53 protein-coding genes and 4 tRNA genes (2 of these 57 cut by a window edge) are annotated in these 57,671 nt (G+C 36.0%); 21 read left to right on the plus strand and 36 right to left on the minus strand.

Going from position 1 to position 57,671, the window contains the following annotated elements; all coding sequences use genetic code 11:
- The 7 genes from recN to K350_RS0109055 form a co-directional block, all read right to left on the minus strand.
- Nucleotides 1-356, minus strand: partial view of a DNA repair protein RecN gene (gene recN, locus K350_RS0109025; protein WP_028979633.1) — the beginning only. It extends 1,303 nt beyond the left edge of the window; only the first 356 of its 1,659 coding nucleotides appear in the window; it begins with the start codon at nucleotides 354-356; its stop codon lies beyond the left edge, outside the window.
- A gap of 2 nt (nucleotides 357-358) precedes the next feature.
- Nucleotides 359-586 (minus strand): hypothetical protein, encoded by a 228-nt coding sequence (locus tag K350_RS0109030; protein ID WP_028979634.1) that lies wholly within the window; start codon nucleotides 584-586, stop codon nucleotides 359-361.
- A 51-nt stretch (nucleotides 587-637) separates the two neighbouring features.
- The gene (gene porD / locus K350_RS0109035; protein WP_028979635.1) at nucleotides 638-1,540 is read right to left on the minus strand and encodes a type IX secretion system protein PorD; all 903 of its coding nucleotides are present in this window, start codon (nucleotides 1,538-1,540) and stop codon (nucleotides 638-640) included.
- A 74-nt stretch (nucleotides 1,541-1,614) separates the two neighbouring features.
- On the minus strand, nucleotides 1,615-2,829 hold the full coding sequence (gene coaBC, locus K350_RS0109040; protein ID WP_037574873.1) for a bifunctional phosphopantothenoylcysteine decarboxylase/phosphopantothenate--cysteine ligase CoaBC: 1,215 nt from the start codon (nucleotides 2,827-2,829) through the stop codon (nucleotides 1,615-1,617).
- A gap of 9 nt (nucleotides 2,830-2,838) precedes the next feature.
- Nucleotides 2,839-3,168 (minus strand): DNA-directed RNA polymerase subunit omega, encoded by a 330-nt coding sequence (locus K350_RS0109045; protein WP_051313002.1) that lies wholly within the window; start codon nucleotides 3,166-3,168, stop codon nucleotides 2,839-2,841.
- Nucleotides 3,168-3,971: an outer membrane protein assembly factor BamD gene (locus K350_RS0109050; RefSeq protein ID WP_037574876.1), complete on the minus strand. Its 804-nt coding sequence runs from the start codon at nucleotides 3,969-3,971 to the stop codon at nucleotides 3,168-3,170. The genes K350_RS0109045 and K350_RS0109050 overlap by 1 nt, the downstream gene beginning before the upstream one ends.
- 125 nt (nucleotides 3,972-4,096) lie before the next feature.
- Nucleotides 4,097-5,608, minus strand: coding sequence for an OstA-like protein (locus K350_RS0109055; RefSeq protein WP_028979639.1), 1,512 nt, complete (start codon nucleotides 5,606-5,608; stop codon nucleotides 4,097-4,099).
- A gap of 48 nt (nucleotides 5,609-5,656) precedes the next feature.
- Here K350_RS0109055 and tilS point away from each other — a divergent pair, with 48 nt between their 5' ends.
- On the plus strand, nucleotides 5,657-6,985 hold the full coding sequence (gene tilS / locus K350_RS0109060) for a tRNA lysidine(34) synthetase TilS (RefSeq protein ID WP_028979640.1): 1,329 nt from the start codon (nucleotides 5,657-5,659) through the stop codon (nucleotides 6,983-6,985).
- Between the two features lie 95 nt (nucleotides 6,986-7,080).
- A complete protein-coding gene (mdh, locus tag K350_RS0109065) occupies nucleotides 7,081-8,019 on the plus strand; it encodes a malate dehydrogenase (RefSeq protein WP_028979641.1) in 939 nt (312 codons plus the stop codon).
- 44 nt (nucleotides 8,020-8,063) lie between these two features.
- Here the strand turns inward: mdh and K350_RS0109070 are convergent, their stop codons facing one another.
- Nucleotides 8,064-8,738 (minus strand): class I SAM-dependent methyltransferase, encoded by a 675-nt coding sequence (locus K350_RS0109070; RefSeq protein ID WP_028979642.1) that lies wholly within the window; start codon nucleotides 8,736-8,738, stop codon nucleotides 8,064-8,066.
- A 73-nt stretch (nucleotides 8,739-8,811) separates the two neighbouring features.
- On the opposite strand from K350_RS0109070, the gene K350_RS28065 reads away from it, so the two are divergent.
- The 3 genes from K350_RS28065 to K350_RS30960 all read left to right on the plus strand — a co-directional run bounded on the left by K350_RS28065 (nucleotide 8,812) and on the right by K350_RS30960 (nucleotide 13,871).
- Nucleotides 8,812-10,812 carry a Na+/H+ antiporter NhaC family protein gene (locus K350_RS28065; RefSeq protein WP_051313003.1) on the plus strand — a complete coding sequence of 667 codons (2,001 nt, stop codon included), beginning with the start codon at nucleotides 8,812-8,814 and terminating at the stop codon, nucleotides 10,810-10,812.
- Nucleotides 10,813-10,845: 33 nt separating this feature from the next.
- Nucleotides 10,846-11,424: a DUF4230 domain-containing protein gene (locus K350_RS0109080; protein WP_028979643.1), complete on the plus strand. Its 579-nt coding sequence runs from the start codon at nucleotides 10,846-10,848 to the stop codon at nucleotides 11,422-11,424.
- Between the two features lie 137 nt (nucleotides 11,425-11,561).
- A complete protein-coding gene (locus K350_RS30960) occupies nucleotides 11,562-13,871 on the plus strand; it encodes a PAS domain-containing sensor histidine kinase (RefSeq protein ID WP_051313004.1) in 2,310 nt (769 codons plus the stop codon).
- Between the two features lie 37 nt (nucleotides 13,872-13,908).
- Here the strand turns inward: K350_RS30960 and K350_RS28075 are convergent, their stop codons facing one another.
- The 4 genes from K350_RS28075 to meaB are packed head-to-tail and all read right to left on the minus strand — an operon-like array spanning nucleotide 13,909 to nucleotide 16,464.
- Nucleotides 13,909-14,118 carry a TM2 domain-containing protein gene (locus K350_RS28075; protein WP_051313005.1) on the minus strand — a complete coding sequence of 70 codons (210 nt, stop codon included), beginning with the start codon at nucleotides 14,116-14,118 and terminating at the stop codon, nucleotides 13,909-13,911.
- Nucleotides 14,119-14,133: 15 nt separating this feature from the next.
- Nucleotides 14,134-14,694, minus strand: a complete 561-nt coding sequence (locus tag K350_RS0109095; protein ID WP_028979644.1) for an acyl-CoA thioesterase — start codon at nucleotides 14,692-14,694, stop codon at nucleotides 14,134-14,136.
- 8 nt (nucleotides 14,695-14,702) lie between these two features.
- Complete coding sequence (locus K350_RS0109100) at nucleotides 14,703-15,419, minus strand: phenylalanine 4-monooxygenase (RefSeq protein ID WP_028979645.1); 717 nt, start codon at nucleotides 15,417-15,419, stop codon at nucleotides 14,703-14,705.
- Nucleotides 15,420-15,474: 55 nt separating this feature from the next.
- Nucleotides 15,475-16,464: a methylmalonyl Co-A mutase-associated GTPase MeaB gene (gene meaB / locus K350_RS0109105; RefSeq protein WP_028979646.1), complete on the minus strand. Its 990-nt coding sequence runs from the start codon at nucleotides 16,462-16,464 to the stop codon at nucleotides 15,475-15,477.
- Between the two features lie 96 nt (nucleotides 16,465-16,560).
- On the opposite strand from meaB, the gene K350_RS0109110 reads away from it, so the two are divergent.
- Nucleotides 16,561-17,862 (plus strand): CHASE2 domain-containing protein, encoded by a 1,302-nt coding sequence (locus K350_RS0109110; protein WP_081670944.1) that lies wholly within the window; start codon nucleotides 16,561-16,563, stop codon nucleotides 17,860-17,862.
- Entirely contained in the window at nucleotides 17,852-18,775 is a 924-nt protein-coding gene (locus K350_RS0109115) for a hypothetical protein (protein ID WP_037574881.1), read from the plus strand. The genes K350_RS0109110 and K350_RS0109115 overlap by 11 nt, the downstream gene beginning before the upstream one ends.
- A 55-nt stretch (nucleotides 18,776-18,830) precedes the next feature.
- Here the strand turns inward: K350_RS0109115 and K350_RS0109120 are convergent, their stop codons facing one another.
- The 17 genes from K350_RS0109120 to K350_RS0109200 form a co-directional block, all read right to left on the minus strand.
- On the minus strand, nucleotides 18,831-19,334 hold the full coding sequence (locus tag K350_RS0109120) for a PRC-barrel domain-containing protein (protein ID WP_028979649.1): 504 nt from the start codon (nucleotides 19,332-19,334) through the stop codon (nucleotides 18,831-18,833).
- A 12-nt stretch (nucleotides 19,335-19,346) separates the two neighbouring features.
- Nucleotides 19,347-19,994 (minus strand): hypothetical protein, encoded by a 648-nt coding sequence (locus K350_RS0109125; protein WP_028979650.1) that lies wholly within the window; start codon nucleotides 19,992-19,994, stop codon nucleotides 19,347-19,349.
- Between the two features lie 214 nt (nucleotides 19,995-20,208).
- Nucleotides 20,209-20,541, minus strand: a complete 333-nt coding sequence (locus tag K350_RS0109130; RefSeq protein WP_028979651.1) for a DUF3467 domain-containing protein — start codon at nucleotides 20,539-20,541, stop codon at nucleotides 20,209-20,211.
- A gap of 98 nt (nucleotides 20,542-20,639) precedes the next feature.
- The gene (gene rpoC / locus K350_RS0109135; RefSeq protein WP_028979652.1) at nucleotides 20,640-24,959 is read right to left on the minus strand and encodes a DNA-directed RNA polymerase subunit beta'; all 4,320 of its coding nucleotides are present in this window, start codon (nucleotides 24,957-24,959) and stop codon (nucleotides 20,640-20,642) included.
- A gap of 80 nt (nucleotides 24,960-25,039) precedes the next feature.
- Nucleotides 25,040-28,909, minus strand: coding sequence for a DNA-directed RNA polymerase subunit beta (rpoB, locus tag K350_RS0109140; RefSeq protein WP_028979653.1), 3,870 nt, complete (start codon nucleotides 28,907-28,909; stop codon nucleotides 25,040-25,042).
- A 150-nt stretch (nucleotides 28,910-29,059) separates the two neighbouring features.
- Nucleotides 29,060-29,437 carry a 50S ribosomal protein L7/L12 gene (gene rplL, locus K350_RS0109145; RefSeq protein ID WP_028979654.1) on the minus strand — a complete coding sequence of 126 codons (378 nt, stop codon included), beginning with the start codon at nucleotides 29,435-29,437 and terminating at the stop codon, nucleotides 29,060-29,062.
- Between the two features lie 67 nt (nucleotides 29,438-29,504).
- On the minus strand, nucleotides 29,505-30,041 hold the full coding sequence (rplJ, locus tag K350_RS0109150; RefSeq protein WP_028979655.1) for a 50S ribosomal protein L10: 537 nt from the start codon (nucleotides 30,039-30,041) through the stop codon (nucleotides 29,505-29,507).
- 4 nt (nucleotides 30,042-30,045) lie between these two features.
- Nucleotides 30,046-30,744 carry a 50S ribosomal protein L1 gene (gene rplA, locus K350_RS0109155; protein WP_028979656.1) on the minus strand — a complete coding sequence of 233 codons (699 nt, stop codon included), beginning with the start codon at nucleotides 30,742-30,744 and terminating at the stop codon, nucleotides 30,046-30,048.
- 12 nt (nucleotides 30,745-30,756) lie between these two features.
- Nucleotides 30,757-31,200 carry a 50S ribosomal protein L11 gene (gene rplK, locus K350_RS0109160; protein WP_028979657.1) on the minus strand — a complete coding sequence of 148 codons (444 nt, stop codon included), beginning with the start codon at nucleotides 31,198-31,200 and terminating at the stop codon, nucleotides 30,757-30,759.
- A gap of 1 nt (nucleotide 31,201) precedes the next feature.
- Entirely contained in the window at nucleotides 31,202-31,762 is a 561-nt protein-coding gene (gene nusG, locus K350_RS0109165) for a transcription termination/antitermination protein NusG (RefSeq protein WP_028979658.1), read from the minus strand.
- A 15-nt stretch (nucleotides 31,763-31,777) separates the two neighbouring features.
- Nucleotides 31,778-31,969, minus strand: coding sequence for a preprotein translocase subunit SecE (secE, locus tag K350_RS31965; RefSeq protein ID WP_028979659.1), 192 nt, complete (start codon nucleotides 31,967-31,969; stop codon nucleotides 31,778-31,780).
- A 20-nt stretch (nucleotides 31,970-31,989) separates the two neighbouring features.
- A tRNA-Trp gene (locus tag K350_RS0109175) sits at nucleotides 31,990-32,060 on the minus strand.
- Between the two features lie 110 nt (nucleotides 32,061-32,170).
- The gene (gene tuf, locus K350_RS0109180; RefSeq protein WP_028979660.1) at nucleotides 32,171-33,358 is read right to left on the minus strand and encodes an elongation factor Tu; all 1,188 of its coding nucleotides are present in this window, start codon (nucleotides 33,356-33,358) and stop codon (nucleotides 32,171-32,173) included.
- 110 nt (nucleotides 33,359-33,468) lie between these two features.
- A tRNA-Thr gene (locus tag K350_RS0109185) sits at nucleotides 33,469-33,540 on the minus strand.
- Between the two features lie 34 nt (nucleotides 33,541-33,574).
- A tRNA-Gly gene (locus K350_RS0109190) sits at nucleotides 33,575-33,647 on the minus strand.
- 123 nt (nucleotides 33,648-33,770) lie between these two features.
- A tRNA-Tyr gene (locus K350_RS0109195) sits at nucleotides 33,771-33,853 on the minus strand.
- A 190-nt stretch (nucleotides 33,854-34,043) separates the two neighbouring features.
- Nucleotides 34,044-36,545 carry a M1 family metallopeptidase gene (locus tag K350_RS0109200; RefSeq protein ID WP_028979661.1) on the minus strand — a complete coding sequence of 834 codons (2,502 nt, stop codon included), beginning with the start codon at nucleotides 36,543-36,545 and terminating at the stop codon, nucleotides 34,044-34,046.
- A 54-nt stretch (nucleotides 36,546-36,599) separates the two neighbouring features.
- On the opposite strand from K350_RS0109200, the gene K350_RS0109205 reads away from it, so the two are divergent.
- The 3 genes from K350_RS0109205 to frr are packed head-to-tail and all read left to right on the plus strand — an operon-like array spanning nucleotide 36,600 to nucleotide 38,454.
- Nucleotides 36,600-37,100: an acyl-CoA carboxylase biotin carboxyl carrier protein subunit gene (locus tag K350_RS0109205; protein ID WP_028979662.1), complete on the plus strand. Its 501-nt coding sequence runs from the start codon at nucleotides 36,600-36,602 to the stop codon at nucleotides 37,098-37,100.
- 59 nt (nucleotides 37,101-37,159) lie between these two features.
- Entirely contained in the window at nucleotides 37,160-37,867 is a 708-nt protein-coding gene (gene pyrH / locus K350_RS0109210) for a UMP kinase (RefSeq protein ID WP_028979663.1), read from the plus strand.
- Nucleotides 37,868-37,893: 26 nt separating this feature from the next.
- Nucleotides 37,894-38,454: a ribosome recycling factor gene (gene frr, locus K350_RS0109215; protein WP_028979664.1), complete on the plus strand. Its 561-nt coding sequence runs from the start codon at nucleotides 37,894-37,896 to the stop codon at nucleotides 38,452-38,454.
- Between the two features lie 9 nt (nucleotides 38,455-38,463).
- On the opposite strand, the gene nadD is transcribed toward frr, so the two are convergent.
- From nadD to K350_RS0109235, 4 genes are read right to left on the minus strand one after another with little or no spacing between them, the layout of a single operon-like run.
- On the minus strand, nucleotides 38,464-39,036 hold the full coding sequence (nadD, locus tag K350_RS0109220; RefSeq protein ID WP_028979665.1) for a nicotinate (nicotinamide) nucleotide adenylyltransferase: 573 nt from the start codon (nucleotides 39,034-39,036) through the stop codon (nucleotides 38,464-38,466).
- Nucleotides 39,037-39,050: 14 nt separating this feature from the next.
- Entirely contained in the window at nucleotides 39,051-39,647 is a 597-nt protein-coding gene (gene gmk, locus K350_RS0109225) for a guanylate kinase (RefSeq protein WP_028979666.1), read from the minus strand.
- Nucleotides 39,648-39,655: 8 nt separating this feature from the next.
- On the minus strand, nucleotides 39,656-39,928 hold the full coding sequence (locus tag K350_RS0109230) for a zf-HC2 domain-containing protein (RefSeq protein WP_081670945.1): 273 nt from the start codon (nucleotides 39,926-39,928) through the stop codon (nucleotides 39,656-39,658).
- Nucleotides 39,929-39,940: 12 nt separating this feature from the next.
- Nucleotides 39,941-40,531: a sigma-70 family RNA polymerase sigma factor gene (locus tag K350_RS0109235; RefSeq protein ID WP_028979668.1), complete on the minus strand. Its 591-nt coding sequence runs from the start codon at nucleotides 40,529-40,531 to the stop codon at nucleotides 39,941-39,943.
- A 252-nt stretch (nucleotides 40,532-40,783) separates the two neighbouring features.
- Here K350_RS0109235 and K350_RS0109240 point away from each other — a divergent pair, with 252 nt between their 5' ends.
- From K350_RS0109240 to K350_RS28080, 5 genes are all read left to right on the plus strand, one after another.
- The gene (locus tag K350_RS0109240; RefSeq protein ID WP_162144150.1) at nucleotides 40,784-41,971 is read left to right on the plus strand and encodes an O-antigen ligase family protein; all 1,188 of its coding nucleotides are present in this window, start codon (nucleotides 40,784-40,786) and stop codon (nucleotides 41,969-41,971) included.
- Between the two features lie 77 nt (nucleotides 41,972-42,048).
- Nucleotides 42,049-43,044, plus strand: coding sequence for a glycosyltransferase family 9 protein (locus tag K350_RS0109245; RefSeq protein ID WP_028979670.1), 996 nt, complete (start codon nucleotides 42,049-42,051; stop codon nucleotides 43,042-43,044).
- On the plus strand, nucleotides 43,041-44,030 hold the full coding sequence (locus tag K350_RS0109250) for a glycosyltransferase family 2 protein (protein WP_028979671.1): 990 nt from the start codon (nucleotides 43,041-43,043) through the stop codon (nucleotides 44,028-44,030). Before K350_RS0109245 ends, K350_RS0109250 begins: the two co-directional genes overlap by 4 nt.
- A 93-nt stretch (nucleotides 44,031-44,123) precedes the next feature.
- The gene (locus K350_RS0109255; RefSeq protein ID WP_028979672.1) at nucleotides 44,124-45,965 is read left to right on the plus strand and encodes an ABC transporter ATP-binding protein; all 1,842 of its coding nucleotides are present in this window, start codon (nucleotides 44,124-44,126) and stop codon (nucleotides 45,963-45,965) included.
- A gap of 100 nt (nucleotides 45,966-46,065) precedes the next feature.
- The gene (locus K350_RS28080) at nucleotides 46,066-46,893 is read left to right on the plus strand and encodes a glycosyltransferase family protein (protein WP_051313007.1); all 828 of its coding nucleotides are present in this window, start codon (nucleotides 46,066-46,068) and stop codon (nucleotides 46,891-46,893) included.
- A 17-nt stretch (nucleotides 46,894-46,910) separates the two neighbouring features.
- Here K350_RS28080 and K350_RS0109265 read toward each other — a convergent pair whose 3' ends face one another.
- Complete coding sequence (locus K350_RS0109265) at nucleotides 46,911-47,876, minus strand: glycoside hydrolase family 16 protein (protein ID WP_028979673.1); 966 nt, start codon at nucleotides 47,874-47,876, stop codon at nucleotides 46,911-46,913.
- 202 nt (nucleotides 47,877-48,078) lie between these two features.
- Between K350_RS0109265 and K350_RS0109270 the strand changes: the two genes are divergently transcribed.
- On the plus strand, nucleotides 48,079-48,867 hold the full coding sequence (locus K350_RS0109270; protein ID WP_028979674.1) for an N-acetylmuramoyl-L-alanine amidase family protein: 789 nt from the start codon (nucleotides 48,079-48,081) through the stop codon (nucleotides 48,865-48,867).
- A gap of 632 nt (nucleotides 48,868-49,499) precedes the next feature.
- Here K350_RS0109270 and K350_RS0109275 read toward each other — a convergent pair.
- On the minus strand, nucleotides 49,500-51,002 hold the full coding sequence (locus K350_RS0109275) for an MFS transporter (RefSeq protein ID WP_028979675.1): 1,503 nt from the start codon (nucleotides 51,000-51,002) through the stop codon (nucleotides 49,500-49,502).
- A 174-nt stretch (nucleotides 51,003-51,176) separates the two neighbouring features.
- Between K350_RS0109275 and K350_RS0109285 the strand changes: the two genes are divergently transcribed.
- The 5 genes from K350_RS0109285 (at nucleotide 51,177) to K350_RS0109305 (ending at nucleotide 56,517) form a co-directional block, all read left to right on the plus strand.
- The gene (locus tag K350_RS0109285; protein WP_028979676.1) at nucleotides 51,177-51,440 is read left to right on the plus strand and encodes a hypothetical protein; all 264 of its coding nucleotides are present in this window, start codon (nucleotides 51,177-51,179) and stop codon (nucleotides 51,438-51,440) included.
- A gap of 51 nt (nucleotides 51,441-51,491) precedes the next feature.
- Complete coding sequence (locus K350_RS0109290) at nucleotides 51,492-51,707, plus strand: hypothetical protein (RefSeq protein ID WP_028979677.1); 216 nt, start codon at nucleotides 51,492-51,494, stop codon at nucleotides 51,705-51,707.
- A 108-nt stretch (nucleotides 51,708-51,815) separates the two neighbouring features.
- Nucleotides 51,816-55,406, plus strand: a complete 3,591-nt coding sequence (gene dnaE / locus K350_RS0109295; protein WP_028979678.1) for a DNA polymerase III subunit alpha — start codon at nucleotides 51,816-51,818, stop codon at nucleotides 55,404-55,406.
- Nucleotides 55,407-55,482: 76 nt separating this feature from the next.
- Nucleotides 55,483-55,803: a thioredoxin gene (gene trxA / locus K350_RS0109300; RefSeq protein ID WP_028979679.1), complete on the plus strand. Its 321-nt coding sequence runs from the start codon at nucleotides 55,483-55,485 to the stop codon at nucleotides 55,801-55,803.
- Between the two features lie 192 nt (nucleotides 55,804-55,995).
- Nucleotides 55,996-56,517, plus strand: a complete 522-nt coding sequence (locus tag K350_RS0109305; RefSeq protein ID WP_156026983.1) for a hypothetical protein — start codon at nucleotides 55,996-55,998, stop codon at nucleotides 56,515-56,517.
- Nucleotides 56,518-56,554: 37 nt separating this feature from the next.
- Here K350_RS0109305 and K350_RS0109310 read toward each other — a convergent pair whose 3' ends face one another.
- Nucleotides 56,555-57,671 carry the 3' portion of an ArnT family glycosyltransferase gene (locus tag K350_RS0109310; RefSeq protein WP_162144151.1) on the minus strand. 323 nt of this gene lie beyond the right edge of the window, so 1,117 of the gene's 1,440 nt are visible here — the last part of the coding sequence; its start codon lies off the right edge, out of view — the gene reads right to left on this strand; it ends in the stop codon at nucleotides 56,555-56,557.

Raw genomic sequence — 57,671 nt, forward strand, 5'->3', positions numbered from 1 at the left:
AGCTTTTTGAGAAAATCAAGATTTACAGGAGTATCGTTTACAAAAGCTCTGGATTTGCCACTGGGAGCTATTTCTCGTCTGACCAGACATAGTGTTTCATAATCAAGATCCTCCTCTTTGAAAAGATCCTCAATCTCATATCCTGAAATATCAAAAGCACCTTCAATGATGCATTTTTCTTCTTCATTGAAAAGTACTTTAACATCTGCCCTGTTACCAAGCAACAAACCAAGTGCACCCAGCATAATTGACTTTCCTGCTCCTGTTTCACCTGTTACAATATTTAACTCCGATGATGGTTGCAGTTCCAGCTCGCTGATCAGGACATAGTTCCTGATTAAAAGATTTTTAAGCATAATTAAAAGGAGGCTGTATAATCGTAAATTATTTCACGAATGTTCTTAAAATCAATGGGGTGCAAATCCAATCTGGTGTCCTTAAGCAAAAGCTTTTGATCATCAGCCGAAACAAGACTCCCAAAAAGAGTTGTCTGATCATGCATGATGACATTGATTTCTTTCGAAACAACAGTGGATATTTTGGAAGGAATGTCCTTTGCAGGTATGCGGATAAGCCTTTTTCCCATTTTCATTAAATTATATGCTAATTTAATAAAAATAGATAGAGTGAAGAATGATCAGAGCTTAAGAAGCCGATTATATTTATCTGAATTTAGCGGATCCATCTGCCTCAGAGTATTTACCACCTGTTGACGCATTTCCGGAGCAGCCTGGGAATAAATATTTATTATTTCCTCCACTTTGGCATTAAAAAAATTCTTAATCACTACAGAAGTTGGATTGATGTTATAAACTGTTTTTATTTTATCAAAAACAGTGATGATATCTTTTCTGCTTTGGTCTGCATTTATCATAAAGGTATCCATTGCCTGGCGATGATAAATGTATAAACCCTCTCTAAAAGGCGCAAATTGAGTATTGGTAAGGTTTTGAATTAATGAAAATCTGCCGTTTGTTTCCAGCTGATCCCAACCTACTGCCTGAGAAGATTGTGCAATATTTGCAATATCTCTTGCTTTCTCATAATATTTAGTTCCCCCCATTTTCCCAAAAGTGTCATAATCCATAGCCAGGATCATGTAGGCATAATAAGAAAGCATTGCTGTAAGATTACCATTAAAAGAATTTTCAGTATAATAAATTGCGCTTCCTTCTACATACTCAAAATTAAACTTCCTATCCAGGAATTTGAGAATCATAGTTTCTTTATTGGTGTTGTATAAAGGTCTTGTGGAAGTAATCATGGCCGTAGCCTCGTACAGACTTTGACCGGAAACCCCTGTAAGAGTGATAATAATGTTGCAGTTAATCCTCTCTTCCGGTTTATATTCATCAGTTGTCCACCTTTTGTTATTCATAAACTCCAGCATGGCTGCCTTCAACTGAGTCATAACATCCTTTTTCTCACTATTTTCAATACTCTCAGCATCAATAGTAATGGTACAATTCAACTCACCTTGTTGAGCAAAAGCAATCAAGTTTGTGAATATAAAAATCAAAGCTATTAAGTACTTTTTCATATTTCTGAAGTGGAGAGTTACAGCAAAAAAACTATGTATGTTACTGAATTTTTCTATTATGAAATTGACGTCTATTATTTCTTTTTGAGATTCAGATGCTTCAATAACTCCTGGATGATATCAGAAGCAACTTCTTTCTTACTTTTTAACTCAAAAGTCTGCACCATATTGTATCTGTCAATAAATGTTACCTTGTTGGTATCATATCCAAAACCCGCTCCATCATCTCTCAAAGAATTGAGTACTATAAAATCAAGGTTTTTATTTGCAAGCTTTGCTGATGCGTTCTGAATCTCATTTTCGGTTTCTAAGGCAAATCCAACCAATACCTGATCAGGTTTTTTATTAGCCCCCACAGCAGCTGCAATATCTTTGGTTTTTACAAGCTCTATGCTCAGTTCCCCTTCTTTCTTTTTGATCTTCTGTAATGCAACTTCTTTCGGAGTATAATCTGCAACAGCTGCCGAAAGTATAATAGCATCGGCATCTGTAGCATTAGTCATCACTGCATTAAACATTTCCTCAGCCTTTTGCACTTTCACAAACTTAACAGAATCAGAAGGAGATTTTAATGCTGTAGGACCTGAAACCAGAGTAACAGAAGCCCCCAGTTGGTCAAGCTGACTGGCAATTTCGTAACCCATTTTTCCGGTTGAATGATTTCCGATAAACCTTACTGGATCTAGTGGTTCGTAAGTCGGTCCGGCGGTAACTAATATTTTCTTTCCAGCAAGCTTGCTATTTTCCTGAAAATATCTTTTTACAAAATCCGTAATATGTTCAGGCTCAGCTAAACGTCCCTCACCTTCAAGGCCGCTTGCTAAAAAGCCAAATTCGGCATCAATAATAATATTACTATAGGATTTAAGCTTTTCTATATTTGACTTTGTAGCCGGATGTCGATACATATCCAGATCCATTGCTGGAGCGAACATTACAGGACACTTAGCACTAAGATAAACTGCAGTTAGGAGGTTGTCGCAGACACCATGAGCCAATTTAAAAATTGTATTTGCTGTGGCTGGAGCGATCAGAATAAGATCTGCCCACAAGGCAAGATCTACATGATTATTCCACTCTCCTGCATCATTCCGGATTAAAGAATCATAGACAGGTTTTCCGGTCAGTGTCGAAAATGTAAGTGGCCCAATAAAAGAAGAAGCAGAGGGCGTCAGTATTACCTGAACCTCTGCTCCTTCTTTTATTAATAGTCTTGTTAATAAAGCTGCTTTATATGCCGCAATGCTCCCGCAAACACCAAGTATAACTTTTTTTCCGCGAAGCATCATTCACATATATTATTTCTCTTCGTTAGGCTTTCTGAAATGAATTTTTCCTTCGAAAAACTCATCAATAGCCACATTCGTTGGTTTTGGCATTCTTTCGTAGAACTTGGAAATCTCTATTTGCTCTCTGTTTTCAAAGATTTCTTCAAGATTATCAACTGTAGAAGCAAAATCAGCCAGTTTGTTATTCAATTCTTCTTTTACTTTTGAAGATATTTGTCTTGACCTTTTTGCCACAACTACAAGTGATTCATAGATATTTCCAGTAGGTGCAGATAACTTTTCAAGATCTCTCGTCACTATTGACGATGGAATTGTAGTAACTTTTGCTTTATTGTTCATTAGCTTTGAAAATTCTTTAAACGTTCTGTAATCCTGTCATATAACTCTTCAGCCTCTTTTTTGAATTTGCTTTCTGGGTATCTGTCTATAAACCCATAATAAAATTCAAGCGCTGTATTATATCTTTCTCTTTGCAATCTTAATACACTGTGTTTGGCTAGATTATATTGTGCCTGGAACTGTATAAACGTAGCTTCTTCTGCAAATTTACCAGAAGGATACCTGTCTAGAAAAGTTCCAAGACTTACAACAGCTGATTTATAAATGCCAATTTTATAATAAAGTTTTGCATTTTCAAATGCCTTGTATTCTGTTTTAGCATTCAATTCATCAGTCATCTTGTTCACTTCTTCCATATGACTGCTTTGAGAATATTTCACACCAAACATCTGAATTGCCTGCAACGCCTCATCGGTATTTCCCTGATCAAGTTTGTATGCAGGACTATCCATGTATAAAGACTTTACATGCATATACATGCTTTCTTCTGCATATTCACTTCTTGGATAGGTTTCATACAAATCCTTGAAGTAATAACTGCTCATGATATATTGCTTATCATTAAAATAAGTATTGGCAAATACAAATTGTGCTTTTTCAGCTTCTGGGCGGCCTTTTAACAAAGGCATTATTTCTTCTAAAAGGACGTTGGCTTTGTAATTATCCTTTTTCTCATAATATTTCAGCGCAGCCTCCAGCTTTTTGTTGACGTCTGAACTTTTTTGAACCCGCTGAAATTCACTGCATGAAGACAGCAAAATCAGCAATCCCAACAAAAGACTTTTAGCAAAACCTAACTTCATAAGACCGTAAAAGTAAACAAAATATGCTTTTTCTTCTAATTATTTCCATCCAAATTAATTTTCCCGGCAGTTAAAAGCCCTGAATTATTAGAATTTCAGATTTTGGATATAACGAATTTATCTCACTAATTGACATACCGTACACCTAAAACATCCTTTTTGGATGGTCTCTCTTTACCTCTCCAGACAAACCCTTTTAACCTGGTTTCCGGCTCCAATATCTCATGGGGAGGAATAAACTTCGCGTCAGGACTTTTAATAAAAGATATGGTATTCACCTTAGCTTCTTTAAATCTAACGACCAGATCACTACAAACTACTTTATTCATTCCTATTAAAACCGTGTCTCCTTCCAGAGCGAAATACAAACTTTCTCCATTTCCATTCACATCCACTTTTTGGATTTTATTTTCCAGAAAGTGAGCCACCATTTTCTTACCTTTTACCTGATTATAATTTTCAAGACTGTCAATAGAGGCCATAAATGCATTAACCTTCATATTCATCTTTGAAACTTTATTATTTACCAAGAGAATATTAATGGAGTCTGCTACAATCTGATTTTTTTCACTCCATAATACAGGATCCCCAAAAAAATAAATCGTAGAATCTGCAAAATCATATACTAATGAATCACATTTACCTTGAAGATCATGACGGAAGATTTTGGTATGCTTATACGCGATCAGTTTTTTAATATTTTTCTCAGGATAATCCAAGGATATTAAAGTATCAGCTGAAAGAAACAAGGTATCACCTCCAGAATAATTTTTCATTACCGGGTTTCCAAACACTTTAGAGGTTCCTCTTTTACTCCAGTAATTTGCCCTTTCTCCAAGTATAAGTACACTGTCCTTTGGGCTTTTTAAAATTACATTTCCTCTGGCAATTCCATTACCTTTTCTTTCGTCGTAATCCAGGTTATCAGCCTCTATGTCGAAATTACCTGACTGTACATTAGATCGCTCTTTCGTCGCAGTAACCTTGCTCATAATATTATATTCACCTTCTGTTGTAACCACAACACCATCAGGAGAAATGATTTTAGTGGGACCTTTGAAATAGGCAATATTGGTATAGGAGTTATAGTCAAGGCTATCAGTAGTAAGTACAAAATTCTGAGATGGGTTTACAACCCGTACATCTTTCCGGAAATTAAATATTTTCTCTCCTAGATTATAATACCCTTCTCTACTTGTAAGTGTACTTTTCTCATCTTTAATGGTCCCGCCATTTGGATAAAAGGCCCTTCTTGCAGAAACATCATAATGAAGAACATCTGTAAAAAGAGTCATTGTCTTATCTTTCAGCACAACATTCCTTTTAGCAATAGTCTTTTTGGTATTCCCTTCATAAAGAAGATTTCGACAGGTAAGATTAACTGTGTCACCCTGATTCATTCGAACATTTCCGAAAGCCTCAATAGAGTTATTTTTGGGATTCTGATAGGCAGAGTCGCAATAGAGGTATGTTCCCTGTTGTTTAAAAATCACATCCCCTTTTAATCTCCTAATGTTAACTCCATTAACTGTAATACCTTCCAGTTCTTTGGCCTGGACTAGGTCTATTTTTCCCTGGGCATTTACCAGATCGGGAATAAAAACCAGCAGAAAAAACAGATATAAGCAATATCTCATTTGTATATTTATCTCACCAAAATTAATCAAAAAAGCAATTTTTCTAATATGTTACAAAGATTCCTCCAATTTATCTCCGAACATCAGCTTGTCTCCGAATCCGCATATGTTTTGGCTGCTGTAAGCGGAGGTAAAGACAGTGTGACCATGTGTGAACTTTTACATTTGGCCGGAATTAACTTTGGAATAGCACACTGCAACTTCCAGTTAAGAGGATTAGACTCAGATCTGGATGAACAGTTTGTCAGAAAACTTGCAACTCACTATAAGGTTCCATTTTTTTCCCAACGATTTAAAACGGAAACATTCGCCAAAGATAACAGAATTAGCATTCAAATGGCTGCAAGAGATTTGAGATATACCTGGTTTAGAAAACTTGCTTCTGAAAATGGTTTCGATTCTATTGCCACTGCTCACCATTTGAATGATGTGTTTGAAACAATATTACTTAACCTTACAAGAGGCACCGGATATGCTGGATTGCAGGGAATACAACCCCGCAATGGAGAAATAATCAGACCACTTCTTTTTTGCCAAAGGGAGGAAATAGATCGTTTTGTTCTGGAAAATAATCTTGAATGGAGAGAAGATATTTCAAATGCCTCTACAAAATACTATAGAAATCTTATCAGACATAAAGTAATTCCGGTTCTAAAAGAAATCAATCCTAGTCTTGAACAGACGGCGTATGAAAGTACTGAAAAAATACGTGCTGTTGCAAACTTCTTCAAATCCAAGATTAGTGAAATTAAATCCAGGGCTCTTTCTTCCGATGGACCAGAGATAAGAATTAACCTGAATATTGTTCTTTCAGAACCGGAACCAGCCATTGTTTTAACCGAACTTCTGAATGAATTCGGTTTTACCTATAAGGATTCTGTAAATATTTTAAATACCAGGACTACCGGAAGTCTGTATTATTCCAAAACACATGTTTTGAATGTAGACCGGCAATCATTGTTGCTGAGGTATATAAATAACACAAATCCTGCTGAGGAATGTAAAATAAGCGAAGACCTGAATAATTTCACTTTCAGAAATCTTTCATTTTCGATGAACAAAATTACTACAGATGAGTTTGTTGTCCATTCAGATAGGTTTACAGCTCACCTTGATTGGTCTGCTTTGAAATTCCCGCTTATAGTTAGAAACTGGTTACCTGGAGATAGATTTATTCCTCTGGGAATGAAAAACTTTAAAAAAGTGAGTGATTTTTTGATTGACCAAAAAACGCCCTTGCTAATAAAAAACAATACTTTGGTTATAATCAGTGATGAAAAGATCGCCTGGATTGTAGGAATGAGAATTGATGACAGATTTAAAATTACATCAAATTCTAAAACTGCTTTAAAAATCACCGTTAATCCTCCTTCCTGAGGTCATTTTTGGTAAAAAACATTTTAATTTTGACATACTTTGGATAAATTTACACTCCTAGTTTATAATCATTAACTAAAAAATCATATTTTACTATGAAAGTAACAGTAGTAGGAGCAGGTAACGTTGGAGCAACCTGTGCCGATGTTTTAGCATATCGTGAGATTGCAAATGAAATCGTTCTTCTTGATATTAAAGAAGGTTTCGCAGAAGGTAAAGCGCTTGATATTTGGCAGAAAGCACCGATCAATGTTTACGATTCGAAAACAGTTGGTGTAACTAACGACTACTCCAGAACTGCTGGTTCGGAAGTGGTAGTAATCACCTCGGGTCTTCCAAGAAAACCTGGTATGACGAGAGATGATCTTATTTCTACCAATGCTGGCATCGTTCAGTCTGTTACAGAAAACGTTGTAAAATACTCTCCGAATGCGATAATCATTGTCGTTTCAAATCCTTTGGACGTAATGACATATTGCGCACACCTTGCTTCAAAACTTCCAAGAAACAAAGTGATAGGTATGGCTGGTATCCTTGATACTGCTAGATATAGAGCATTCCTCGCAGATGAGATCAAATGTTCTCCAAAAGAAATTCAAGGAATGCTTCTTGGTGGTCACGGAGATACTATGGTTCCGCTTCCTAGATATACTACTGTTGGTGGTATCCCGGTTACTGAACTTGTTGCCAAAGACAAACTGGATGCTATCATCGAAAGAACTAAAAACGGTGGTGGAGAGCTTGTGAAACTGATGGGAACATCTGCATGGTATGCTCCAGGTTCTGCAGCTGCACAAATGGTTGAGGCAATAGTGAAAGATCAGAGAAGAATTCTTCCTGTATGTATCAAACTTGAAGGTGAATACGGTATTAATGACTGCTACCTTGGTGTTCCTGCAGTTTTAGGTAAAAATGGTATCGAAAAAGTAATCGAACTTAAATTGAATAGTGAAGAAATGGAGTTACTTCAGACTTCAAGAAAACACGTAAAAGAAGTTATGAACGTGTTAGATAACATGCCTGCAAAAGCTTAATACAACATGCATTAAATAAAAAACCCGGCTTAAACCGGGTTTTTTTATTTAGTAAGAATATAAATCGTTCGTTCTTTTAGTGTTGTGGTCTTATAATGAATTTCTTCCGCCCCATTGAAACCGGCTTCCTTTCCTATTTTTTCAACTTCTACAAATGAAGGGATGTAGCAATCCAAAGTACCATATTCATTTGAAATATGAAGTCTTTGTTTGTCCAAATGCTGAGCAAAAGTCTGGAAACCAATTTTAGGTACATCAATTACCAACTTTCCACCTTTATTGAGAAAACCTTCTACCTTTTGTATACAATTTTTTTGTTCCTCCAATGAAAAGTCTATAATACCGGACCACATCCACAACGCCACATCAACCTTTCCTTCCATGGAATAAGTTTTAATGTCACCAAAAACAACCTCCACATTTTTGTATGTTTCAGTCAGATAATCAAATAAAACCGGGCTCTTCTCAAGGGCAATAATTTGTCCCTGAAATTTATTTTTCATCAGAAAATCAACACATCTACCATATCCTGCGCCTATTTCCAGAATAGCCTTGGCATTTTTAAGACTTGAGTTTACCATCCAAAGGTCTGGGTAATCCGCAAATCCACCTTTTACTGCAAGTTCTTTAAGAGTATTGACTCCCAACCTATTGTAATAATTGATATTTCTATCATTCATTATTTCCTCTGACAAAAAAGACATATTATTGCTAACCATTGTGTTCTAAAACGGTTTATTAAAAAAATAGGATACATTGCGGGACTATTATTTTAATAAAAACCTGATAATTATGAGAGGATTATTTCTTCTTATAGTTTCTTTTTATATCCTCCCTCCTATAACTTCCGAAGTTTACGCAAAAACGGATTATAAGTTTTCTGCTCCCAATTATATAATCGGTGATGAATTTGCTGAAATTCAAATAGTCAGATTAAACAATAAAGGGACTCCTGACTCTACCTTTAACGGAAAAACCGGATTTTATATCGACAAAGAGCTTAAAGTGTTGGAATTCATTAAAGGTAAGGCTCTGTATACCACCACCTTATTTGAATCCAGTGAAATTATTTTTAAACCTCAGGATCAGACAACATTATACAACATTAAAATAAGACATTTGCCTGATTGGCTGAGTATTATTCCTCCATTGCTGGCAATTGCTTTGTCATTAATTTTTCATGAAGTCATTACATCTCTATTTTTAAGTGTTTTTGTAGGTGTATTATTATTAATAGGTTTTGAATTTTCAAATGTTATTCCAGCTTTTTTAAGGGTCATAGACTCATACATCTTAGAAGTTTTGAGAGACAGTAAACACCTTTCCCTTATCTCTTTTGCATTTATGGTTGGAGGAATGATTGCTCTCATTGCCAAAAATGGGGGCCTCACAGGACTAGTAAATAAAATTTCAGGTATTGCTCACTCTTCAAGAAGTGCGCAGCTTACCACGCTTTTTCTTAGTCTATCCATTTTCTTTGACAATTATGTCAATATTCTCATAGTAGGAAATACAATGAGACCAATAACGGATAAGTATAAAGTTTCACGAGAGAAACTGGCATTTATTGTAAGTACAACTGCCGCCTCTGCTGCCTCACTGGCCTTTTTTACAACCTGGACCGGAGCTGAAATGGTTTATGTCCATGATGCGGCATCTTACCTCAGATTAGGTAATTCTGCATTTTCCATTTTTTTTAAATCACTCCAATATGCCTATTATCCAATCTTTATGTTGATACTAACTTTTGTATTAATAGTATCTAAAAAAGATTTCAACAAAATGGCAGTTGCAGAGGTCAGTGCTCGAAGCGCAGGCATTAAAAATGAACAAAATGATATATCCATTGAAAAAAATATAGAGAGAGATATTGTGGAAATTTTACATCCCGAGTCCCAAAACGGAGGCAAATGGATTAATGCCGCATTTCCGTTAATAGTACTTTTCTTCACAGCTATTGCAGGATTAATTATAACAGGGACGGAAAACATCTATCAGAAAATGCTTGGAAAAGGTATCCCTATAACCAGTCAAAATCTCTCAACTGTTTGGAAACATTTGTATGACTTTGATAACAAAAATATAAGCTTTTTTCCAAAACTTGGGGAATTGTTTGGTAATGGAGACTTTTATATTGCACTACTTTGGTCTTCATTCTCAAGCCTTTTGACTGCCTTTCTATTAACCTTATTACATAAAAATTTATCCTTAAAAAGAACTACAGAAATCATGATTCATGGTTTTCGGGTTATGTTATCAGCTATTATAATTCTGATTTTTTCCTGGTCACTTGCAGAAATCACAGAAGACCTCCATGCAACAGAATACCTTTCCTCAGTAATCACCGGAAATATTAAGCCTAGTCTTCTTCCCATTGTTAGTTTTCTGCTAGCCGCAACTTTTGCATTTTCTACAGGTTCAGTTTGGGGAGCCATGGCAATCTTATACCCATTGCTGGTGCCTGTGAGCTGGATGATTTCGGCATCTTCCGGACTATCAATGTCTGATACAGAAAGCGTTACCTATAATGTAATTTCAACAATTTTAAGTGGTTCTGTATTTGGCATTCATTGTTCTCCTGTTTCGGACTCGACAATTATGAGTTCAATAGCCTCCGACTGCAATCATATTCAACATATTAAGACCCAATTACCTTATGCAGCAACAATTGCTTTAATTAGTATTCTGGTCTTTTTTTTCAGCCTTATAAATTTTCACTGGTTTTTTAATCTGGGACTTGGGACAGTCCTAATCATATTAATTGTAAAATTTTCAGGAAAAAGAGTAGAATAAATTCTATCTTTAGTAAAGCTGGAATCTACTTGTATGAAAAAGATATTAATTTATATATTTCCCTGGTTTTTAGTCCTTTTATTTGGTTTTATCATTTATAAAACTAATTTTAAAAATGAAGAGGAAAGTAATGAGATAAAGACAGTTTCTTCCCACCATCTCATACAGGAAAGAATAATAAGTTTAGGAAAACTGGAAGTAGTAAAATATTATTTAAAAGATATAGTGGAACACGAGGTGAAAAATCCATGGTATCTACCTGATCCTAAAGCAGTTTTAATAGCAAGTGGAGAAGTTGTAGGTTGCATTGATCTTACACTAATCGATTCGACAGATATAAAATTTTCAGAAAACAAAGTTTCGATTCGTTTGCCACAGCCAGAGCTTTGTTATTTCAAAATTAATCATTCTGACTCCAAAGTTTACAGTATAGAAAAAGGGCTTTTTCAGGAATCAGAATTAATCGATGCAGCCTATAAAGAAGCTGAAACTCATTTGCAAAAAACCGCACTGCAGATGAAGATTATGGATCAGACAAAAGAAAATGCAAAATTGATCCTTAAACCTTTGTTGGAAAAAATTTCTGAAAAAGACGTAGAGTTAAGTTTTTAAATCAAATAGCTTTTTTTATTCAGAAACATCAGAACTTTTCCACAAAATGGGTTAAAATAGTCCACATTCATAACAATTTAAGGGGATAATTGTTTTCCCTTGAATTAAATAAAATTTTGACTTAGCTAACAGTTGAAATGAAAGAAGAACTAGTCCAACCAATTACATTCAGCTATTTTTTAAACTTTATCAAAAGTCAGTTTTTGGAAAAGGGAAATAATGAGATAAAAGATTATTTTTTAAACAAATCCTATGACCAAAAAAGGCTTCTTACACAATTGATTCTTTTATTTAAAGCTATTAAATGTGAGGGAGACGATTTCCTTATTAAAAATACTATTGATTTACTGATAAAGTCTGGACTCACTGTATCTGAGACAGAAGAGTTTGTTTTAAGATACAAAAAATTGCTAATTAAATTTATTTGTCAATATACCTCTGACTCAGAAGTCATTTCCACATTACTCATTTATCTTCAAGATGCTTTTTATCTTATTGAGAATGACATATTCAGAAGAAAACCTCAACAAAATAAATCAGAAGAAGAAATTGATGCTTGTTTATCCATAAACAAAGAAGGAAAAATAACCCATTGGAATAAACAGGCAGAAAGGCTTTTTGGATATCAGGAACAGGAAGTAATAGGAAACTCCTTAATTCTCCTTATCCCGGAAAGAATGCAGCAGGAACTGGTGGAAAATGTGATTGCATCCAAAAACAAAAAAATCAAAAAGAAAGATAACAAAGATGAAGTTAAAGTCTTGAATGGTATTTTTCCAATCAAAGATTTATCAGGTAATCATATTGCAAGTGGCATTCTGCACAATGATGATGTCACCCTTCAAAAAGCTGAAGATAAATTAAAGGAAACCAGAGAACTTATTAACCAGATTGCAGATTCGACTCCAAATGTTCTCTATGTTTTTGATACCCGATATAGAAAAATAGTCTATGTTAATAAGGCCATTACAGAGGTGCTAGGTTATACCCCAGAGGAAGTCCGAGAAATGTCTGCTGTTCAGATTAAAGCATTGATACACTCAAAAAATCAAATCAATATTGAAAATTGGGTAGACATGTTTTCAGAACAAGCGAAAGACCAAATACTCGAATCGGAGTGTCGTTTTCTTAATAAAAATGGAGAATGGAGATGGATGAATAAAAGGGAAACTGTATTTCGGAGAGATGAGGATGGTTTGCCTGTCCTTATTTTAGGAATCGTTCAGGACATTACAGAACAGAAAAAAGCACAGGAAAAGGTGAGGAAAAGTAAATCCCTTTTACTCGAAGCACAAGAACTTGCTTGCCTTGGAAATTGGGAATGGGATCTTATTACCAATGAAATTTCATTCTCTGACGAATTATACAAGATGCTGGGGTTTGACCCTATGCAAATTTCAATAAGCTTTAATGATGTTAAAAATAAAGTAGCATTAGACGACTGGACTATTTTTGATGAACGTGCCAAAAGCCTCTTAAAAACAGGGATCCCTGTGACATTTGAGCAAAAGGTCATGAAAAATGGACAAGACAGATACATTTATATTAAAGCTAAACCTGTTTTTAATGAGAAACGGGAAGTTCTGCGTATTCATGGAATTGCCCAGGATATTACTGATCGGAAAAAAGCGGAGGAAGAAATCCAGAAGGCAAATGATGATCTGAAAAAAGCTCAGGAAGAACTTATAGATAATAATAATCTTCTGGAAGCAAGAGTGAGAGAAAGAACTGAAGAACTTATCAAAAAAAATGTAGCGTTAGAAAAAATCAATACTGACCTTGACAACTTTGTTTATACAGCTTCCCATGATCTTAAAGCGCCGATTTCAAATATAGAAGGTCTTATTGCCTCTCTTGACCTTCAAATTGATGCGGAAAACGATGATATTAAATTTATCATCGGATTGATGAAAGTTAGTATTTTAAGATTCAAGGAAACCATTAAAGACTTAACAGAAATTTCAAAAATTCAGAAGAACTTTAATGAAGACGAAACCATTGTTGAATTTGAAGATTTCCTTGAAGATATAAAATTTACTCTTTTGGAAATGATAGTTGGTTCTGAAGCAATCATAGATGCAGACTTCAGCCAGTGTAAAAGAATTTCTTTCAGCAGAAAAAACTTTAAAAGCATTTTATTTAATCTCATCAGTAATGCGATTAAATATCAATCGGCTGAGAGGAAACCTGAAATTTTTATAAAATCATGGATAGAAGGAAATTTTGCAGTGATCTCAATTAAAGACAATGGACTTGGTTTTGAGGAAAAAGACAAAGGAAAAATCTTTGGCATGTTCAAACGGCTGCATGACCATGTTGATGGGTCCGGTGTTGGATTGTATATAGTTAAAAGAATAATAGAAAATGCGGGTGGAAAAATTGAAGCATTCAGTGAGAAAGGAAAAGGAACAGAGTTTAAAATATTCTTCCCATATAAAGCTAATTAATCATCTGTTGAAGAATTAAAACCTAAAATTCCTGATCCTACAATTCCCTGTTGACTGGTTTAAGTTTAGAAAATATAATCATAACAAGATCTGCAAGCCACCAGAGGCCAAAGCCTGCAAAAGTCAGAAGCTTCAGCCACCAATTTTTATAGCCTAACATCAATCGGTCAATTCCAAACCATCCAAAAAAGAAAGAAACAAGTAAAAGAATACTTTTCTTTGGCGGTTCTTTTGTCACTGTATCCATGTAGTTGATTTCTCGTCAAATATTAAGTTTCAGCACACATCTTTCTTTTTCCAGCTTATACAACTCTTCATCAATAGCCAAATTTGACTTTTCATTATTAAGCTGTTCCTTATACTGAAATTTCAGTTCTTTTCTTTTAATTGCCTCAAGATATCGTCTGACTTCTTCTCTTGTTTCAAGCACCAAACCTGGTATTTCCTGTAGCTTTCCTTCAAGGGTTTTGGCAACCATTGTAAAATAAGAAGTATTTGTATGTTTAACACTTCCAATTGTGACATTTTCTGCAATCACTTTTATGCCAATAATTAATGAAGTATTACCGACATAATTAACCGATGCATGTAAAGATACCAGATCCCCTACTTCTACTGGTTGCAAAAACTCCACATTATCAACTGCAACTGTTACACAATATGCCCCTGAATGCTTAGCTGCACATGCGTATGCAACTTTATCCATGAGGGAAAGAAGAATTCCCCCATGTATTTTACCTCCGAAATTCGCATAGGAGGGAATCATTAATTCTGTAATTGTAGTCTGTGAAAAACGTACAGGCTTAAACAAAGAGGTATCCATTCAATAAATTATATTCTATTCTTCAATTCCTTTTTCACCAGATCCAAACTATTGAACAGCTCTTCATAATTATTAATTACAAAATATTTCTCTTGAAATCTGTTTTTGATGTATGGAGTTTCCATCATTTTGGCAACATTGAAATCATATTTTGGAACGCCAGCGCTAAGTGAATATGCAGTTTCACTACCGGAAGACAGCAAATGCGCTCCATAGATCGTCAGATTTTGGTCTGTAGCTTTAATGCCAAACTGAATCGAATGCCAGTAGACTCTTTTAAGCAAAGCTATAGCACTATCGTTTTCTAGGTATTCAAGTGCAAGTTTACCAAGCCCTGTCAGGTATTCGCAATATGATGGAATGGTTAAAAGTGGGGTATGCCCTATAACATCATGAAAAATATCATAGACATCTTCTTCATGCTCCATTTGCTCAGCACTTCTTATCCATGTTCTGCAAGGATATTTTTTGCTGGCAAGCATACCGATAAACTCTTTGTCCTCAACCATATTTTCCAAAGGCACAATTTCCCAGTCTGAAAAGGTTTTTATTTTTTTATTCAGATCTTCAAAATCGGGAATATGATCTGCTGGAAAGCCTATTCTTTTGATTCCTTGCAAAACCATTTCATCGGCAGTCTCAGGCAAGAATTGAATAATTCTGCTGTAAAGAGTTGTCCAGATTATTTGTTCCTGATCTGTGTAGCTGTAAGTTTGTTTAACCATCCTTTTTCAATTTAAATTAATATCCTGGCGTTGTAAAAATATCAAAATATATTCTTTAATGTCCTTTTCCCTTAAAAATATTAAATAACTGCTTAGCCGCTTCCTGAGCTGATACCTCTCCCCTCATTACGGAATCTTTCATTGTTAAGAAGTTGTTTTGAACCTCTTCATTTTTGTAAAATTCATTATGAAGCATCTGATCAATTATTCCAACCAACCAGAAATAATTTTGTTGCTGTCTTTTTTGATCTATACTTCCATTATATCTACTGATACTTTCAGCTTTTTTTAAATAATCCCAAAGCTCAGCAAGCCCATATTGAGTCTCTGCAGAACAATTGAATACCTTTACGGAATCCTTAGAAAAATAACTAAGACTTTGTTTTATTCCATTTGCATATTCCAAGGCTCTTTCCATATTGTCACCATCGGTTTTTGAAATGATAAAAACATCCGCTACCTCCATAATCCCTTTTTTTAATGTCTGAAGTTCATCTCCAGTGCCTGCCACTAAAAGAAGTAATACCAGATCTGTCAATTCAGAAATCTTTACTTCAGATTGCCCTACACCAACAGTTTCAATAAAGATTAAATTAAATCCCGCAGCTTCACAAAGCAGAATAACTTCCTGGGTTCGGGATGTTACTCCCCCAAGAACACCGCCAGATGCAGAAGGTCTGATAAAAGCATTTGAATGAGAAGAAAGTTTTTCCATTCTTGTTTTATCACCTAAAATGCTTCCTTTGCTATATCTGCTAGAAGGATCAATTGGAAGAACAGCTATTTTCATGCCTGTATTTACAAGCATGCTGCCTAAGCTTTCGATAAAAGCACTTTTACCTGCCCCCGGCACTCCTGTTATTCCCAATCTCAAGGAATTTCCAGAATGTGGTAATATTTTCTGAATAAGGAGATCTGCCATTTCCTGGTCCTCTGGTAATGAACTTTCTATTAGAGTAATAGCTTTTGAAAGAATTAATCTATCCCCATTTAAAATTCCATCGTAATACGACTTAAGTTCTAGTCGGTTTTTTCTTTGAGACATGCCTGCAAATAAATTACTGACTAAAAATATTCCAATTTAAAATCAGGAAAAAAGTTATTTTTACTAAATGTATCCATTGAAATTCCACTTCACTTTATGAAAAGGAAGATTTTACGAGACTCTATAGGTGCCACCATTTTTACTATGATAGTCCTCTGGATCCTATCTCAGATAGAAATCAATTCAGATGTATTAAACCCGGTGTCTAAAACATTTGGGGATTTTCAGATAACTGACCTTTACTTTTCTCAATTTAAAGAAGGTGAAAAAGCTGATACCAATATTGTAATAGTGAACATAGGCGACCTCCCTAGAGCAGGTATTGCAGAGATGGTTAATAAAATCAATGCATTCAATCCCAGAGTAATTGGTATAGATGCCTTTTTCAGGAAGCCTAAAGATAGAGAAGGTGATTCTTTGCTTGCAGATGCTTTTTCAAAAGTCAAAAACCTTGTCCTTGTTAGTAAGGTAAGCAAATGCGAAGGTAACATTTGTGATAGTCTTGAAACAAGTCATCCTATGTTCTGTCAATATGCTGAAACAGGCATGTCTAATATGATCTCTGAGGGATATGATAAATTTAAAACATCAAGGGAATTCAGTAAATATGAAGTCTACAGAAAGAAAGTAAGACATTATGGACCTGACAATAAAATGTACTTTGAAAGACAAATCGATACTATAGAACTTGATTTTGCCGCAAAGTTGGCCGGTTATATTAACCCTGCAGCTGTAAATACTTTATTGGAACGGAAAGATACGGTTGAGGTTATTAATTTTGGGGGAAACGTTGAAATGGGAGGTGATTTAAATGACAATACAATGATTAAATATTTTGCATATGATGTGTCTCAGATATTCGAAATAGAGGATTTATCTAATATAAAAGATAAAATTGTACTCATGGGATATCTGGGGCCTAATTTTGACAAAGTTACCTGGGAGGATCGCTTTTTTACTCCTTTAAATATTAATTATATAGGAAAAGCCAATCCTGATATGTATGGAGTGGTTATCCACGCCAATAAGATATCCATGATTTTAAAAGGTAATTATATCAATAATGCAGGATGGCTCTTCACCCTTGTGACAAACTTTATAATCATCTTTTTTAATATTGCCTTATTTTCTTACCTATTTCTGAAACTAGGCCATTGGTTTGATGGGGCTAGTCTCTTTCTCACTTTATTCGAGGCTTTATTAATGATCTTCATGGTAATTATGATATTTCATCGATTTAACTATAAGATCGATTTTACCTTGGCTACAGTGGCACTATTCTTGACTGGGAACATGACTGAATTATATTACAGCGTTTTAATGCCTGTAATAAACAAATACAAAAAACATTTGCTAAATTTACATATATACAAAAAAGGACAAGCTTATGAGAACTAAAGCTTTACAAATTATTTGCTTATTAATTTTTATTTCTACAACTGTATTTTCCCAGGATAATCTATTCACTGTATTAGCCACTAAAGGGACAAACAAATATGCAACATCAGGATCAAGTGATTGGAAAGCCGTTACTCCAGGCAAAAAGTTATTAAAAGATGATAAACTTTCTATCGATGAAAATGGATACATCGGTCTCGTTCATAAAAGTGGAAAAACCATCGAAATAAAAAAGGCTGGTGTATACGAAGTTGCCAAACTGAATAGTGAAGTTGCTGCTCAGAATAGCTCCATAACAAAAAAATATGTTGATTATGTTACAAGCGAAATCTCAAGCGGTGGCTCCGAGAATATGGCTTCTAACAGACATAAATATATGGATGTTACAGGATCAGTTGAAAGAGATGTACCATCAATTAAAGTACTTGCACCAAAAGAATCTTTCGTAATAGGATTGCCAGTTCTTTTAAAATGGAAGCCTGTTGCCGGTGCGAAAAGTTATGCAGTCACTGTGAAAAACCTTTTTGATGAGCCAGTATACACTATTGAGGTTGAAAATAACTTTGCAATCCTTGATTTCAGCAAATTGAATATTCAAAAAGATAAGGTATATGGATATCAGATTGAAACAAAAGGTTCCGAACATTTTGCAAAATTTGAAGGATATTCCTTCAAATATCTTCCAGAGGATAAAGCAACCAAAGTAAGCAAAGAAGCTGATGAACTGAGAGCCAATCTTAATGAAGAAACAGCTTTAAATAAAATAATTCTGGCGACTTTTTATGAGGATCAAAACCTATTATTGAATGCTCTGGAATGTTATGAAACAGCCCTAAAACTTGCTCCAGATATTGAAGAATACAAGATTGCATATGGTAAGTTCCTTGACCGACATAAACTTACAGAAAAATAATAAAAAAGAAGAGGTTGATTTAAAAATCAACCTCTTCTTTTTTAGACTATTCCTACTAAGGATTAGGACTACTAAAATAATGATCCGGATTAGGAGCAAGAAGTGAAGGATCGAACAGGCCTGGTTCATCCGTTATTTCTTTATAATATCCCGTTTTTGTAGACTCCAAAGCACTTTCAGGGCTAAGAACTTCTCTAAGAGTGTGCTCATAATCCAAAGTTACTATACCACCTTTTACAATCGGGAATTTTAATAAAAGGTCTCTTTCTATTCCTCTCAAGAAAAGCTTATTGTTTGATTTACTAAATTCACAATGATTAAGTGCAATAAATAAATGCCTCTCACCTCCCCCGTGGCTAAATTCTTTGTTTGTTAAAATATCAATGAACTTAGTCTTTCCTTCAATTGGATCTATAATGAGATCGGATACGTTTCCCAAACTCTCATTTTTCTCATTAATAACTTCATACCCGAGGAAACCTTCTTCATCTACCAGATTGCTGTGCTTCAAACTGCTAAAGCGCACTAAATTTCTTCTCCATTCCAACTCGTCTTCCATTATTCACCTCCTTTATGATGGTTGTTCCATATCGTCAATAATATCTGCTACCTCAACAAAAAAATCTTCAACTTTATTTTTCTGTGCTTCGACAGATTTGTCAGGGGACAGGGAGCCTGCCATATTACTTATATCTCTTGATGCCTTATCAAGAGTAGGATAATTCTCCTTCTGAATTTCTGTCACAACTTTGGATGCAGAGGTAAATATTTTTTTCAAATCATCTGGATTGTCTGTCAAAGCAGGATTTTTTATCATATCATTTACCTTTCCGTTAAACTCTTTTAATCTCCTTACAATTTCTGGACTACGCTTATTTTCTGTGCTTATAGCATTTAATGCCTGAGACATCTTTACAATTGCCTGCAGTGTTACAACATTATCTTTTCCAATAGATTTTTTCGCTTTTTTAGAATTAACAAATTCCTGAAAATCAATAACTCTTTGCTCCTTGTTGAAATTTCCCGGAAGAGAATTCACATCAGCTTTATCGCTATCAACAGGAAAAGGCTCATAAATAACAATTTCTTCAGCCTCCCCTGACTGATTGACATCTACTGAGGTCTTCTTGATATACATCCATGCTCCTACCAGGATAAAAACTAAAGCAATTACCCATGGCCAGAAGGACTTTTTTTTATTTTCATTAGTACCTTTCATCCCAATCTCATATATAAAAAAACCTGACAGAAAAAATATTGGTTCATGATAGTTTACCCAATAAAAAAAGCTCTCCGGAAAATTCCGGAGAGCTTTTGCTGTTTGAAAGATCCATTCTCTATGTCAACCACAACAAAGAGAAGCGAATCTAGCTAATTTATAGATATTTACAACAACCTTAATTAATTATTTTTAATTCTCACATTAAATGAACTCAGGCTTCCCCCATTGTGCCACCGAAATTCATTGGAAATCTGGGAAAATCTTCTGTATTGTTAATTTCGCCAAATGCCTCCTCATACTTTTTAACGTTTTCTTTCAAGGCTACAACCAATCTTTTGGCGTGCTCTGGAGTAATAACAATTCTAGCTTTTACTTTTGCCTTAGGTACGCCAGGCATCAGTCTGATGAAATCAATAACAAACTCACTGTTGGAATGAGCAATCATTGCCAGATTAGAATATACTCCTTCTGCTATCTCCTCAGTTAATTCTATGTTAATCTGATTCTGGTCAGTATTTTGATTTTTCTTTTTGTCGTCTGCCATGTTTTTTTAATTAAATTCTTAACCTGATACAAAAAATAAGACCTTAGACTTCAATTATTTCTGAATGCCTAAGGTCTTAATAATTCTATACTAAAATACTATTTTTCTTGAAGTTCTTCCTTCTTTGAAGCCTGCTGAAACGCCTCTTTAGAAGCATTAAGTTGATCGTATTCTTCTTTAGATCCTACAATGTATGACTGGTACTCTCTCTGTCCTGTACCTGCAGGTATCAAGTGACCAACGATAACGTTTTCTTTCAGACCTTGTAGATAATCTACTTTTCCTCTGATTGAAGCTTCGCTCAATACTTTGGTAGTTTCCTGGAATGAAGCAGCAGAGATAAAGCTTTCTGTTCCCAAAGAAGCCTGAGTAATACCTTGAAGAGTTGGCCTTGAAACAGCAGCCTCTGCATCTCTTACAGTGACAAGTTTCATATCTTTCCTCTTAAGACTTGAATTTTCATCTCTCAATCTTCTTGCGGTAACGATCATACCTGGTTTTAGAGTTTCAGAATCGCCTGCATCTACTACAACCTTCTTGTCAAGTACGCTGTCATTTTCTTCTCTGAAAGAGAATTTATCAACAACTTGGTTTTGAAGGAAGTTAGTGTCACCAGCTTCAATGATCTCTACTTTTTGCATCATCTGCCTTACTATAACCTCGCAATGCTTATCATTGATTTTTACACCTTGAAGTCTGTAAACCTCCTGAATTTCATTTACAAGATATTCCTGAACAGCAGTAGGCCCTTTGATTGCAAGGATATCTGAAGGAGTAATAGCACCATCCGATAATGGATAACCTGCTTTTACAAAGTCATTATCCTGAACCAAGATATGTTTAGAAAGAGGAACTAGGTATTTTTTTCTAACACCATCTTTAGATTCGATAAAGATTTCTCTATTACCTCTCTTGATACCACCATATGTAACTACACCATCGATCTCAGAAACAACTGCAGGATTTGAAGGGTTTCTTGCCTCGAATAACTCTGTTACCCTTGGAAGACCTCCCGTGATATCTCTTGTTTTACCAACAGCTCTCGGGATCTTTGCAAGAATTTGTCCTGCTTTAACTTCCTGCTCGTTTTCAACAGCAAGGTGGGCACCCACCGGAATGTTAAATGTTTTTGTTTCACCTTTTTTAGAGTGAACAAGTATCGCAGGGTTTTTAGATTTATCCTTAGTATCAACGATAACTTTTTCTCTGTGTCCTGTTTGCTCATCTGACTCTTCGCGGAAAGTAACACCTTCTACGATAGCTTCAAATTCAATCCTTCCGTCAAACTCAGAAAGAATTACAGCATTGTATGGATCCCAGTTACAGATATCCTGACCTTTGGATACTTTGTCTCCTTCTTTTACTTTAAGGAAAGCTCCATAAGGAACGTGGTTTGTAATAAGAACTTTTTCATTCTTATCATCCATGATTCTTATTTCACCAGAACGTCCCATCACGACATCAACTCTGTCTCCTTCGTTATTTGTAGTAACAATAGATTTAACTTCGTCAAATGCAATGATACCTTCAAATTTAGCTTTGATAGAAGCATCAACAGCAATGTTAGAAGCAGTACCTCCTACGTGGAACGTCCTAAGTGTAAGCTGTGTACCTGGCTCACCAATAGATTGTGCAGCGATAACACCTACAGCTTCTCCTCTTTCTACCATTCTACCAGTAGCAAGGTTTCTTCCGTAACATTTAGCACATACACCTCTTCTTGATTCGCAAGTTAATACCGAACGAATCTCTACAGATTCAATAGCTGATTCATCGATTGTTCTTGCTATATTTTCATCCACTTCTTCTCCAGCTCCAATTACTAATTCATTTGTAATCGGATCAAAGATATCGTGAACTGTTACTCTACCTAAAATTCTTTCAGAAAGCGGCTCAACAACTTCTTCGTTATCTTTTAGCGCAGTAACAGTAAGTCCTCTTAAAGTACCACAATCTGGCTCGTTGATAACAACGTCTTGTGCTACGTCTACAAGTCTTCTTGTCAGGTAACCAGCATCCGCAGTTTTAAGAGCTGTATCCGCAAGACCTTTTCTAGCACCGTGTGTAGAAATAAAGTACTCGATAACGTCAAGACCTTCTTTAAAGTTAGAAAGAATCGGGTTTTCAATAATCTCACCGATAGACCCCTGAAGGTTTTTCTGAGGTTTAGCCATAAGCCCCCTCATACCACCAAGCTGACGAATCTGCTCTCTAGAACCTCTAGCTCCTGAGTGCATCATCATGTAGATGGAGTTGAATCCCTGCTGATCACTCTCAAGCTGTTGCATTAGAGTTTCAGTGATCTGAGAGTTGATCCTTGTCCAGATATCAATTACCTGATTATATCTTTCGTTATCTGTGATCAATCCCATCAAGTAGTTGTTCCAAACAGCATCCACATCTTCTTTCGCCTGAACAACAAGAATATTTTTAGCATCAGGAACCTTAACATCAGAAAGACCGATAGACAGTCCTCCTCTAAATGCAGACATAAATCCTAGTTGTTTGATATCATCAAGGAAATGTGCTGTCCTTGAGTTACCAGCAACTTTGAATACGTGTCCGATAATCTGCTGAAGTTTTTTCTTGGTTAACAACTCATTGATATAACCTACTTCTTCTGGAACAAGTAAGTTGAATAAAACTCTACCTGCAACAGTATCAATCAATTTGTTATCAAGGCCACCTTCTTCGTTTCTTACATTTACCCTAACCTTGATATGAGCATGCTGAGAAAGTCTTCCTTCATTAAGAGCTATAACAACCTCCTCCGGTCCGTAGAAAACTTTTCCTTCACCAAGTATCGGATATTCCGGAGTTGATTTTCTTCCTTTTGTAACATAGTACAGACCAAGAACCATGTCCTGAGATGGTACAGTAATAGGAGCACCGTTTGCAGGGTTAAGGATATTATGAGAAGCAAGCATTAATACTGATGCTTCAAGAATAGCTTCCTGTCCAAGTGGTACGTGTACCGCCATTTGGTCACCGTCAAAGTCAGCGTTGAAGGCAGTACAAACCAGAGGATGTAACTGAATCGCTTTACCTTCTATAAGTTTAGGCTGGAAAGCCTGAATACCCAATCTGTGAAGTGTTGGAGCACGGTTAAGAAGTACAGGGTGCCCTTTCAATACGTTTTCAAGGATATCCCACACTACAGGATCTTTTCTGTCAACAATTTTCTTTGCAGACTTAACAGTTTTAACAATTCCTCTCTCAATCAGTTTTCTTATTATAAATGGCTTGAACAACTCAGCAGCCATGTCTTTAGGAAGACCGCACTCATGAAGTTTCAATTCAGGACCGACAACAATAACTGAACGACCAGAGTAATCAACCCTTTTACCAAGAAGGTTCTGACGGAAACGACCTTGCTTACCTTTAAGCATATCACTTAAAGATTTCAATGCTCTGTTACCTTCAGCTCTTACTGCATTTACTTTTCTTGAGTTATCGAAAAGAGAATCAACAGCCTCTTGAAGCATACGTTTCTCATTTCTAAGAATAACTTCCGGAGCTTTTATTTCAATAAGTCTTTTCAGACGGTTATTTCTGATAATTACCCTTCTGTAAAGGTCATTTAAATCAGATGTTGCAAAACGACCACCGTCCAAAGGTACAAGAGGACGAAGTTCAGGAGGAATAACAGGAACCATTCTGACAACCATCCACTCAGGCTTGTTCTCAATGCGCGTTCTAGCATCTCTGAAAGCCTCTACTACTTTCAATCTTTTTAAAGCCTCTGCTTTTCTTTGCTGAGAAGTATCGTTTGCAGCAGCGTGTCTTAAGCTGTATGAAAGCTCATCAAGTTTAATTCTTGATAAAAGCATTTCCAGAGCATCAGCACCCATTTTTGCAATAAACTTATTCGGATCCTCATCATCAAGCATTTGGTTTTCTCTTGGAAGTTTATCCAAGATATCCAGATACTCATCTTCAGTCAAGAAGTCAAGATAGTTGATACCATCTTCAGATTTTACACCTGACTGAATTACAACATATCTTTCATAATAAATAATCTGATCAAGTTTTTTAGTAGGTAAACCTAATAAATAACCTATTTTATTTGGTAAAGATCTGAAATACCAGATATGAGCCACAGGAACAACAAGTTCTATGTGTCCCATTCTTTCCCTTCTAACTTTTTTCTCAGTTACCTCAACCCCACATCTGTCACAGATAATACCTTTATATCTAATTCTTTTGTATTTACCGCAATGACACTCCCAATCTTTCACAGGACCAAATATTCTTTCGCAGAATAGTCCACCCATTTCAGGTTTGTAGGTTCTGTAATTGATCGTCTCCGGTTGCGTTACTTCTCCATGAGAGCTTTCCAAAATGGATTCAGGTGAAGCAAGGCTAATGGTGACTTTTGAGAAGTCCTGATTTAATTTTTTATTTTTTCTGAAAGCCATCTTTTAGGTTTTATATCCTGAAACAAACTTAAAAAAATATGAATAGCTGCCGGATTAACTCCGGCAGCTTTAGTTAATGATTAGTCTAAAGTGATTTCCAGCGCAAGGCCTCTTAACTCGTGAACCAATACGTTGAAGGATTCTGGTATATTCGGCTTAGGCATATTTTCGCCTTTAACTATGGCTTCATAAGCTTTTGCTCTACCTATAACGTCATCAGATTTTACTGTCAGGATTTCCTGAAGAACGTTTGCCGCACCGAATGCCTCAAGTGCCCAAACCTCCATTTCTCCAAACCTCTGACCTCCGAACTGAGCTTTACCTCCAAGTGGCTGTTGAGTGATCAATGAGTATGGACCGATTGAACGGGCATGCATCTTATCATCAACTAAGTGACCAAGTTTCAGCATATAAATCACACCCACAGTAACCGGCTGATCAAATCTCTGACCTGTTAAACCATCATGTAGGTATGTTCTACCGAATGAAGGCAAGCCTGCAAGCGATAATTCATTTGCTACCTCTTCTTCACTTGCACCATCAAATATTGGAGTAGCATAAGTCTTACCAAGTTTTAGTCCGGCCCATCCAAGAACTGTCTCATATATCTGACCAAGGTTCATACGTGAAGGTACCCCAAGCGGATTTAGAACAATGTCTACAGGAGTTCCATCAGCAAGGAAAGGCATATCTTCATCACGAACTATTTTAGCTACAACCCCTTTGTTTCCGTGACGACCGGCCATTTTATCACCCACTTTCAGTTTACGTTTTTTAGCTACGTATACTTTAGCTAGCTGAACTATACCTGCAGGAAGTTCATCTCCAACTTCCAAAGTGAATCTTTCGCGTTTAAATCTTCCTGAAAGTTCGTTTCTTTTTCTGTTGTAGTTTTTAACAAGACTATGGATCATTAAGTTGACCTTCTCCTCAGAAGTCCAACCTTCAAGAATCAGATCACCTAAAAGATTTACTTCTTCCTGCACATTATATGTACTTTCGTCTCTATAGCTGTTACGCTCAGGGAAAACGTTTTCTGAAATATTTCTTCTGTTGAATTTTACACCTTTGGAAATAATCTCATCACCAAACTTGCGCTTAACCCCATTACTAGTTTTACCATCCAGCAATTCAACCATTTTCTCAATCATTATAGCTCTGATCGCCAAAAGGTCTTTACTATATTTTGCTTTTAATGTATCAACTTGTTTCTTGGATTTTGCCCTTATGTCTTTATCCTTTTTAGGACGAGAGAACAGCTTTGTGTCAATTACAACACCTCTTAATGACGGAGAAGCTTTTAATGAAGCGTCTTTAACATCTCCAGCTTTATCTCCAAAGATAGCTCTAAGAAGTTTTTCTTCAGGAGTTGGATCTGTTTCACCTTTAGGAGTGATTTTACCAATTAGAATATCACCTTCCTTAACTTCTGCACCAATACGTACAATTCCGTTTTCGTCAAGGTTTTTAACTGCCTCTTCACTTACGTTTGGAATTTCAGAAGTAAGCTCCTCTTCCCCTCTCTTTGTATCCCTAACTTCTAGTTCAAATTCTTCAATATGTATAGAAGTAAAGATATCATCACGAACAACTTTCTCTGAAATAACAATAGCATCCTCGAAGTTGTATCCTTGCCATGGCATGAATGCTACTTTTAGGTTTCTACCAAGAGCAAGCTCTCCGTTATTTGTAGCATATCCTTCGCAAAGAACCTGGCCTTTTTTAACTCTTTGCCCTTTATATACAATAGGCTTAAGATTTATACAAGTATCCTGGTTAGTTCTTCTGAATTTAACAAGATCATATGTTTTGCTTTCGGTATCAAAGCTTACAAGCTTTTCGTCGTCGTTAAGATCATACTTGATAACTATTTTCTTAGCATCAACAAAATCTACAACTCCTTCACCTTCTGCAGTTACAAGTGCTCTTGAATCAACAGCTACACGACCTTCAAGACCAGTTCCAACAATTGGAGCTTCCGGCTTTAATAGAGGTACAGCTTGACGTTGCATGTTTGAACCCATCAACGCACGGTTAGCATCGTCGTGCTCAAGGAATGGAATCAAAGAAGCCGCAACAGAAACAATCTGATTTGGCGCAACGTCCATATATGATAATTTATCAGGCTCAACAACAGGGAAGTCACCTTCATATCTTGCTTTAACTTTGTCAAGCATGAAATTACCAGTGTTATCTATTTTAGCATTAGCCTGAGCAATATTATGACGATCTTCTTCTTCAGCTGTTAAATAAACAGGATCCTTCAAGCTTACTTTACCTTCTTCTACTTTAAGGTAAGGAGTCTCTATGAAGCCCATGTTATTTACTTTTGCATGAACACAAAGAGAAGATATAAGACCAATGTTTGGTCCCTCTGGAGTTTCGATAGTACAAAGACGACCGTAGTGTGTATAGTGAACGTCACGAACCTCAAAACCGGCTCTTTCTCTTGAAAGACCACCAGGACCAAGGGCAGACATTCTTCTTTTATGAGTAATCTCAGCCAATGGATTTGTTTGATCCATGAATTGAGATAACTGGTTTGTACCGAAGAACGAATTGATTACAGAAGAAAGAGTTCTAGCATTAATAAGGTCTACAGGCTTAAAATCCTCATTATCCCTTACGTTCATTCTTTCTTTGATAGTTCTAGCCATTCTGGCTAAACCAACACCAAATTGGCTATATAACTGCTCACCAACAGTTCTAACTCTTCTGTTGCTCAAGTGGTCAATATCATCAACTACTGCCTTTGAGTTAATCAAACCGATCAGGTACTTAACAATACTAATAATATCTTGAGTAGTTAAAACTCTGATATCAGAAGCGATCTCTAGACCAAGTTTTTTGTTGATTCTATATCTACCAACTTCACCAAGATCATATCTCTTATCACTGAAGAAAAGATTATGAATAATATCTCTTGCTGTTTGCTCATCAGGAGCCTCTGTATTTCTAAGTTGTCTATAGATGGTTTCTACAGCTTCTTTTTCAGAGTTTGAATTATCCTTTTGAAGAGTATTATAAATGATAGTATAATCAGCTATATTTATGTCTTCTCTGTGAAGAATAATTGATTTTGTATTTGAATCTAAGATAGTATCGATATCTTCTTCAGAGATAACAGAATCTCTCTCTAAAAGAACCTCATTTCTATCAATAGAAACAACTTCACCAGTATCTTCATCAACAAAGTCTTCAGTCCAGCTTCTTAGTACCCTTGCGGCCAACTTTCTACCTGTAACTTTCTTTAAAGAAGCTTTGTTAGCTTCTACTTCTTCTGATAAACCGAATAGGTCAAGGATATCTTTATCTGAACCGTATCCGATAGCACGTAAAAGAGTAGTAACTGGAAACTTTTTCTTTCTATCGATATAGGCATACATCACGTTGTTAACGTCCGTAGCAAATTCGATCCAGGACCCTTTAAAAGGGATGATTCTGGCAGAATAAAGTTTTGTTCCGTTTGTATGTTTACTTTGAGCGAAAAAAACTCCCGGAGATCTGTGCAACTGAGAAACTATAACCCTTTCTGCTCCGTTTACTATAAAAGATCCCTTAAGAGTCATATAAGGAATATTCCCAAGGAATACTTCTTGCTCTATAGTCTGGAAATCTTCGTTGTCTTCGTCATTGCAGGAAAGTCTTAATTTCGCCTTAAGAGGCACTGAATATGTAAGACCTCTATCAATACATTCGTCAACGGAGTATTTGGGCGGATCTATTGTGTAATCAATAAACTCGAGGACAAAATTTTCCCTTGAGTCGCTGATAGGGAAATTTTCCGCAAATACTTTATACAAACCCTCCTGTGTACGGCTTTCAGAGGGCGTATCAATCTGAAAGAAATCCTCAAAGGATTGTAATTGCACATCCAGAAAATCAGGGTAATCAATTAAAGATTTTCTTGAAGCAAAACTTATTCTTTCTCCTTTATTATTGATAGCCAATGCTTTATAAGTTTGGTTAGTGAATAATTTTTAAATATTATTACTTAAATCAAGGGATGTCTGAAAGGTTTATACCCACAAACAGGAAAAGACCTGACTAAGTTGCCAGGCCTTGAAATTATTTTTAAGGCTGTTAAAGGTAATCTTACCTTATTTAATTTCAACTTCAGCTCCAGCCTCTTCTAATTGTTTCTTTAGAGACTCAGCTTCTGCCTTAGGTAGACCTTCTTTAACAGGTTTTGGAGTAGAATCAACTAGATCTTTAGCTTCTTTCAATCCAAGACCAGTAAGATCTTTAACTAATTTCACAACTGCAAGTTTAGCAGCTCCTGGATTTTTAAGAATTACATCGAAAGCTGTCTTTTCAGCAGGTGCTTCAGCAGCAGCTCCACCACCTCCAGCTACCATTACAGGAGCAGCAGCAGCAGGCTCGATACCGTATTCATCTTTCAGGATTTGCGCAAGTTCGTTAACTTCTTTAACAGTTAAATTTACAAGTTGCTCAGCGAATGCTTTTAAATCTGCCATTTTATTATTTATTTAAAAATTACTAATTTGATTAATGTTTATTTTTGTACAAAGTATTTCTGAAATATTACTCTGGTTTTTCAGAAAGAGTCTTAACGATTCCAGCAAGTTTGTTTCCTCCGCTTTGAAGAGCTGAAACAACATTTTTAGCAGGAGATTGAAGTAATCCGATGATATCTCCAATAAGTTCGTTTTTAGATTTAAGATTGCTAAGAAGATCTAGAGTATCTTCACCGATAAACAATCCACCATCAATAGAAGCTCCTTTAAGGGTAGGTTTATTAAACCCTTTTCCACCTTCTTTATGATACTCTTTCAATAGTTTTGCTGGTGCATTTCCTGCATCTGCAAACAGAATTCCTGAGAAGCCTTTTAACACAGCCTGGTTAAAAGGAGTATAGTCAGTATTAAGGTTAGCCAAAGCTTTCTTAATCAAAGAATTCTTTACAACTGTGTATTCAATACCTTTTTTGTAACACAATTTTCTGAACTTATTAACCTGCTCAACAGAAAGACCTGAAGCATCGGTTATATAAAAGTAATTCTTCGAAGCAAATTTTTGGCTCAACTCTTCAATGATCTGAGCTTTTTGTTCTTTAGTCATTTTCTTATATTCCTGAAATTGAACTCTTATCAACTGTAATACCAGGGCTCATTGTACTTGACAATGAAACACTCTTAATATAAGTACCTTTAGCTGAAGCAGGCTTCAATTTTGAAATTACCTGAATTAGCTCATTAATATTATCCTGGATTTTGTCAGGAGTGAAAGATACTTTACCAATACTGGTATGAATAATTCCGTATTTATCAACTTTGAAGTCGATTTTACCTTGCTTAATTTCTTTAACAGCTTTTCCAACCTCAAGAGTTACTGTTCCAGCTTTAGGGTTCGGCATTAAGCTTCTTGGACCAAGAATTCTACCTAATTTACCAACCTTTGCCATTACTGTTGGCATAGTAATGATAACGTCGATATCTAACCAACCTTGCTCAATCTTAGCAATGTAATCATCAAGACCAACGTGTTCTGCACCAGCATCTTTTGCTTCCTGAGCTTTGTCAGGAGTGCAAAGTACCAGAACTCTAACATCTTTACCAGTACCATGAGGTAGCGCAACAACCCCTCTCACCATTTGATCTGCCTTCTTAGGATCAACTCCTAATCTTACATCTATGTCAACAGAAGCATCAAATTTTGTGAAAGTAATTTCTTTAACTAGTTTAGATGCATCTGCAAGAGAATATTCCTGCTCAGGGTTATATTTAGCAATTACTTGCTTTTGTTTTTTTGTAAGTTTTCCCATGTCAATTTCCTATTAAGATTCCCAAGGAGCTTTACCTGTAATTGTTATACCCATACTTCTAGCAGTTCCGGCAATCATCTTCATCGCTGAATCAATTTTAGAACAATTTAAGTCTGGCAATTTAGTTTCAGCGATAGTTTTAACCTGATCCCAGGTAACTGATCCTACTTTATTTCTGTTAGGTTCTGCAGATCCTTTTTTTGCTTTTGCCGCTTCCATTAAAAGAATTGGAGCTGGAGGAGTTTTAATAACAAAGTCAAAAGATTTGTCTTTGTACATTGTTATTAACACCGGTAATAAAACACCTGGTTTATCTTGTGTTCTAGCATTAAACTGCTTACAGAACTCCATGATATTCAAACCTTTACTACCCAATGCTGGACCGATTGGAGGAGATGGATTTGCGGCTCCGCCCTTTACCTGCAATTTCAGATATCCGCCTATTTCTTTTGCCATTTTACTGAACTTTTTCTACTTGCATATAATTCAACTCAACAGGTGTATTTCTTCCGAATATTTTCACCATAACATTGAGCTTCTTTCTTTCTTCAAATACTTCTTCAACAGAACCAGTAAATCCGTTGAATGGACCATCCATCACTTTAACCAGCTCTCCCACTATAAAAGGAGTTTCTAGTTTTTCTTCTCTTTCATCAACTTGGTCTACTTTTCCTAGAATCCTGTTAACTTCAGACTGTCTTAATGGTACCGGTTTTTTGGAAGCTGCTCCGGTTTCACTAGATCCAAGGAATCCAATAACCCCAGGAATACTAGTAATAATGTGCGCTGCTTCTCCGTGATTTATATCTGCTTGAATTAGTACATATCCAGGGAAAAAATTTCTCTCACGTACCCTCTTTTTCCCATTTCTCATTTCATAAACCTTTTCTGAAGGTATCAAGACCTGAGGAACAAACTCTTGAAGATTCTGCCTAACGATTTCGTTTTCAAGATAGCTTTTTACCTTCTTCTCTTGTCCACTTACCGCTCTGACAACATACCACTGTAATTGACTCATCGATCTATCCCCCTTTTAGAAGTTTTCGTAAATGAAGGACATACCGTTTTTAAATAAATAATCGATCAATCCGATTATTAGTGCAAAAATGATAGAAGCAACCAGAACTAGAACAGTACTTCCTTGAAGTTCACTGAACTTCGGCCAGGAAACTCTGCTTCTGATCTCTTCAACTGACTCTTTTAGAAAATCTATTACCTTTTTCATTTTTGACTTATTTTCCTGTGCACGGGTGGAGAGATTCGAACTCCCATCAACGGTTTTGGAGACCGCTATTCTACCCTTGAACTACACCCGTTTAACAATACACCCCTGAAAAGGGAGTGCAAAGTTAGAGAATATGTTATAAATAAACAAGTGCGTTCTCGAAAATAATTTTCAAAAACGCACTCTTATTTATTTTTTTACTTATTTTAAAATTTCAGTTACCTGACCAGCACCTACTGTTCTACCACCTTCTCTGATCGCAAATCTTAATCCTTTCTCCATCGCAACAGAGTTGATTAATTTTACAGTGATTGTGATATTGTCACCAGGCATAACCATTTCAGTTCCTTCAGGAAGGATGATTTCGCCAGTAACGTCAGTTGTTCTCATATAGAACTGAGGTCTGTATTTGTTAAAGAATGGAGTGTGTCTTCCACCTTCTTCTTTTGAAAGAACGTAAATCTCAGCTTTAAATTCTAAGTGAGGAGTTACAGAACCTGGCTTACAGATTACCATTCCTCTTCTAATTTGATCTTTCTCAATACCTCTTAGAAGTAGACCAACGTTATCTCCAGCTTCTCCTCTGTCAAGGATTTTTCTGAACATCTCAACTCCAGTAACTGTAGACTTAAGGTTTTCAGCACCCATACCAAGAATATCAACAGCCTCACCAGAGTTAATGATACCTCTTTCAATTCTACCTGTTGCTACAGTACCTCTACCAGTGATAGAGAATACGTCTTCAACTGGCATCAAGAAAGGAAGCTCAGTCATACGTGGAGGAATTGGAATATCTTTATCAACCGCATCCATTAGCTCTTCAATAGTTGCTACCCATTTAGCATCACCGTTCAACCCACCAAGAGCAGAGCCTCTGATAATAGAGATTGTATCACCTGGGAATTCGTAGAAGCTAAGTAGTTCTCTAACTTCCATTTCAACAAGGTCTAGAAGTTCTGGATCGTCAACTAAGTCAACTTTGTTCATGAAAACAACAAGAGCAGGAACACCTACCTGACGAGCAAGAAGAATATGCTCTCTAGTTTGAGGCATTGGTCCGTCAGTAGCAGCAACCACAAGGATAGCTCCGTCCATCTGAGCAGCACCTGTAACCATGTTTTTCACATAGTCAGCGTGACCTGGACAGTCTACGTGAGCATAGTGTCTGTTAGCTGTAGCGTACTCCACGTGAGAAGTATTGATAGTAATACCTCTTTCTTTTTCCTCAGGAGCGTTGTCAATCTGAGAGAAATCTCTTTTCTCTGCTAGACCTTTTTCTGACAATACTTTAGTGATTGCGGCAGTCAAAGTTGTTTTACCGTGGTCTACGTGACCTATAGTACCTATATTCACGTGAGGTTTGGAACGGTCAAAAGTTTCTTTAGCCATATTTGAAAATCCTCGGTTTTATTGTTAATTTATAATTTTATAATTATTTTAAAATGCGATAAAGGAATTTGCAATCTTAAGCTGACTTGCTCTAGAGTTTGAATTTTAAGAGCCAGTGACGGGAATTGAACCCGTGACCCCTTCCTTACCAAGGAAGTACTCTACCCCTGAGCTACACCGGCTTAAGAGCAACTCTCCAGGAAGCTCAAAAAATTGAGCGGGAGACGAGGCTCGAACCCGCGACCTACAGCTTGGAAGGCTGTCGCTCTACCAACTGAGCTACTCCCGCTTTTAATTAATTTGGCTAGTCTGAGATTTTTCCCTTCTCAGAATCGAAATTGGTCCGCAAAGTAAACAAACCATTTTCAATTCCCCAATTTTTCTCGAAACTATTTTTAAATAAAATATATTGTGGGGAGAGAAGGATTCGAACCTTCGAAGTCAGATGACGACAGATTTACAGTCTGTTCCAGTTGGCCACTTTGGTATCTCCCCAAACTTTTTTGAAAACTTCCTTTTCAAATCAACCTTTTAAACTTGCTGTTTTAAAAAATTGAGCTGCAAAAATAGGTGCTTTTTTATTTAAGTCAAATTTTCGCACCTATTTTTCTTGCTTTTTTTTAAAATATTCTTCAGAATCCTAATTATCAACCATTTAAACTTGTAACTTTTTTTGTGATTATTTTTATTTAAGCATTTGAAGATAATAATTTGCAGTATTTCTGATTACTTCATGCTTATTCGTTTCAGAAATTTTCTTTAACAATTGTTTCCCGTCATTCTTTTCTTCTTCCGGAAGTATAGCAAGATATTGGCTAAAATAACTCAACAATGCATAAACTCGTCGATCTTCTGATGTTTGCATATTCTTTTTAAACCATAAGTATCTTGATGTGTCCTTCACATTTATAAAATAACTGGCCAAAGGGATGATTATATTAATGTTATCAATAGATTCAAATTCCGAAATCCTTTTTTCAATATTTGAATCCTTAGCCTTCAACAAACTGGAAAGCGACGCCCCAACAACGGAATAAGCTTTTTCATCCAGTCCTTTATAATACATATCTACAAATCTCTTATTATCATAGGAAGACAATAAATAGATAGCTTGTGCCCTGACAGCAGGCTTAGTATCAGAAGCTGCTATTTTTTCAAGGTCAGGTATATAATTTTCAATATTTGGAATAACATATTTTGAAAACTGATCTAGCGCAAAGTCCCTTATTCCCCAAAACCTGTCATTTAGTGCCCCTTTTAAAAGACTTTCAAACTCTTTAGTCTTAAATTTCGCCTGAGCTAATTCCTGATTTTCAGCTTTACTCAAATCAAAATAAGCAACCAAGGCATCTTTTCTACCAAAATACCCATCAGAATTCTTAAACTGAAAAATAAGTTGTTCATCGGATTTTTCATGCGACTTTTTAGACAATACTTCATTATCAGGATCAAAGTGTACAAGATTGGGTTGGGCAGGACAAGGCAGAGAAAAATCCTGCTTCGCTTTTGTAAGTTCGAGACGATAGGTGTTTTTGACTCCATTTACCCATACATCCAATCTAAATGGTATTCTATAAATTGGAGTCCGTAATGTATCTTGTTGTTGCTCAATAGATATATTCAGCATCCCACCATTATACTGACTTTCAATTTTAAGATCTGGATGGCCAGGAGCTAAAAACCATTGATTAAAGAACCAATTCATATCTGTTCCTGTAACTTCTTCAAAAGCAAGTCTCAAATCATGGATTTCTGCAGGTTTAAATTGGTTTCGTTTTAAATATAAATTCAGAGCTTCAAAAAATGCAGAGTCTCCAACTACCTTTCTCAGGGTATGTAAAACCCTTCCTCCTTTATTATAGCTATGTCTGTCAAACATATCTTCCCTATCGAAATAGTGAAATCGGATTAAAGGCTCTTGTTTTTGCTTTGCTTCATCAAAATATTGCTTTTCTTCTGTTTCTGCATGTTGATCTGCTTCATCCTTTCCATATTTATAATCTAACCACAGATATTCAGAGTAATTTGCAAATGATTCATTTAAAGGCAAGTTAGCCCAAGACTCTGCAGTGACAAGATCACCAAACCAGTGATGAAAAAGTTCATGGGCAATGATCGGATCCCAGCTTTCATCAAGTAACTCTCTGTCAGTAGATTGGAGAGCTTCCATAAAAATTGTAGCAGAAGTATTCTCCATAGCACCTGAAACATAATCTCTTACTACAACCTGTGAATATTTATCCCAAGGGTACTTATAATTAAGTAATGATGAGAAAAATGCAATCATTTCCGGTGTATTTCCAAATATATCTTTAGCGTATTTTCCATATTGAGGCTCTACATAATAATTGATCTTCAAATTATCCCAATCAAATCGGGTGTCCTTCATATGATCCTCTGTAATTGAATATTTTCCTATTGCCATCATAAAAAGATATGGTGAATGGGGAAGATCCTGCTTCCAGTAAAAGGTGTTGGTTCCGTCTTTATTGGCTTTCTGATAAACCAGTTCCCCATTAGAAAGAACATTAAATGCAGAATCAACAGTGATAAACATCTCCTGAGTAGTTTTTTCATTTGGAGAATCAATAGTAGGAAACCAGCATGAATTGGATTCGGTTTCACCTTGTGTCCAAATCTGAACAGGCTTTTCCGGATCTTTGCCATCAGCGTTTATAAAATACAATCCTCGATCATCAGTGATTGCTTCGCTCCCACCCTTTTTAAGTTCATTGGGTTTTGCAGTGTATTTAATCAGTATTAGAAAAGTGTCTTCTCTTTGATAGATCTTATCAAGAGTAATATCTAGCTTTTCTTTATTGTACAGATATTTTAATGGAATTACAGAACGGTTCACCAGCTCTACTGAATGAATATCCATTCCTTTTGCATCCAACTCAAGTTTGTTTTGAGGATAAAAAAGAGGTTTAAAAGTTAAGTAAGCAACACCATTAAGGTATTGGTTCTTCCAGTCGAATGAAACTTCCAGTTTAGTATGAAGCAGGTCTACCGGCCTGGTCCGTGAAGGTTGATAAGGACCTTTGCTTGTCTTAAAAGTGGGAACATTTTTTTTCTCCTTTTCAGCGACCTGTATAGTTTTATCATTTTTCGTCAATGATTTACAAGAAAATAATAGCAGCAAAAGGGATATCAGAAGGAATCGCCCTGTTGAAACAGAAAAACTCATACTCAGTTGTTTTTTGATTGATTTAATTATATTTAAGAACGAAATAATGTTGAAATGTTAAAAATAAAAACTAGTAATCAAAATTTTATTGAGTTTCGAAAAGAAGGAGACAAGCTTATTCTTAATGGAAGTCCTTTAAACTGGGACATTTCAGAACTGGCTTATCAAAAATCTTATCATATTATAAGAGAAAACAAAAGCTATTCTGTGGAAGTATTAAAGTTCGACAAAGAGCAAAAGATTCTTTTTTTAAGAATAAATGATAAGGAACTTCAGATTGAGATTCAAGATACAAGAGATCTAATGCTTGAAAAACTTGGAGTCAACAATAAGAGGTCAGAAACACTCAATGACATAAAAGCCCCCATGCCAGGGAAGGTTTTAGAGATAAAGGTAAAAGAAGGTCAAACCATTGAGAAAGGAGAACCGGTATTGATCCTTGAAGCGATGAAGATGGAAAATCTGATTAAATCTCCAGGGGCTGGTATTGTTAAAAGCATTCAGATAAAGGAAGGACAGAGTGTCGAAAAAAATCAGGTACTGATCAGGTTATAATTTAATTATTAGATAATCATTATTATATTTGCCAAGTTTGCGGTAAAATATCTTCTGAAATGAAATACAAAAGAATTCTTTTAAAACTAAGTGGAGAAGCATTGATGGGAAATCAAAAGTACGGTATAGATCCGGAAGTTCTCATGAGATATGCAAAAGAAATAAAGGCTGTAAGTGATAAAGGTGTTCAGCTGGCAATAGTTATCGGAGGAGGTAATATATACAGAGGTGTTGAAGCTGCTGCTACAGGCATAGACAGAGTTCAGGGCGACTATATGGGTATGCTTGCTACTGTGATAAATGCGATGGCACTTCAAAGCGCGCTAGAAAATATTGGTCTTTACACAAGATTAATGTCTGGAATCAAGATTGAACAAGTTTGTGAGCAATTTATAAGAAGAAGAGCAGTGAGACATCTTGAGAAAGGACGAATTGTAATTTTCGGAGCAGGTACAGGAAACCCATACTTCACAACAGATTCAGCAGCAAGCTTAAGAGCTATTGAAATTGAAGCTCAAGCTGTTCTTAAAGGAACGAGAGTTGATGGGATTTATTCATCAGATCCGGAAAAAGATCCTACCGCAACAAGGTTCTCTAATATTTCATTCAAGGAAGTATACCAAAAAGGTCTTCAGATCATGGATATGACAGCCTTCACCCTTTGCAAGGAAAATGGTTTACCAATTATCGTATTTGATATGAATAAGCCAGGCAATCTTCTGAAAATTGCGGAAGGTGAAGATGTCGGTACACTGGTAACAATGTAATTTTATTATATAACCTATTTTTCCAAATGGAAGAAATTCAATTATACCTGGACGAAGCAAAGGATTCAATGCAAAAAGCATTGAAGCACACCGAAGCTGAATTCGCTAAAATACGTGCCGGCAAAGCAATGCCGTCAATGGTTCACGGAGTCTCTGTAAGCTATTATGGTATTGACACTCCGTTAGAACAAGTGTCGTCAATCACCACGCCGGATGCAAAGACGATTTTGATCAAGCCTTTTGAAAAAAAATTAATCTCTGAAATTGAAAAGGCCATTAAAGACAGCAACCTGGGTTTTAACCCACAAAATGACGGGGAAAACATCAGAATCACTTTACCTCCACTTACTGAAGAAAGAAGAAAAGCTCTTGTAAAACAAGTAAAAGGTGAATCTGAGAGTGGTAAAATAGCTATTCGTAATATTAGAAAAGACACTAATGAAGAACTAAGAACTCTTCAAAAAGAAGGTGCTTCTGAAGATGAGATTAAAAAAGCCGAAGAAAAAGTGCAGACTTTGACTAATGACTTTATTGCAAAAATAGATCAGGTTTTAGCTAAGAAAGAAGCTGAAATAATGACTGTTTAATTCAATATTTTAACGGTAGAGATTTTTATTTTTAATAAAAGTCTCTACCTCTTGAGTTATCATATATTTTACTGAAAAATTTTTTTTAATTGACTGCCTGATGTAGGTGGCAGAAATATCCAGCAAGGGAGCTTCCACAAACCTTACATTTTTATGATTTTTCAATTCACAATCACCTGAATCAGGTCTTGGATAAACATACAACTCAAAATATTCTAATATACTGTTGTAATTTTTCCATTTAGGAAGCTGACAAAGATTGTCTTCCCCGATGATAAGCACAAATTTATTTTTAGGAAATTTCTCCTGAATATAGGTTAGAGTATCAATTGTAAAACTAGGCCTCGGTAAATGAAATTCCACATCGCTTACACGAAATTTCGGATGGTCCATAACAGCCAGATTCACCATATCGTACCTGTCAAACTCATGTATTAAAGTATTATTTTTTTTCAGAGGATTCTGAGGCGTGACCACATACCATACTTCATCCAGGTCGGCATGCTCAGCCATTACATTTCCTATAATGAGATGACCGATATGAATGGGGTTAAATGAACCGAAAAAAAGACCTACTTTCATGAAGCACTTATCTATCAGGCTTTTTTGGGAAAACTGATTTTTCCTGCAAGAAAATCATCAACTAACCGCTGAGCTTCCTTTAAGGCTTCTTCCAAATCATTATTGACCAAAGTTATATCAAACTGATTTTCAAAACTCATTTCAAATTTCACTTTGAATAATCTTGCAGAAATACTTTCCTCAGTATCAGTTTTTCTTTCTCTCAGTCTTTGTTCTAAAACTTCCATAGATGGGCACTTTACAAAAATTGCCAATGCTTTATCTCCATAAAACTTTTTAAGGCTAAGGCCGCCTTTAACATCCACATCAAATACAGCACTTTTCCCATCACTCCAAATTCTGTTAATTTCAGATTTTAAAGTACCATAAAATTGGCCAGGGTATACTTGTTCCCACTCAACAAACTCGTCTTGATCAATTTTTTGTTTAAATTCTTCCGGGGTGAGAAAATAATAATCCTTTCCGTAAGTTTCATTACGACCTCTTTTATCACGCGTACAAGCGGATATAGAGTATCCCAGATTATTATTTTTTGCAAGCAAATGCTTGACAATTGTCGTTTTACCAGATCCAGAGGGAGCTGAAAAAATGATTAATTTGCCATCGTCCATAGACAAATTTAAAAACTTTCATTCAATTTATCCTTAATATTCGCTATTAAGGCCGAAGGAACAGGCTTTTTTTCAATTTTACTTTTTAAAACCTCCTTTACATTTTTATCAATATTATAGCTTTGATAACAAGGCATACATTCTTCTATATGTTTTTCCAGAAATTCTTTCTGATTATAAGAAGCCTCACCATCAATTAACAGGTGAAGTGTTTGCATGCACTCATTGCATTCAGAGATTTTATTTCCCTTATCCATTCGAATTAAATTGTTCGCAATCATACGGAATTTTTCTTATTTGTTATAGCCCATTGTACCTGCATAAGTTTTCAACTTTTCTTTTAATAAGTTTCTAGCTCTGTGCAATCTCGACCTTACCGTACCAATTGGTATATCAAGAATTTTAGCCATTTCTTCGTAAGTAAATCCTTCAAGGTCGCAAAGTATAATGATAGTCCTGAAATCTACCGCCAACGCATTCAAGGCAGTGGCAACTTCATCCCCGATCATCTCCTGCAAAGATTCTATCCTAAGGTCGGTAGTGATGCTTTCATCCACATCATCAGAGTTATAATAAGACTCTACCTCCTGATAATCAACCTTTGAAGGTTCTTTACTTTTCTTTCTAAAATCATTAATAAAGCTGTTTTTCAAAATTCTGAACAGCCAGGCTTTAGCATTGGTACCTTGTTCATATGAATTAAAGAATCGATATGCTTTTAAATAGGTCTCCTGTACAAGATCATTTGCATCGTCTTCATCAAGGGTCAAACGATAAGCAAAATTATAAAGAGAATCAATCAAAGGCATAAACTCCTTTTCAAACTGAGCATCCTTCTCCGCTTTGCTTAAATCCTTTCTTATATTTTCTCTATTCTCTTCCATTTAAAGTATTATTTATAATTTTACTTAATGAATAAAGTAATTATCGTACCATATTTACGATTCCTTAAAGTAGAACATCAAAATTTCTGCAATTGTTGTGTTTGGATTCACATAGAAGACAACGCTCTAATTATCAAACATTTTTAAGTATAGAAAATATTTTATCACCCTTAATTAATGGATTCACAAAACCGATATTATTTAATTTTTGTAAGAATATGCCTTTTTGTCATAGTAGCTGGCATTTTTACTATGGATAGCATCCATATCCTTGCAAATCAAGGAATATTAGTCCTGACAGGATTGGCTTTACTTTACTTTATATTAAATATCAGAAACTTCCATATCTTCCTGGTTGAAAAAAAATTTTCCGTCTTTTTTATAATTTTTATTGCTTTTATTCTTAGTCTGCTCCGAACCGATCCAGAAAATCAAAAATATGCTGCTCTGCAATTTGAGCTGCATTATCAATTTCTTGCGTTGCCATTTTTATTTTCTGTGCTTCCTCCATTTCCCAGGAAATTATATTATGATATTTTCTTCCTCTTCCTGGTTATTGTATTTGTTTGTGCTTTGGGAAGTACTTCAATTTATTTTCAAAATAAAGAATATTTCGACTGGGCTTATGGTAAATCTCAACTTATTCCTACTCCTGTCAACCATGTCCGCTTCAGTCTCATGGTCACATTTTCTATATTCCTTTCATATTATCTTATAGAAAAAGACTACTTTAAGGATATTTTTTTCAAAGGGTTAAATATAATTATACTTATATTTTTAATCTTTTATCAGCATTTGCTAGCAGTTCGGTCAGGGTTAGTCGCTTTTTATGTTGTTTTGGTTTTAATTACCTTCTATCTATTAGCATCAAAAAATTTCAAAAAAGGCATACTCCTATTCATCGGCGTGATTACATTGGTTGGAGTCTCATTCTTTTCTCTGAATACCCTAAATAATAAATGGGGGTATACAAAGTATGACTGGAATCTGAGTGACATTAAAGATAAAGCTAACAATTATTCCATCGGCAAAAGACTGGTTTCCCAGCAGGTGACGTTTCAACTTTTCAGGGAACATCCAATATTTGGAGTTGGAGAAGGCAATATTGAATCTGAAGTAAGAAAAGGATATTCCAAAAATTTTCCATATGTAGAAGCGGAAAACAGATTAAGTCCACACAACCAATACCTCAGAACATTAGCAGCTAGTGGCTTTCTGGGCTTTATTATCTTTATCTCCTGCTTCTATTTTCCATTATTTACAGATAAAAACTATAGATCCAGAATTCTTCTGGCCATATATACTATCACTTCAATATCGTTTCTTTTTGAAGATACCTTTGAAACAAAGACAGGTCTTACTTTCTGTTTATTCTTTATTATGTTCAGCCTTCACTATACAAAAGCTTTAAGGGTGGATGTCAATCAAAGCCTGACTTAAGGTATACTGATAGAATTTGATTTAATTATATTTTTGCAACTGAATTTAAAAGAGGGTTGACGAAACTCTTATAATATATGAAAAATATTCTGATAAGCAGAACTGATAATCTTGGAGATGTGGTACTCACATTTCCTCTCGCTGCATATCTTAAACAATACTTCCCAGGCTCCAGGATTCTTTTTCTCGGGAAAAAATATACTGCAGATCTTATAAAAGCTTGTAATTCTATTGATGAATTCATTTCTAAAGAATCGCTTTTAGATGATCCATCTTTACTAAAATCAAAGAATATAGAGGCTGTCATATTCGTGTATCCAGACAAGGACGTGGCAAAAATCTGCAAACAAAGCAGGATACCTGTCCGAATTGGCACTAGCCATAGGATATTTCACTGGTTATATGCCAATAAAAAAGTAAGCTTTTCCAGAAAAAAATCTGATCTCCATGAAGCTCAATTGAATTTCAAATTACTTGAAGGCTTAGGAATAACAGTAATTCCTTCAATTGAAACTTTAGGTACTTTACTCAATGTGTCTCCTAAGTCTGAAATACCGGAAGCTGTTAAATCAGAACTTTATAGTGCAAAGAAAAAAATAATATTGCACCCTAAGTCCAAAGGAAGTGCAAGAGAATGGCCTCTTCAAAACTATTTTTCCCTTGCTAAAAGATTAATTTCAGCTGGCTATACTCCTGTTATTTCAGGTACAAAAGAGGAAGGCCAGAAAATGCGAAATGAACAAGAAGACTTCTTCTCTTTACCTGAAATGATTGACCTTACAGGCAAAGTCAGTTTAGGTGAACTCATTTCCGTAATTTCAAAAGCTGATGGACTTATAGCTTGCAGTACCGGACCTTTGCACATTGCATCTGCTTTGGGAATCCCTACAATAGGATTCTATCCTTCCATAAAACCGATGCACGCAGGAAGATGGAAACCAATAGGCAAATATTCAACAGTATTGTCTCTTGATAAGTACTGTGTGGACTGTGCAAAAGGAGGAAATTGTATTTGCATAGAATCATTGAAAACAGAGCAAGTTTTTGAAATATTAGAGGGTTGGAACAAATGAATCAGAAAAGTATATCAGTAGTCATACCAAATTACAACGGCAGAAAACTTCTCGAAGAAAACCTTCCTTCAGTTTATAAAGCTCTTGAATATTGCAAAGCAGAGTACGAAATCATTATCGCAGATGACTGTTCCACTGACGACTCCGTTGCATTTCTAAAAGATAGATATCCTGAAATTATATTGCTCATTAATGAAGTAAACAAAGGATTTTCTCCGACTATAAATCTTGGAATTAAAGCAGCCACTAAGGATCTGGTCTTCGCACTCAACAATGATGTTATGCTGACTCCGGAATATTTTGTGGATCAATTTAGGTACTTTGATTCGGAAAACACATTCGGAGTAATGGGCAAAATAATTGGACTGACGGATCACAAGACCCAGGACACTGCAAAATACCCATATATTAAAGGCGCTACTATTAAAGGTACAATTAACTATTCCCTTGAAAATAGTTCAAAGTCATTCTGGATTCCGAGTTTCTTTTTAAGTGGGGCCAATAGTCTTGTCGATAGGAAAAAATTATTTACACTTGGTGGATTTGATGAAATCTATGCCCCTTTCTACAATGAAGATCTGGATCTTGGCATAAAGGCCTGGCGTTTAGGCTGGAAATGTTACTATGAACCGGAGGCTGTGTGCCTGCATCCGAACAGTGCCACAATTTCTAAATATCATAAAAGTAAAAAGATAAAAGTTACCTCTTTCAGAAATAAAGTGCTTTTACATTTAATTCATTTGGAAGGACTTTACCTGTTTTTATATAATATTCAGTTGTTTTTTAACCTGGCGCTCAAAATTCTTTCCTTTAAGTTTTATTACATCACGGCTTTAAATGAAGTTGCTCTGAGAAAAAAAGATATTGCAGCTACCCGAATGAAAATTAATGAATTAGGAAAATTTTCAGGGACAAAAAAATCATTACCTGCTGTGGTAAAGGAAATAAGAAGGCAATTAAGCGGGAAAAAGATCATCAAATTCTAAAGCAGACAGGCTGTTAGAGAGAAGACCTCCATTAAAGTGGATATAATTTAATAACTTTGTTGAAGTTTATATTTTAGTTTACTAATTAATATCATGAAAATATACTTAAGGCTCCTTTCCTTTGCTAAGCCTATTGAAAAATTTGCAATTCCATATATATTCTTTGCTGTGCTCAGCATTATTTTCGGACTTTTAAATTTTACACTTCTCATTCCGATATTTGACCTGTTGTTCTCTAATAATTCTGGAGGATCATTAAATAAAGTGACTGAATTACCTTCCTTCGCTTTGAGCTATGATTATTTCAAAGAGGTATTTTATTATTATCTCTACAAAGCAGCTCAGTCTTCAGACCAAAAACTAGCAGCACTTTTTTATGTATGTGGTGTTATTTTCACTTCGGTTTTACTATCAAATTTATTTCGTTATCTGTCTCAGATCGTGCTTGAGGACTTAAGAATTCACACCCTTCTGAATCTGAGAAAAACAGTATTTAATAATGTATTAAATCTACACCTGAGCTATTTTTCAAATGAGAAAAAGGGTGATATAATGGCGAAAATTTCCGGGGATGTTCAGGTAGTTCAAGGATCGATAACAAACACTTTAATTGTTTTCTTTCGTGAACCGGTAACGATCATATTTTATTTCTTCGCACTTTTCAAACTATCAGCTTCTCTAACATATTTTACAATTTTCTTTATTCCGGTATCAGGATTGATAATAGCGACAATTGTCCGAAAACTGAAACGAGCTACTTCTGATGCTCAAACATCTATGGGAATTATGCTGAGTATATTGGATGAAGCACTTACAGGATTACGTGTTATCAAAGCATTTAATGCTTTATCATATGTTCAGGATAAATTCCACCAGGAGAATATCAGATACTCAACCGCATCCAGAACGATGGTAAAGAAAAACGAACTTGCCTCTCCGGTATCTGAATTGATGGGAGTTACGGTGGTTGTTGGAATCCTTTTGTATGGTGGCGCTATGGTATTGGAAGGAAACAATTCTCTGAAACCTGAAGAGTTTATCGCTTACATTGCCATCTTCAGCCAGGTGCTCAGACCTGCAAAAGCTATGACCGGTTCATTCTCTCAGATACAACATGGTATCACTGCTGGAGAAAGAGTGCTTCAATTAATTGATACAGAGCCAGCAATAAAGAATAAACCAAATGCTACAGAACTGAAGACCTTTGAAAATGAAATTTCTTTTGAGAATGTTAAGTTCTCTTACGACGAGCATAAAACGATTCTTAATGGTGTAAACTTTAATTTACAAAGAGGTAAAACCATAGCATTGGTAGGCCCTTCAGGTGGAGGAAAATCTACTATTTCAGACCTTATTCCAAGATTTTATGACCCTACAGAAGGTTGCATAAAAATTGACGGTACTGATATTAAAGATTGCACTGTTGAATCTGTGAGAGATCTGATGGGTATAGTAAATCAGGAATCTTTGTTATTTAATGACACCATCCATAATAACATTGCATTCGGAAAACCTAATATGTCGAGGGAAGAGGTTATTCAAGCTGCCAAGATTGCTAATGCTCACAACTTTATTATGGAGTCTGAAAACGGATATGATACTGTTATCGGTGACAGAGGGGTTAAGTTGTCTGGTGGTCAAAAACAGCGTTTGAGTATAGCCAGAGCTGTTCTAAAAAACCCTCCTATCTTGATTCTCGATGAAGCTACTTCAGCTCTTGATACAGAATCTGAAAAACTGGTTCAGGATGCCCTAAACAACCTGATGAAAAACAGAACCACATTGGTGATTGCACATAGGTTGAGTACTATTCAGAATGCAGACGAAATACTGGTAATTGAGAAAGGTAAAATTGTAGAAAGAGGTACTCATCAGGAACTGCTGATGTTTGAAGATGGAGTATACAGCAAGCTGACGACTATGCAAGCTTTGTAAGCTGAAAGCAGGAAGCGCAAAGCTGAAAGTATTAAAAGTGCTTTCAACTTTGAGCTTTCTGCTTCTATGAAATATATTAATCATTTTTAGAAATAAGATTTTGGAAGTATTAAATCCGATAACCTCGAGAGCTATTTCGGGAAAGCAACTTTTTCCTTATAAATATTCTATTTGTACGTTGGTTACTAATCCTGATGAATATCAGGAAATGCTTCAGTCTTTTGTAAATGCAGGATTCAATACTTCATTTTGCGAGTTTCTGCATATTGACAACAGCCAGAACAATGCTTATGAAGCATTTTCCGGACTAAATAAATTCCTTCAGGAAGCCCAGGGAAAATACATTATCCTTTGTCACCAGGATATTCTTTTGAACTATGATAACCTTGAAGTGCTGGAACAGCGCATTGCTGAAATAGAAGCTAAGGATCCAAAATGGGCTATCATTGGTAATGCGGGAGCTGTTGGAATTAAAAATAAAGTATACAGAATTACAGAGGGCGATGGGGTTTTTCGCAAGTGCGGCCACCCTCCTGCTAAAGTTGTTTCAGTCGATGAAAATTTCATATTGGTAAAAAAAGAAGCCAACCTGGCTCTTTCAGGAGACTTGTCCGGTTTTCATCTTTATGGAACAGATTTATGCATTATTGCCTCAATATTGGGATACAATGCTTATGTTGTCAATTTTCATTTGCTGCACAAAAGCAAAGGCAATGCAGACAAAAGCTTTTTTACGATAAAAGAGAACCTGATAAAAAAATATTCAAAAGCTTTTGAAGCAAGGTTCATCGAAACTACGATGACTAAATTTTTCTTTTCAAGTTCCCCTGCCCTCAACAAACTCATGAATACAGGCTTCATGATGTTCTGGATTCGTCAGTACTTTAAGTTTAAATTCAGAAAAGATCTGAAAAGAAAAATTCAATAAAGTCAATATTTATAGTTTTAATGTTTAATGGTTGCAGCTTTTAGAAGTTCCAATTCATTTGCACTTGTCGTTTCACAATCATCAAATTGAGTGCAGGTTTCTAATGTATTTTCCTTGTCCTTAAGCCTATAAATTTTAATCCAATCTATAATAAAATGCTGAGGAAATTTTACATCAGAAATAGAAGGTGAATTACCCAGGGCAAGGTTAGCAATCAAATACATCTCAGCTGAAACAGAGGGTACGTGATCCGTAACTGTCCGAATTTCCTTACCATCAATATAAAATACAAGCTTATCTTTTAGCCAGGCAACAGAGAAAGTGTGGAAGTCATTGAAAAAATCAGGTTGTTTTTCACAATATTCAGTAAAACAACTCTGCCTGTTTCGGCTTCCATCGCACCAGAAGACATTATTCGTTCCGCATTTGTAATTATTACCCCAATATTCAAAGATGTCAATTTCTCTATAACCATCTGTTTGTTGAGAACAACCACCGTTCCACATCCAAAATGCAGGCCATAAAGATTGTTCTCTACCTTCAGGCATTTTACATTTTATTTCAAACAAGGTATTCCCTTTTACCATATTTTTAAAGTGAATCCAACCAGAAGCATAATTATAAGTAACACCATTAGAGCCTTTTTCAGGCTTGGGAAGAGGCTGAGCAGTAATCACCAGATTTCCATAAGAAACGGACAACTGGTTCCATTTATAAATTTGTAATTCGTCCGGTCCGTGATTGTCACTAAACAAATACCAATTGTCTGACAAATCTTTGACAGAACCATTGAAGTCATCCTGAAAAGATAAGTTCCAATCATTGTAATTAATTACACAAGGCTGCTTTGAAGATTCTTGCCGCTTGTCCTGTGCTACTGCGTCATATTTTATATCTGTTGAAAATTTGGTTAAAGACTGTTGACCAAAGACTATCTCCGACCATAAAAATAAAACAAGGATCTGAACAAGGATTTTCTTCATTTCTAAATTCTGCAAAGTTCATCTTCACATATAACCCCTTCCTTTACAAATCCATTATTTTATAATCCAACTATCTATATCACAAGCACTACTATCCTATCAGAAAGCGATGGTGTAAAACTTTTCCTTATCCAGAATATTTTGTAATTTTACTAACTGATTATTCGTTTTTCGGTGATATTAATCTTTATCCCCAAAGGATATGGTAAAAAAGTTCTTATCAATAGGATTCTGTCTCACATTACTTTTATTTTCATTTACTCCCTTAGAGCGTAAATCTATTAGGGTGAAGACAATTGTTATTGATCCAGGCCACGGAGGAAAGGATCCTGGATGTCTAAAGCACAAAACCAGGGAAAAGGATATAGCGCTTGATATCAGTTTAAAAGTAGGTCAACTGATTCAGGAAAACATGCCGGATGTAAAGGTTGTTTTCACAAGAAAAGATGATCGGTTTGTGGAACTTCATGACAGGGCCGGTATTGCTAATAAAAACCATGCAGACCTTTTTATTTCAGTTCATGTGAATTCCGGACCATCTGGTATGCATGGAACCGAAACCTATTGCATGGGACTTCATAAGACCGAACAGAACCTGGAAATTGCTCAAAGAGAAAACTCTTCTATTCTGATGGAAGATGATCATAAAGAAAACTATGAAGGGTTTGATCCTAATTCACCTCAATCTTATATTCTGTTTTCATTGTTCCAGAATGCTTTTATGCAAAGCAGTATGAAGCTTGCCCATAAGATTGAAACAGAATTTCAACTGAGCAATAAAAGACATAGCAGAGGAGTAAAACAAGCTGGTTTTCTGGTATTATGGAAAACTTCTATGCCAAGTGTGCTTGTTGAAACAGGGTTTATCACTGATACTGCTGACTACAAACTACTCAATTCAGAATCAGGAAGGTTTGACTCCGCCTGGGGAATTTATAGTGCTATTGAAGATTACAAAAAGGATATTGAAGGGTCTGGCTTGGAGGAATAAGCAAACTACCTTTTTTCAATTTTCGGATTTCTTCATCGGAATTTAGTTTTAAGAAGAAACATAAACTCTCCATTTTCCGGTCAAACAAGTCTTTTTCCTATCCATAAGAAAGCTCTTACCCAGGATTACTTTATACCTCTTACCCATTTTATTGCTTATTTTTTCTTTAAAAGGGTGTTTTCAACAAAAAAAATCGAAATGTAATTTATTCAGGTTAAAATTTGGGTTCAAAAATCCAATGTAATAGCTCAGAGGTCAAATGTCCGAGCTTTTTGCTCAAAATTCCGAGCTCTGAGGTCAAATGCCCGAGCCTTTTACTCAAAACTCCGAGCTCTGAGGTCAAATGCCCGAGTTTTTTGCTCAAAACTCCGAGCTCTGAGGTCAAATGCCCGAGCTTTTTACTCAAAACTCCGAGCTATGAAGTCAAACGACCGAGTTTTTTGCTCAAAACTCCGAGCTCTGAGGTCAAATGCCCGAGCTTTTTACTCGAATCTCCGGACTCTCTATCAAACATTAAATGATTTCCAAGGTTATTTCGGCCTAAAAGTGATTTACAAATGGCTAAAAACTCCCTTAATTATATATAGTCATCTTAAATTGGACAATCTAATTCCACTTTTGACTTTACAAGGCTATTGAAGAATTGATGAATCTGTTTTAGATGAATAGATCAGATCATCATCGCTATCATTTTCCAGCTTTTCCAAAGCAGAGTAAACTTTAGCCTTTGACAAGGATAAAGGTTTTCTCTGTTTGAAAAGAGATATATTTTTCAAATCATCAACCAATTGACTTTTAAGATTTCCCCATAAAGATTCTTTTTCTATCTCTACACCTTCTTTAAGATTTGCTAAAATTCTAAAGCTTAAAACACCAAGGATTACGGAGAACACAAAAGGGAAATCCCACGACTGCAAGCTTATAAAATGAATTGCCTCCTTCATATCAGGGCCAGAATAGTTAAAGCCTATAGAAAAATCCTTCAGAGTAAAATAACCGGAAACCATTCCGGACAATAATGGACCAAAGCCGGCAAATATGGAATTACTCATATTCATAGAGATAAGAAAGACAGATCCCTTTCCCTTAGGAGCTAGCTTTAAACCGATATTCCCTACAGCCAGAGATATTCCTCCGTTGGCTATACCTATCATTATATGAATAATCACCAATAAAGGCAAAGTAAATAAATGCTTTGCAGGAAATGTGGTATAAGTCCAGGCAAGAACCGAAAGCATGTATAGAGGGACACAAATCCTCAATACAGCCTTATTATTTAATGTATCAGAATATTTACCCCAGAAGCCAAGAGATAAAATAGTGACCAACTGAGCAAGTACAGTAAGCCCGATTACGATACTGACAGGATACTGAAGCTGGCTTAGCAGATAGACTGAAAAAAACGGTGTAGCAAAATTTGAAGCCAGGTTCCATAGAATGGTAAAACCAATAAGTGTTCTCAGATTTTCATTGGCAAAAGGTCTTGTCAATTCTTTAAATGAGAAAACAGGAAATTCTTTCATTTCTGGTTCGTGAGTTTGAGAAAGCAAAAAGGTACTAAGCAGTCCCAAGCCACCTGCTACCAGGAAAAAGCAACCAAACACAAATCTCATCATTTCATGTCCTGCAAAATGATCAAGAACAAATCCGGTTAAAAAGGACACCGCAACTGCGAAAGCCTGAGCCCACCTGATTCTGCTACTAAAAAACCTTCCCAGCTGATCTGAAGGAATAAGATCATGCATCCACGAAGTCCAGGAACCTCCTGAAATTGCCCCAACAAAATTGTGAACAAACATTACCCCTATCAGAAGATAAATCAACCAGTTTCCCTGTGAAAATAAACATGCGAATCCCAATATCAGCAAAGGGAATCTGCCTAGAAATGAAAATAAGACACAAACCTTCCTTCTGCTCTTTATTTTATTTAGAAACCAAACCGAGAACAACTGAAACAGATTTGCAAAAACAGGAATACAGGCAAGCAAACCAAGTTGCAAGCCCGAAGCACCTAATAATAATGCAAAAGCAACTAATACAGGACCGCCGCTGAAACCGGACATGGACTGAGAAACGATACCATCTGAAAGTACCAGTTTCTTCGCCCTTTCGATTAAGAGAGAATTATCTTCCAAAGCTGAATTAAACTGAATGTGGGAACACAGTTATGAACGATAAAAAGATTCAAAAAATTTCCCAAATATGGCATTGACAAGAAAAATTCTAATGGCTATATTTACTATAGAATTGGATGATATAACAGTAAGGGATATAGGCTTTGTTTTTAACCTAAAAAATAAATTACCGATATGAAAACCTTGAAAGAATTTTTAAAATCAACCGTTATCAATTTATGCATATTCAGCACTACATTAGTAGCTTTTTATGCAAGTGCCATGTTCTTCACAATACTTCTTTTGGAAGAATTTTACTTCAACCGTCCCAACCAGGTTTTAAGAGAGGATTTTGAAGTACTTATTCAGAAGCTTCATAATGCCCCGGAGATTCTTAGAGAAATTCTTTATCCCAATCAAAATGACAGTGGCATAAAAATCGTAAAAGAGGGATTTTAAGCACACCTAACATTTCATGCGTTTCCTTGTTGTATTTTCAAAAGGTAAAATATGGAAAACCCAGAATATTTTGACGGACCAGAAAGCGAGGATCTAGGTGATATTGAGGATTCTAAGTTTGGCAGAAAAAGGCAGAATCTGGAAATGCTACCGATTCAAGAGCTTAGAAAAAGAGCAGAACTAAGAAAGATCAAAGATTTTGAAACCCTTAATAAGCAAAAGCTTATAGAAGCACTCCATAAGTACGAGGAATCAAAGCAAAAATAGTAAAGCGCAGGAATCCGACAGCAGGTTATTTTTGTTCTCAATATTGTTGAAAACTTTTGAAGAATATCAATTAATTTTAGAATTCAACTTTATTGTCTAATACCCGAAATGCCGGATTTCGCACATTTACACGTACATACCCAATTTTCCCTTCTTGACGGAGCAGCCAACATCACTGACCTGATGAAAAAGGCTCAGAAAGATGAGATGAAGGCTGTAGCAATCACCGACCATGGGAACATGTTCGGAGTTTTCAAATTTGTTGCAGAAGCAAACAAATACAATGTAAAACCTATAGTCGGGTGTGAATTTTACCTTGTAGAAGACCGTCATAAAAAATCGTTTACCAAAACAGATAAGGACGTCCGCCGCCATCAGCTCCTGCTTGCTAAAAATCCTGAAGGATATAAAAACCTCGCCAAGCTCTGCTCTCTGGGATACATGGAAGGGCTTTACGGAAAGTATCCGAGAATTGATAAGGAACTAATCTTAAAATACCATAAAGGACTTATTGCAACTACCTGTTGTATAGGAGCCGAAGTACCGCAAACAATTCTAAAAAAAGGAGAAGAAGAAGGTGAAAAAGTCTTCAAATGGTGGCTGGATCTTTTTGGAGAAGATTATTATGTAGAGCTTCAGCGTCACGATATTCCGGAGCAGAATATAGTAAATGAAGTGCTTATAAAATTCGCACTGAAACACAAGGTGAAAATTATAGCATCTAACGATTCTCACTATGTAGATCAGGAAGATTCCAATGCACACGACATTCTGCTATGCATCAACACAGGAGAAAAACAAAGTACCCCAACCAATAAAGAATTTTCTGACGACGGTGCCTTTACTAAAGGAACTCGTTTTGCTTTTTACAATGATCAGTTTTATTTCAAAACTAAAACTGAGATGGGGAAACTTTTTCACGATATCCCTTCCGCAGTAGATAATACAATAGAAATCGTTGATAAAGTAGAAAGTCTGAAACTCAAAAGAGATATTCTGCTTCCCAACTTCCCTATTCCTGATTCCTTTAAAGTGAATACCGGACCAGATGCCGATGTCCTGAATCAGTGGGAATTTCTAAAACATTTAACTTTTGAGGGGGCCAGAAAAAAATATAGGGAAATAACTCCTGAAATTGAAGAACGCCTCAACTTTGAGTTGTTTACCATCAAAACGATGGGATTTGCAGGTTACTTTCTTATCGTACAGGATTTCATTAATAAAGGAAAAGAGATTGGAGTATTCGTGGGTCCCGGAAGGGGTTCGGCGGCAGGCTCTGCCGTTGCCTATTGTGTCGGTATTACCAATATAGACCCAATCAAGTACGACCTGCTTTTTGAGCGTTTCCTGAATCCGGACAGAAAGAGCATGCCCGATATTGATACGGACTTTGACGACACAGGGCGCCAGAAAGTAATTGACTATGTAGTTGATAAGTATGGAAAAACTCAGGTGGCGCAAATCGTAACTTACGGTTCGATGGCCGCGAAAATGAGTATCAAGGACGTTGCCAGGGTACTCGACCTTCCGCTTAGCGATTCCAATGCACTGGCCAAAATGGTTCCGGAAAAACCTGGTATCGAACTCAACAGGGTACTGACTGCTCCGATAGACGGGCCTGGGAGCCTTAGTGAAAAAGAAGGACTTAACCCCGATGATCTGGAAGGAGTAAAAAAACTCCGTGAGATCATGAACGGTAAAGATCTCCAGGCTAATGTACTAAAAGAAGCACTGGTACTCGAAGGCTCAGTAAGAGGTACAGGTGTTCACGCTGCAGGTATCATCATTGCTCCCCAGGACCTTTCCGACCTGATGCCCGTAGCAACCTCCAAAGACTCCGATCTTCTACTTACACAATATGATGGAAAAGTAATTGAAGATGCGGGAGTAATCAAGATGGACTTTCTGGGTTTAAAAACCCTGACAATTATAAAGGATGCACTTGCTCTGATAAAAAAGAACAAGGGAATTGAGATAGAGATCGACGAAATTGATCTGGAAGATTTAAAAACATTTGAACTATACCAGAGAGGAGAAACCAACGGAACATTCCAGTTCGAGTCCGTGGGTATGCAGAAATACCTGAAGGAACTGAAACCCGATAAGTTTTCTGACCTTATCGCGATGAACGCTCTTTATCGTCCGGGCCCTCTCGAATACATCCCTAACTATATCCGCCGTAAGCATGGCAAAGAGCCTATCACTTACGATATAGCGGAAATGGAGCAATACCTGAAAGACACCTATGGTATTAACGTTTACCAGGAGCAGGTAATGCTTCTGTCTCAGAAGCTTGCCAACTTCAGTAAGGGAGATGCCGACGTTCTTCGTAAGGCCATGGGTAAAAAAGATAAGGCTACCCTGGATAAAATGAAGAGCAAATTTATGGAAGGCTGCGGGAAAAACGGCCACGACCTTAAAGTTGCAGACAAGGTCTGGACCGACTGGGAAGCCTTTGCGTCCTACGCCTTCAACAAATCTCACTCAACCTGTTATGCCTTTGTGGCATTCCAGACTGCATTCTTAAAAGCGCATCATCCCGCGGAATATATGGCCTCGGTACTTACTCATAACATGAGTAATATCGATAAGATCTCCTTCTTCATGGATGAATGTAAGAAGATAGGGTTAACAGTTCTGGGGCCGGACATCAATGAAAGTTCCATGACCTTTGACGTTAACAAGGAAGGTAAAATCCGTTTCGGATTAGGAGCGATCAAGGGAGCTGGAGAAGCTGCGATCGCAGCAATTATCTCTGAAAGAGAAGAAAACGGTCCTTATACAGACCTGTTTAATCTGGTACAAAGAGTAAACCTTCGTACCATGAATAAGAAAACTTTTGAATGTTTTGCTTATGCTGGTGCGTTTGATTCGTTCGGACTCCATCGAGGACAATATTTCTTTGTAACTGCAGAGAAAGACAATACAAGTACTATAGAAAAAATCATCAGATACGGATCCGCATATCAGCAAGATAAAGATGCGAACCAACAGAGCCTGTTTGGCAGTTCTAGTAGTGTTGAGGTCGCTAAGCCAAAGATTCCGGATTGCGAACCATGGAGCGAAATTGAGAAATTAAAATTTGAGCGTGATGTTGTAGGATTTTATATATCGGGCCACCCTCTGGATCAGTACAGAATGGAAATTGATAACTTTTGTACTTGTCCTGCAGATAAAGTTTTTGACTACAAAAACAGAGAAGTTTCTGTAGCAGGAATAGTAGGAACTGCGAATGTAAGGCAGATGAAAAACGGTAAATCATTCATTGTTTTCAGTCTGGAAGATTTTGACGGTAAAATCGAAATGGCGCTATTTGGAGAAGATTATCTGAAGTTTGCTCATTGGATAAAACCCGGAGAGTTTTTACACATTAGAGGAAAGGTACAACAAAGATATAACGGCGATCAATGGGAATTCAAACCTCTTAATATTAGCCTTTTGGCTGATATCAGGCAAAAAATGGTAAAAGGAGTATCTGTAAAATTAAATATCCAGGGGTTAAAACCGGAGACTTTAAATAGTCTGGAGGAAGTAATCACCGGAAATCTTGGTAATACAGAATTGAAATTTACGCTCTCCGACGATATAGAAAACATTCACGTTGAGCTATTTTCGCGAAAATTCAAAGTAGACCCAAACAATACATTACTCGACCAGTTAAAAAATCTTAATGAGGTGGAGTATAAAATTCTATTTTGATAGAAACTAAATATTTAAAAAAATAGTAAGTTTACGGTCTGGTAATAATTAATAAACCTCTTTGTATTTTAAAAATATGGGAAAAGCAATAGAAATCACAGACGCTAATTTTGAAGATATAACCAACACAGACAAACCTGTGCTAGTTGATTTCTGGGCTGAATGGTGCGGACCTTGCAAAATGATCGGTCCGGTTGTAGAAGAACTTGCTGCTGACTATGAAGGAAAAGCTATAATAGGAAAAGTAGACGTAGACAACAACCCTAACACTTCAGCTAAATTTGGTATCAGAAGTATTCCTACTCTCCTGGTAATTAAAAACGGAAAGATTGTTGAGAAACAAGTTGGCGCTGTTCCAAAAAATGTTCTAAGCCAAAAAATTGAAGCTCATTTGTAATTAGAAAAATGATTTTCATAAATAAAAAGAGACTGCCTAACCAGACAGTCTCTTTTTATTTTTACCCCCCTCTTCCCTATACACTTTTTCCTCTATCCCTTATGATGTAGAGCCGCAACAGAGAGAACAATATAGCTAAAAACAAATTTCATTTTGTACTGCTTAAATATACATAGCTACTATTCAATCAAGATGAAATACATTTTATTATTGTTATCTGCTTTAACATCATGTCTTGATAGTCTTAAAGTAAAAAACGGAATTGCCTACGAAGCCAGCGAAGGATTAGTACTTGCCAAAGACAGCGCCAATTATGATCATTTATTCCAAAGACTTGCGCGTTCAGATGCAGACTTTATGCTAACTATAAAGCCAGTCAAAATAGAACCTGTAATTAAACATACTGATAACATTCTGCTGATACAAACTCCTGTTATTGACCACAAAACCGTTAATATTATTACTGCAAAACCAGCAATCAAAAAAGCAATAAATGAAATCAAAGAAGTAGTAATATTCAATGAACCGAAGCTTGATGAAACGGTCAGAAATGAAATTAAGCCAATTATAATAAAGGATACCGTTCTGCCACTCATAAAGCCCGCAATGGATACAATATGGACCAAAGTAGAAACCGGCGATACTGAATTTCAGGATATGGAGACTACAAAAAAGACCAAAAGGAGAAAGAAGTTCTTGTTCTTTAAGAAATAAGAACTTCTTTCAAAGCATTGAGGAATGAAAGATTGAGTTAATGGATTTTATATATTTTTACTCCTTGATACTCTCCAATCTTCTGTTTCATATAGTCCTGATACCATTCAGGATGAGCAATTATAGTATCGTGTACAATTAGATACTTCGCTCCACTGTTAACCCTGGCTTTTACCTTTTCAGCACTACCTCCATATGCACATGTCCAACCTTTTTGATTCATCAGATAAAGAGATACATTAATACTGGGATCAGGAATGCTTATCACCAGGTCATCCTGGGCAATCCCGATTGAGCGTAAATATGGTGTTATTGTTTGTACAGCCGGGTTAATTCCTTCCTTAAGAAATCCGAAATACCTGCTATGTATTATGAAGTTGCTATGCTTTAATGTAAAACATATAAACAATGTGCATCCGGCAACAGCAACATATTTAATACTCTTGGATAACTCAAAACTTTCAAAAACCTGGATTATAGCAATAATAGTCAAAACAGGTACAATAAATATATTGATCAAATAATAGTCATGATGGTAAAAAACCTGGAAAAACAGTATTACATATATGAACTGTGCCAAGATGGAAAAAACTAAAGCTAAAAGTAAATATTTATTCACTCGCTTATAAAAGTACAGCACCACCAGAATGAATATCATTAAGATCTTCCACGCGAAAGGATGAAAAAACTGATATCCCCATTTAGTCTGATACACATCAATTGTAGCGTTTATTTCATCTTCACTCATCTCCCAAATAGGCATAATGCTTAGAAGATTGCCATCATAACCAAAAGCATCAGCATAACCTTGAGCATATAAAATCCAGAAATAACAAAGTGATAAAACCCCAATGATACAAACTCCGATTCTCTTTATTTCGCTGATTTTATAATAATACTTTGTATCAGCAGAATTAAAAAAGTTAAAGAAGTTAAAATATTCCAGACATATAATTGTAGCCATAATTAAATAATTAAACATCTCAACGGGTTTAAGCAAGGCTGCAAACAAGGCAAATACTGAACACAGATAAAAGTTTTTTAAACTACGAGTACTTATATATCCAAAAAAGAAGTACCATGAAATCAGAGTTAATCCTAGTGCCGGAATATTTGGCAAATAATTCAAAGCATAATATACAACTAGTGGAGAA

The organism is Sporocytophaga myxococcoides DSM 11118, assembly GCF_000426725.1.
Classification (GTDB): Bacteria; Bacteroidota; Bacteroidia; order Cytophagales; family Cytophagaceae; genus Sporocytophaga; species Sporocytophaga myxococcoides.

What these genes read in the sequence shown, in the direction of transcription:
- pyrH (WP_028979663.1), top strand. Translation starts at nt 37,160, where the DNA reads ATGAAATACAAAAGAATTCTTTTAAAACTAAGTGGAGAAGCATTGATG.
- K350_RS0109200 (WP_028979661.1), bottom strand. Translation starts at nt 36,545, where the DNA reads ATGAGTTTTTCTGTTTCAACAGGGCGATTCCTTCTGATATCCCTTTTG.
- K350_RS0109245 (WP_028979670.1), top strand. Translation starts at nt 42,049, where the DNA reads ATGAAAAATATTCTGATAAGCAGAACTGATAATCTTGGAGATGTGGTA.
- K350_RS0109110 (WP_081670944.1), top strand. Translation starts at nt 16,561, where the DNA reads ATGAAAAGGAAGATTTTACGAGACTCTATAGGTGCCACCATTTTTACT.
- K350_RS0109115 (WP_037574881.1), top strand. Translation starts at nt 17,852, where the DNA reads ATGAGAACTAAAGCTTTACAAATTATTTGCTTATTAATTTTTATTTCT.
- rplA (WP_028979656.1), bottom strand. Translation starts at nt 30,744, where the DNA reads ATGGGAAAACTTACAAAAAAACAAAAGCAAGTAATTGCTAAATATAAC.
- K350_RS0109100 (WP_028979645.1), bottom strand. Translation starts at nt 15,419, where the DNA reads ATGGTTAAACAAACTTACAGCTACACAGATCAGGAACAAATAATCTGG.
- tilS (WP_028979640.1), top strand. Translation starts at nt 5,657, where the DNA reads ATGTTACAAAGATTCCTCCAATTTATCTCCGAACATCAGCTTGTCTCC.
- K350_RS0109205 (WP_028979662.1), top strand. Translation starts at nt 36,600, where the DNA reads ATGTTAAAAATAAAAACTAGTAATCAAAATTTTATTGAGTTTCGAAAA.
- coaBC (WP_037574873.1), bottom strand. Translation starts at nt 2,829, where the DNA reads ATGATGCTTCGCGGAAAAAAAGTTATACTTGGTGTTTGCGGGAGCATT.
- meaB (WP_028979646.1), bottom strand. Translation starts at nt 16,464, where the DNA reads ATGTCTCAAAGAAAAAACCGACTAGAACTTAAGTCGTATTACGATGGA.
- nadD (WP_028979665.1), bottom strand. Translation starts at nt 39,036, where the DNA reads ATGAAAGTAGGTCTTTTTTTCGGTTCATTTAACCCCATTCATATCGGT.
- K350_RS0109080 (WP_028979643.1), top strand. Translation starts at nt 10,846, where the DNA reads ATGAAAAAGATATTAATTTATATATTTCCCTGGTTTTTAGTCCTTTTA.
- secE (WP_028979659.1), bottom strand. Translation starts at nt 31,969, where the DNA reads ATGAAAAAGGTAATAGATTTTCTAAAAGAGTCAGTTGAAGAGATCAGA.
- tuf (WP_028979660.1), bottom strand. Translation starts at nt 33,358, where the DNA reads ATGGCTAAAGAAACTTTTGACCGTTCCAAACCTCACGTGAATATAGGT.
- rplK (WP_028979657.1), bottom strand. Translation starts at nt 31,200, where the DNA reads ATGGCAAAAGAAATAGGCGGATATCTGAAATTGCAGGTAAAGGGCGGA.
- K350_RS0109265 (WP_028979673.1), bottom strand. Translation starts at nt 47,876, where the DNA reads ATGAAGAAAATCCTTGTTCAGATCCTTGTTTTATTTTTATGGTCGGAG.
- frr (WP_028979664.1), top strand. Translation starts at nt 37,894, where the DNA reads ATGGAAGAAATTCAATTATACCTGGACGAAGCAAAGGATTCAATGCAA.
- K350_RS0109250 (WP_028979671.1), top strand. Translation starts at nt 43,041, where the DNA reads ATGAATCAGAAAAGTATATCAGTAGTCATACCAAATTACAACGGCAGA.
- K350_RS0109125 (WP_028979650.1), bottom strand. Translation starts at nt 19,994, where the DNA reads ATGAAAGGTACTAATGAAAATAAAAAAAAGTCCTTCTGGCCATGGGTA.
- K350_RS0109240 (WP_162144150.1), top strand. Translation starts at nt 40,784, where the DNA reads ATGGATAGCATCCATATCCTTGCAAATCAAGGAATATTAGTCCTGACA.
- nusG (WP_028979658.1), bottom strand. Translation starts at nt 31,762, where the DNA reads ATGAGTCAATTACAGTGGTATGTTGTCAGAGCGGTAAGTGGACAAGAG.
- K350_RS0109045 (WP_051313002.1), bottom strand. Translation starts at nt 3,168, where the DNA reads ATGAACAATAAAGCAAAAGTTACTACAATTCCATCGTCAATAGTGACG.
- porD (WP_028979635.1), bottom strand. Translation starts at nt 1,540, where the DNA reads ATGAAAAAGTACTTAATAGCTTTGATTTTTATATTCACAAACTTGATT.
- K350_RS0109270 (WP_028979674.1), top strand. Translation starts at nt 48,079, where the DNA reads ATGGTAAAAAAGTTCTTATCAATAGGATTCTGTCTCACATTACTTTTA.
- rplJ (WP_028979655.1), bottom strand. Translation starts at nt 30,041, where the DNA reads ATGACTAAAGAACAAAAAGCTCAGATCATTGAAGAGTTGAGCCAAAAA.
- rpoC (WP_028979652.1), bottom strand. Translation starts at nt 24,959, where the DNA reads ATGGCTTTCAGAAAAAATAAAAAATTAAATCAGGACTTCTCAAAAGTC.
- gmk (WP_028979666.1), bottom strand. Translation starts at nt 39,647, where the DNA reads ATGGACGATGGCAAATTAATCATTTTTTCAGCTCCCTCTGGATCTGGT.
- K350_RS0109050 (WP_037574876.1), bottom strand. Translation starts at nt 3,971, where the DNA reads ATGAAGTTAGGTTTTGCTAAAAGTCTTTTGTTGGGATTGCTGATTTTG.
- rplL (WP_028979654.1), bottom strand. Translation starts at nt 29,437, where the DNA reads ATGGCAGATTTAAAAGCATTCGCTGAGCAACTTGTAAATTTAACTGTT.
- K350_RS0109305 (WP_156026983.1), top strand. Translation starts at nt 55,996, where the DNA reads ATGAAATACATTTTATTATTGTTATCTGCTTTAACATCATGTCTTGAT.
- K350_RS0109120 (WP_028979649.1), bottom strand. Translation starts at nt 19,334, where the DNA reads ATGGAAGACGAGTTGGAATGGAGAAGAAATTTAGTGCGCTTTAGCAGT.
- K350_RS0109285 (WP_028979676.1), top strand. Translation starts at nt 51,177, where the DNA reads ATGAAAACCTTGAAAGAATTTTTAAAATCAACCGTTATCAATTTATGC.
- mdh (WP_028979641.1), top strand. Translation starts at nt 7,081, where the DNA reads ATGAAAGTAACAGTAGTAGGAGCAGGTAACGTTGGAGCAACCTGTGCC.
- trxA (WP_028979679.1), top strand. Translation starts at nt 55,483, where the DNA reads ATGGGAAAAGCAATAGAAATCACAGACGCTAATTTTGAAGATATAACC.
- K350_RS28075 (WP_051313005.1), bottom strand. Translation starts at nt 14,118, where the DNA reads ATGGATACAGTGACAAAAGAACCGCCAAAGAAAAGTATTCTTTTACTT.
- K350_RS0109095 (WP_028979644.1), bottom strand. Translation starts at nt 14,694, where the DNA reads ATGGATACCTCTTTGTTTAAGCCTGTACGTTTTTCACAGACTACAATT.
- K350_RS0109235 (WP_028979668.1), bottom strand. Translation starts at nt 40,531, where the DNA reads ATGGAAGAGAATAGAGAAAATATAAGAAAGGATTTAAGCAAAGCGGAG.
- K350_RS0109030 (WP_028979634.1), bottom strand. Translation starts at nt 586, where the DNA reads ATGGGAAAAAGGCTTATCCGCATACCTGCAAAGGACATTCCTTCCAAA.
- K350_RS0109230 (WP_081670945.1), bottom strand. Translation starts at nt 39,928, where the DNA reads ATGATTGCGAACAATTTAATTCGAATGGATAAGGGAAATAAAATCTCT.
- K350_RS28065 (WP_051313003.1), top strand. Translation starts at nt 8,812, where the DNA reads ATGAGAGGATTATTTCTTCTTATAGTTTCTTTTTATATCCTCCCTCCT.
- K350_RS0109130 (WP_028979651.1), bottom strand. Translation starts at nt 20,541, where the DNA reads ATGGCAGACGACAAAAAGAAAAATCAAAATACTGACCAGAATCAGATT.
- K350_RS0109055 (WP_028979639.1), bottom strand. Translation starts at nt 5,608, where the DNA reads ATGAGATATTGCTTATATCTGTTTTTTCTGCTGGTTTTTATTCCCGAT.
- K350_RS0109255 (WP_028979672.1), top strand. Translation starts at nt 44,124, where the DNA reads ATGAAAATATACTTAAGGCTCCTTTCCTTTGCTAAGCCTATTGAAAAA.
- K350_RS30960 (WP_051313004.1), top strand. Translation starts at nt 11,562, where the DNA reads ATGAAAGAAGAACTAGTCCAACCAATTACATTCAGCTATTTTTTAAAC.
- K350_RS0109070 (WP_028979642.1), bottom strand. Translation starts at nt 8,738, where the DNA reads ATGGTTAGCAATAATATGTCTTTTTTGTCAGAGGAAATAATGAATGAT.
- dnaE (WP_028979678.1), top strand. Translation starts at nt 51,816, where the DNA reads ATGCCGGATTTCGCACATTTACACGTACATACCCAATTTTCCCTTCTT.
- K350_RS0109290 (WP_028979677.1), top strand. Translation starts at nt 51,492, where the DNA reads ATGGAAAACCCAGAATATTTTGACGGACCAGAAAGCGAGGATCTAGGT.